Raw genomic sequence first — 57,671 nt, 5'->3', positions numbered from 1 at the left:
TGTTTTTGGAAATGCTTGTGTTGAATCTGAAGCATGTATTTTAAATAAAGCAAAAGTTTACGGAAAAGCAGAAGTCTTTGATAATGCTATGGTTTGCGATAATGCACAAGTTTTCGGTAATGCGGTAGTTTGTGGCAAGTCTCATATTTATGGTTATGCACAAGTTTACAACAAAGCACGCGTTCACGACCAAGCTAAGATTTATGGCAAAGCACGTGTTTACGGTCAAGCCAAGGTTTATGAGAAAGCACGTGTCTATAATAATGCAGAAGTTTATGAAAATGCAAAAGTTAAGGGTAGGGCAGAGGTTTACGCTCTTGGAAAGATTTATGGAGATGCATGTGTTTGTTGGAACGCATGTATTGGCGGCAATCAGTCCATTTCAACTGGAGAAAAAACCATATGAAAAAATACGAATTTACAGGTGAAACAATAGAGGTTTCTAGTAGAACTCTTCGCCGTATCCGTGCATTGCAAGACTTTGGTGATGTAAAAAAAGGAGATTTAGGCGGTTGGATAGAAAGGAAAAAAAACCTCAGTCACGAAGATAATTGTTGGGTTGGAGGCGATGCTAAGGTTTATGGTGATGCTCAGATTTATGGTGATGCCGATGTTAGCGGCGATACCTATGTTTATGGCAATGCTAAAGTTTATGGTAGTGCTTGCATTTATGACGCAGTCAAGATTTTTAGAAATGCTCAGGTTTGTAGATTGGCTCTCATTTGCGGAAACACGAGAATTCCTCAAGACATAAAAATTTAGCAACAAACAACAACCATTTTAACAAAAGCGTGATTCACGCAACGGGTGAATTACGCACTAATCAAGGATTTCAATATGAATAACTCCCCCTTAACAACAATGGCAAATAAATACGGTTTCTCTCATGATGAATTTAGAAAAACCATCATCAAAACTTGTATCAGTCATAATTTTACTGATGAGGAATTCGCTGCCTTTATTTCTGTTGCTAACACTTATGGACTTAATCCACTTACAAAAGAAATATACGCTCTCCCTAAAAGAGGTGGTGGCATTATTCCCGTGGTCTCTATCGATGGATGGATTAAGATCATTAAATCTAATCCAAAATTTGATGGTATGACCTTTCAAGATCAACTTGATAAAGATGGTAATCTCATTGCTATCAAATGTGCTATTCGTCTCAAAGACATTAAAGACCCTATCGAGGTCACTGAATATCTAGCAGAATGCAAACAAAAGACAGACACTTGGCAAAAATACCCAGCACGTATGTTGCGCCATAAAGCCACTATACAATGTGCTCGCTATGCTTTCGGTTTTTCAGGCATTTATGAAGAAGATGAAGCTGCTCGTATGAATAACACCATACAAGCTCCTTCCGTATCTCATGAGATGCTTATGCAAATCAGGCAATTAATGGAACAAACTCTAACAGAAGAAAAAAAAGTGCTCTCTTTTATAAAAGCAAACAGTCTTGCCGATATGTCTGAAGAACAAGCACAAACAGTTTTAAACGGTTTGAAGAAAAAACAGAACTTACAAATCATTGAAACGCAGAAATTACCATCTCAACAACAAAACGACGTTCCTATACAAGATGCAGAATATATTCACATCCAAGATATCGAATATGCACAAACCAACCAAGAACAAACAGCGGCGGTGTGATATGGAACAAAGATCAGCACAATGGTTTCAAGCAAGGTTAGGAAAAGTCACCGCTTCTAATGTGTACAACATCCTCAGTAAAACAGCTAAAGGATTGCCAACAAGCAAATATGAAGATTACAAAATCAAACTGATTACAGAGCGTCTAACTGGTGAGATAAGCCCTCATTATGAAACTGAAGATATGAGATGGGGCATTGAACATGAGGATGATGCCTTGCAAGAATATGGCTTCATTTATGATGCCAATATCATAAAATGCGGCTTTATACCTCATCCTACAATAAAAATGGCGGGGGCTAGTCCTGATGGGCTTATTGGAGAAGATGGGTTAATCGAAATCAAATGCCCACGTTCGGCAACCCATATGCGCTTTTGTATTGATGAAGAAATCAAACCTGAATATCTCGCACAAATGCAATTCCAAATGGCTTGTACAGGGCGCCAATGGTGTGATTTTGTAAGCTATGACCCACGCTTTCGCATGCATCAATCATCTCACTTGCGTATGAAAGTCAAACGTGTCCACCGTGATGATGAACAAATTGAACAGCTTACTAAAGCAGTCGAGGTCTTTTTAGCAGAAATAGAGCAAGATATGGAGCAGATCTTGACAAAAGCTGCTTAACCCTATGGGGGTGCTCTCTCCTCCCAGCACCCCCGCCCTCTCACAACAACTTTCAAGAAATGCGTGATTCACACCATAGGCAAATTGTACCTAAATTAAGGGGAATAAACATGGGACACCGTCCACCTACTATAACACAACCTGCTATTGCACGTGCTTTAAGAGAAGCCAAAAAACAAGGAGCAGAGGTCGTAGAAATCAAACCTACCGGTGAAGTACTTATTCATATCAATAAAATCACATCTCCAACAAACATGGATAATGCTTATAGCATTGATAATTTTCCTCCGCTTGAAAATGAAGAAGCTAGTACTAAGAAAATTTGTCGCCCTGTCGACGATATAAAGTTTTAGCCATGCCAAAACGTCGTCCACCACATCTTGTTCGTGAACGAACGCGCCATGGGAAAATCATATGGTATGTTCGTATTGGTCACGGACCACGGTTTCGCATTGAAGGAACCTACGGAACACAAGAGTTTGTTGACAATTATACAGTTGCTATTAAACAAGCACAAAGCGGCTCTTCAAAAACTATGAAGCGCACGAGACTCACAGAAGGCTCTTTTGATTGGTTGTTGCATCAATATTTACAAAGCATGCAATGGCATAATCAATCGGAATCGACCAAAAAAGTTAAATATCGAATCCTGAACAATATTTCTAAACATATTGGGGACCGTGCTTATAAAAGTATAGAAAAACAACATATCCTTGATGCCGTAGACAGAAGACGAGAGACCCCAGCCGCGGCTAGGCATTTCTTAACGGCTTTAAATGGTCTTTTCAATTGGGCGGTTGATAACGTTCTTTTAAATAGAAATCCTGCTTTTAATATAAAACCACCAAAATCTTTTAACTCCGAAGGTTTTGCACCATGGTTAGAAGAAGATATTGAGCAATACTATCATCACTGGAAATTAGGAACGCATGAACGTGTATGGATTGACGTCCTTTTATATACAGGTTTACGTCGTGGTGATGCCGTTCGTATCGGCTGGAAAGATATCACAACAGATAATATTATTCATTTAAAAACAGAAAAGAGCCAATTTAAAACAGATGTTTTTCTCCCGATTTTGCCAGAACTCGCAGAAACACTTAAAATTGGACCTATTGGAGATGAAACATTTATTTGCGGTAAAGAAGGTAAAAAACTGACAAAAGAAAGTTTTGGTAACCTGTTTCGTAAAGCTTGTAATGTAGCAGGAATAAAAAAATCAGCCCATGGATTGCGAAAATTAGCAGCAACACGTGCAGCAAATGCAGGTGCGACAGTTTCGCAAATGAAAGCGCTTTTTGGCTGGACAGAAGATAACATGGCATCCCTCTATACCAAAACAGCCGACAGAAAACGACTTGCAATAGAAGCAATCAAAAAACTTCAAAAAAGTTAGAACAATGAGTGGCTGCTAAAAAACAAACCAAAGCCCCGTCAAAATTATGACTGAAATTAATGCGACATTTGAGGTGCCTCAGAAACCAGAGGAGAAATAGGTGGTTGTGTCTGTTGCATTGTTTGCCATAAATTATAATTCGTTTGCATATCCAACCAAAATTTTGCTTTACTAAAACCAGCTAATTCTAATTTTACTGCAAGTTCGGTACTCATAGAGGCATGTCCGTTAATCACTCTTGATAGAGAAGCTCTTGTCATATGGAGATGATCAGCTAACTTTTGTATTGTTATCCCCATTTCTTCTAAGAAAGCTACTTTTAGAACTTCGCCCGGATGTGCGGGGTTATGCATCATTTGTTTTAGTTCCTTTCATCAATGGTAATCTTGATAATCAACAAGCTCCACATCTGTTCCTATAAATCGAAAAGTAACACGCCAATTTCCATTCACCCATATAGAATAGTATCCTGTAAGTTCACCTTTAAGAGGATGCATTTTAAAGGCAGGCGCTTTCAACATTTCAGGCGTCGTAGCACTCGTTAAAGCCGTCAAGATAACGCGTAATTTTTTCACGTGATCTGATTGAATAGCTTTTGTAGAACCTGTTGTATAAAATAATTTTAAGCCCTTATGTTTGAAGCTCACAATTGCCATTACCACCCCTTATCGTATACTATCACTATACGATTAACAACAATAATAGTCAAGTACCCTGCTAGCAAATCCAGTTATCCAGATAAAATGCCAGATAAAATGATTGAGTATAAGCTATAAAAAGTTAGGGATAGGTGGAAAATAAGTTAAAAGAATCAACGGAATTAAAACTCCCGAACTTTTATGCAACCTATTGATTTGATTAAATATTGGCTGGGGAACTTGGATTCGAACCAAGATTGACGGAGTCAGAGTCCGCTGTTCTACCATTAAACTATTCCCCAGCAGATGAATAGCGCTACTTTTAACAGATTTTATAGTGTAGGCAAGGGCAAAAAGGACCTTTATGATTATTGAGAAGAGAGGAGTTTACCGATAATAAAGGGCAATGGGTATATCGTCAATTGTTTCAATCTTAATATTCATATCATAAATATCTTTAAGAATTTCTGGCTGTATGATTTCTTTTGGTGTTCCACAATAAGCCGCTTTCCCATTTTTAAGCGCAACGATCATATCTGAATAAGATGATGCAAAATTAATATCATGCATAACGATAAGAATGGTTTTGTTGAGTTCATCGGCTGTGCGGCGCAACTGTTTCATCATGGAAACGGAATGTTTCATATCTAAATTGTTCAATGGTTCATCTAACAGAAGATAATCAGTATCTTGACAAATGACCATTGCTATAAAAGCGCGTTGACGTTGCCCACCAGAAAGTTCATCTATAAAGCAGTCTTTTAGATCTTGTAAACCAAGATATCGAAGGGCACTGTCAACAAATTGTTTATCTTCATTGTTATACCAACCTTTTGAATAAGGATAGCGTCCGAAACTTACTAAATCATAGACGGTTAAACGAAAGGATAAAGGATTATCTTGACGCAAGATTGAGAGTTTTTGCGCTAACATATCGTGTGGCATTTTATCAATATCGAGGCCATCAATATGAATCGACCCTTTATGGTGCGGCAAAAGACGTCTTATCAGCATCAAAAGAGTTGATTTACCAGAACCATTGGGACCAATGAGAGAAATAATTCCTCCTTTGGGAAGACGAAGGCATAAATCATCGATAATCAACCTCGCTCCATAAGCTTTGGAAAGATGATTGATTTCAATCATTTTAGTTTTCCCTTCATCAGTAATGTTAAGAAGACAGTTCCACCACAAAATTCAATAATAAAACTCAAACGCCCAGCCATATTGAAAACTTGTTCTAAAACAAACTGTCCCCCAACAAGACAAATTATAGCCAATAATATTGCAATTGGCACAACGATGCTATGTTTTGCTTGAGGAGAAAGTTCATAAGAAAGGTTGGCAACTAACAGTCCAAAAAAGGTAACAGGGCCTACGAGTGCTGTGGAAATGGAGACAAGAATAGAAACTAATATCAGAAGTGCTGTAGCGCTTTTATGATAATTAACGCCAAGATTAATTGCATTTTCGCGTCCCAAAGCAAGAATATCAAGTAGATGACGCGAACGCCATCCAATCAGACTTACAATGAAGACAATGATTGTGGTAAAGCCTATCAAGGATGTGTTGAATTTATTGAAATTTGCAAACATAATGTCAGTTAAATTCATCATTTGGTCCGGATTTAACTGTAATTGCATGAACATCCGTAAACTGAAAAAAAAGCCTCCTAAAATAACACCAATCAAGAGGGTTAAATGAAGACTTTTTATGTTGTCTGAAAAAAGCCAGCGAAAAAGGCTTATCGAAAAAACAATGAGAATAACAGCTTCAAACATTAGCTGCCCTTCTTCATTTAAAAAAGGCAAAGAAAGAGAGCCTAAAAAATACATTATGGTAGTTTTGATTAAAATATAAAGTTGATCAAACCCCATAATAGAAGGTGTCAGAAGGCGATTGTTAACAACTGTTTGAAATAAAACAGTAGAAACAGTGATTGCATATGCAATAATAACAAGAGAGACAAGTTTTGTAAGACGAAATGTCCATGTATAAATGTTGACATTCCATGTCATATAAAGAATGACTACGCTACACGCGATTACGATAAGCGTCGTGAGGATGAGTGTTGTTACCTTCTTTTTATCCAAGATGCTTTCTCCAGCGTAAAAGCAATATAATAAAAATAAAGCTACCGATAATTCCCATCATGGTGCTGATGGGAATTTCAAGAGAAGGATGAATAATCCGCCCTAGGAGATCGCAGATCAAAACCAATCCTGCACCACTGATTGCAACCCAAGGAGCCGTATAGCGCATATTGTCCCCCATGAAATTCGAAACAACATTTGGAATAATCAGTCCAACGAAGGGAATTCGACCGACTGTACAGACGATAACGGCGGTGATCGATGCGACAATAAAAAGACCAAAAAACATGACCGTACGATAATTCAGTCCCAGATTGTTGGTTAAATCTTCTCCCAGACCAGCGACTGTAAAGCGGTCTGCGGCGACATAAGCAAGAATGCAGAGAGGAAGAGAGAACCATAAAATTTCATATTTTCCCTCAAGAATCATTGCAAAGCTGCCAAATAAATAAGCTTGAAGAGAAGGAAGAAGCATTTCATGGTCAGCAATAGCGTTGGTTAAGGAACCAATAACATACCCCAGCATAATTCCTGTGAGGGGTACAATAAGAGCGGATTTCAAAGGAATTTGCCGCAATAAAAACATAAAAAGTAGCGTACCAATCATGGCAAAAATTGTAGCGACAATCATTTTCTCAAGCACAGGGATGTCAGGATGAAAAATCATGACAAAAAGAATGCCAAGAGACGCGGATTCAACAGTTCCAGCGGTCGATGGCTCGACAAAGCGATTGCGTGCAAGAAGCTGCATAATCATACCTGAAAGGGCAAGGGCTGCGCCTACTAAAAGTACCGCAATTGTACGGGGAAGACGTGTTTGCCAAAAAATAAGCCAAGCATGTGGATCATTTGATAACAAATCAGAAGGCGTTACATCTGAATAACCAACAAAAATACTAAGAACAGACAGTAGAACAAGAACTATAATGGCTATCCAGTAATTTTTCACGTCAAATTATTTTCCAACAAAGAGAGCAAAGGCTATTGATAAGGAGCCTTTGCTCTTAAATTTTATTTTTATGACAAGTAAGTTATTTTTGGCAAGTCATTTTCGTATTTATTTGCCTTTTGTAAAGGCTTCATAAATTTGTTGTGCTGTTTCATTGAGTCCAGTTAGTCCGCCACTTGCTCTGTACCAGCTCCAAGAATCCAAGTAAATAATTTGGCCTTTTTTGCCAGCTGTTGTGCGTTTAACAAGCTCATTATCGAGCAGTTGTTCTGCCGATTGTCCTTCTCGTCCGATTGCTGCATCTCGATCAATGACCAATAACCAATCAGGATTGGTTTCAAGGATAAACTCAGGCGAAATGAGTTGTCCATGTTTTTGCACAGTCAATTTATCGGTTGCAGGAGTAATTCCAAATGAAGAGTGGAAAATATCAAAACGAGATTTTGGACCCAAAGCACTGATTTTTCCACCAGAAGTCATGAGAATAAGCCCCGTACCTTTTCCTTTGGTACTCTCACGGACCTTTGCTAAAGCTTCATCGAGCTTTGCAATTTCCTGTTCTGCTTCCTTTTCTTTAGCAAAAATTTTTCCAAGAATAGACAAATTCTTTTTAATATCTTCAAGAGAAGTTTCATTCCTTACGGTTAGATCAATCGTTGGAGCAATTTTGGATAAATTGTTATATTTGGCTTGAGTCCGCGAGGAAATAATAATCAAGCCGGGTTGAAGAGTGGCAATTTTTTCGTAATCTGGTTCAAAAACGGTGCCGATTTTTTCATATTTTGCTGCATCAAATTGCTGCAGATACGCAGGTTTCTTTCCTTCAGGCACACCCGCAACGGCTTCAATGCCAAGGCGTTTCATATTATCAAGCGTTGCAAGATCAAATACAACAACTTTCTGGGGAGAAACAGGAACAGAGGTTGTCCCTGAAACATGATTGATGGTGATCTTGGCATCAACGCTTGTATTCGCCCATGAAGGTGTTGTAAAGCTCATTACAGCAATCAAGATGGCTGCTGCCCATTTTGGATATTTGGTTATCATTGTTTTTTCCTTTTCTCAAAATCACTAAACTAAAGAGTTTTCTTACTTAAAAAGCTTAACTGAGGCATTTTTATGTACAAAACGATAAATTAATTTATTGCATTATGTTGTAAAACGGTTTTACATATGTTACAAATTGGATATTTCACTATTTTCGCTCAATTCTAGTACTTTTGCAAACAATATTTGGAAAGTTTAACATATGATTAATGTCTTTAAAAACCGAACGCGTCTATGCGCTGTCACAACAAGCGTTTTCTTCTTTTTACAAGGTGTGGAGGCTTCTGCTGCTTGGGGTTTGGATTTTTCTTCAATAAAGAACATGTTTTCTTTTGGAACAGTTTCTTTTGGAACAGGAGGCCAATCTAGAGGTTCTCTATCTCAAAAAGCATCTGGAGAGCAAACACAAAAGTCTCAATCTCTTATAGATCAACCTCAAGCTTTACCTCAGACTTCACTTCAGTCTCAGGCACCATCCCAACCTCAAACATCATCTGGATCTGGAACGCCATCTGGATCGTCAACTGAACTTGGATCACAATCTGGACCTCAGCTTAGATTGTCATCTGAAAGTGGAGGTGGGGGAAGTCAGGGGAGTTTTCCAGTTGTTCCTTCTGTAAGATTTATCAATGCTTGTCGCTCTCTTGGGAATAACACTTTCGCTATTCCTGATACTAGACGGAGTGGTTTGATATCGTCGAATGGTAGACAAGTTGTTGGTGTAAATGGTGTGCCAAGTGTAGGTGATAGGTCAAATGTAAGTGATGTGTCAGGTGCAGGAGGAGTGTCAGGTACTGGAGGAGTGTCTGGAGCTATACCAGGAGCAGTGCCTGGAGCTGTGCCGGGTGTAGGGGGAGCTGGAGTGCCAGTAGCAGAAGGAGTGGACGGTAATTTAGCAGGGATGACAGAACTGTCAGATATAGATAGTTATAACTTTTATGATGCGCTGTATTATGGTGATGGGTTGATATATGAATCCATTCCTTGTCTCCAAGGTGGGATGTATGCACTAGCAGATGGTACTGCACTAGCAGGTAGTACTATTATGGCGGATGATGGCGGGGCGGCTGTATATGTGGGTGGAGTTAATGAGGATGGTGAAGATGAAGATAATAGTAGTGATAATGGAGATGGAAGCCAAGAAAATGGATCCCAAGATTTACAGGCATCGTTACCAGTAAATGGAGATCTGGTGACTGTTGAGTTGGTTGGTGTGTCGATTGAGGATGCAGTTGGGTTAACCAGCCTTCATGATAATGAAATGGACATGCAAAAAGTTTTTAATTTAGCTTTCCTAGATACCAATGGTAGTCAAAATGAGCGAAAATATCATAATGTGGGTGTGTTTGTAAATGGTGCTTATAAAGATCGGGCGACAGTTGATTTAATAGATTCACAGATTCAGGGTTTTTTTGCTGGGCTTCGAGCTGAAAATTTTGGAGAGATCAATATGATAGGGGGAGGAATTAGAGGCGGCTATATAGGAGCTATCTCTAAAGATGATGGGGAGATTTATCTGAGGAATGTAGATATTAATGTTAGTAAAATAGGTCTGTTAAGTTCTGGTCCATCTGTTATAGGGATGCATTCTGGAAAAATCACTGTGTCTGAAGGAGGGATAGGAGTGAAGTCTATAGAGGGGGGAATTGTTCACCTAAACAGGGTTTCTGTTAACATTGCTAAGAAAAAACAGTCTACGAGAGAAAGACAACCTAGGGATGCAAATTCTGTCTCTGAAGCTATATCTATAAATGTGGATTCTGATTATGTGGATTCTGATTTTAAGAATGGAAGTGTTGGTTTATTAACGCGTGGAGGGATTGTTTCCTTTAAAAATGGATCTCTTAACGGTTCAGATACTGTTGTATTATGGGTAAATGATAACTTTGAGAATGCTTATCTTGGGCTTTTGGGTCTTGATCAATTCAGAGTTGATGTTTCTGGTAGTTCAGACGGGTCATCCAGAGTTGTTGATGAATCAGAAAGCAACGGGGGTGATGACTCTGGTCGTAATAGGCGGCAGGTTAATATTAATGAGAGGCAGCAAATCGATGTCACTGGTAGTGTTTTAAGTCAGGATGACTTTTTTGATAGTGCTCATGATGGTGATCATATGAATGATATTCTTTCCGCACATATAGAGCCCGCACATATAGAGGTTGCATCCGCTATAGTGAATGTAGGGATTAAACCAGAAATTAGTCGTAACATTGCTAGTGGAAATGCTTCAGATCCTAATGGAGTGATTAAAAATTCCGCTTTAATGGTTTCTGATATTCAAAATTCAATTCTTAAAGCTGATGGTAGTTCTTATGGTATATATTTTGATCAATTTACATATTTTGAACAAGATAAAGAGTTGGATATGAACCAAGAAGAAGGAGATAAGAACCAAGAAGAAAGAATAGAAAAAGGTGTTGAAAGTAGATTGCATGCAGTTCTTTTGAAAAACTCTACTCTCAGAACCCCTGAAGGTGTAGCTATTTATGGTGACAATTTGGGCGGTTACGTCGTTGTGAAAGATGACTCCACAGTTTCGGGTGGATTATTGCTGAAAACTGAAAGAAAGGCAAATCTGTCGGTTGTTGTTGATGATTCTGTAGTTATAGGTGCTACGCGTGTTGAGGACGAATCTCAGGCGAAGCTCTTTTTGTCTGGAGGATCGGAGTGGTATGTGACAAAGAGTGCCTATAACGGTTTCGAAGTTTTAAAGCCGAAGTGTATGGATTCATGTATTTCTTCGGTCAGTCTTTCAAATAGTAATATTAGATTTTTTACTTCCTTAGAAAGTAAGAATACTGGAGGAAGCGAAGGCGTAAAGAGTGTTAATTACCGAACTCTTCGTATTGGGAATGGAGATGGCACGGTTTACAGCGCTCATGGTGATTCGAAGATTTTTTTCAATGTGAATTTGATGCCTAAAGATGCGAATAGTGCTCAAGTTTCTGATAGACTGCTGATTGATGGTGATATTTCTGGAAAAACTAAGGTGTATGTAAATCCTGTTTCAGATGCTGCATTATCAGAATCTAGTGAACAACAAAATACACCTTACAGTGTTTCACTTATTCAGGTTTTTGGAAATGCAGAGAAGGATTCTTTTACACTACATGGTGATTATATTACGCTAAACGGGTCACCTTATCAGTATATTCTTCGTGCGTATGGTCCAAGTGCGTCTTCGTCTATGCGGTATTTTGATAGTACATTATCTGCGAAAGGTACTAGTGTTTGGGATTTTCGCCTAGAGAATCAATATTTTGTGTCTAGTGATTCTGCATATACTACTGCCAGTAATTTTCAAGTTATTGCTCTTGAGAGTGTTTTAAGTCCCTCTAGTGCTGAGACTGGTGATAGTTTAGATGAGGAGAGTGGTGAAGTTGTAACGCCACCGGTTCCTACGCCTTCTGAGGGTTTTGCTTCTGGGGGTACTGCTCGAGGTGATTCACTTGCCAGATCTGAACCGGCTGAAGAGCAATTTGGAGAATATGGGCTATATGAAGGATATGGACCATCTGCAGAATATGAGACTGAAGGATATGAGACAACAGTGTTTGTTCCTTTAGTCGTTACACTTTCTACCATTCCTGCTGCTTCTGATGGATCTGGACCTAGAGAGCGTGTTTTATCTTCTACACTTACGAGATCTGATACAGGTGATGTTTCTATAATACCAGCTCCTTCAGGCGCTATACCTTCTGGTGGTGAATCCGTGACACTTTCTGGTCTTATCACTTCTGAGGATCTTACATATGTAGTTCCTACTTCAAGTGAATCCATAGATACTCTTACTCTATTTGAGGAACCTGCACCTATAATTTCATCTGCATCTATGTCCATACCAGAGACTGCAGATTCTACAGAGAGTATTATTCCTACAGATTCTGCAATGACTGCTGTTTCTACGGACTCTACAGAGGTACCTGTTCCTACAGAGATTTCTGTCTCCACAGGTTCTGCTTCTACGGATTCTACAAAGACTGTTGTTTCTACAGAGACTCCTGTCTCCACAGGTTCTGTTTCTACGGATTCTATAGCGACTCCTGTTTCTACAGAGACTTCTGTCTCCACAGGTTCTGCTTCTACGAATTCTATAGCGACTCCTGTTTCTACAGTGCTTTCTGTCTCTACAGGTTCTGTTTCTACGAACTCTACAGAGGCACCTGTTTCTACAGAGACTTCTGTCTCCACAGGTTCTGCAAGGACAGATTCTATAGATACTGCAAAGACTGTTGCTTCTACAGGAAATTCTGCTTCCATAAAATCTGGGGCTTCTGGAAAATCTAGTGAGTCTTCTACTGTATCTGTTGCACGAGTTAGCAATGCTAGTACTAGAGCTGTAGCTTCTCAGTGTAGTAATACGGAGAACAATAGTATAGGGAAAACATCTCCATATTTATGCAATGATGGTACGACACATACAATGAAAAATCTTACACTGCAGGCGAGTGATAAGACACAACATTCTATGCATGCGCAAAGACAGAATACAGTTATCGAGTTAGAGGGAGCTGCTATTAGTGGTGGGCATTCTTCTAAAAATGGCAGTAATATTGATCTTACTAAATTAAGAGCTGTGAGTGCTGTACTTGCAGAGGAAGGTGCAACGGTTGTTCTGAACAAAAAATCAACTGTGCAATCTTCTCTGATAGGGCTTGAGGCACAAAGAGGTGGAAAGGTCAAGATGGATGATGGAACTGTCAATGTTCAGTATGTTGGCGCTTTGGTAGGTTCTGGGTCTGCTGTTGAGTTAAGTAATACGAATATTAACGTGACGGGTGATTTAGCTGTCGCTGGTCTGGCCAGTAATGCTGGTGAGATAACCATGAGATCTGGAACGATTAACTTAGATAAGGGAGTAGCTGTTAGGTCAGAGTCTGGAGGCAGTGTTAAATTAGAGAAGGTTAATATTACTGCGAGAAAAGGGCGCGGTAAGCAGGGTTCTGCAGAGAAGTTTGGGAGTGCAGCTTTTCTGTTGAATGGTAATAGTTCTGTTGATTTTACGAATGGGACTGTCACTACTGACGCCAGTGCTTTGTGGGTTAGGAATACTTATGGCACCGATGAGGTGGGCACTTCTAGAAGAAAAAGATCTTCAGAGGTTCGTCCTTCTATAAATCGTGCTAAGATTGAATCTTCTACTGTTAAGGTAGAAGGTGATAAATCCTATGGTATATATTTTGATGGAACGGAAAGGAAAGGAGTAGAAAAACAAGATCAGAATAAGAACTTAGAGAAACCTGTTTCAGGAGCGGCAGTGGAGAGTTCTGGAGTGAGGGGTATTGTTAAGCGGAGTGCCGCCTCTTCACAAGAGAAAACACTTCGAGGTATAACGGGAGAGGTTTCATTGAAAAAAACTGATTTCGAAGTACTAAAGAGTGTAGCCATTTATGGTAATAATTCTGGAGGTCGTGTTTCCTTAGAAAACAAAACAACTCTTTCTGGTGATTTACTATTAAAAGCTGAAAATAATTCTAATATATTGCTTTCAGTCAATGACTCTGTGATTGCAGGTGGGGCACGCATTGATAAAGGTTCTCATGCTCGCTTAGATTTGACCAATGGATCAAAATGGTTGCTGAAAAGCAGTGCACATAAGAGTGGAGTTCCAGATTCAGAGTGCATGGATTCATGTGTTTCTTCTGTAAGCCTTGTCAATAGCCGTATAGAGTTTGTGCCTTCGGAAACTGAAACGTTGAAGTACCAGACACTTCGTATCGGAGAAGGTAAGGGTGTTGTTTATAAAGCGCAGGGTGATGTTTCAATTCATCTCAATGCGCATTTAAACCCCAACGATCCAATTGATCGTCAAGCAACCGATCGTCTTGTAATTCATGGTGATGTTGAGGGCAAAACGACAGTGCATGTGCAAGGCGTTTCCGGTAGTGTAGAAGAAGGGAAGAAGACTCCTCATAGTGTTTCACTTATTCAGGTCTATGGAAAGGCAGCAAAGGATTCTTTCCAACTCAATAGTGATTATGTTGCGTTGAGGAATTCACCTTACAAATATACTCTGCGCGCTTATGCTCCAGAAGCGACTTCAAAACAGGAACATGTTCAGCAGAAATTTGTGAAGGATGGTGGAGATTTTTGGAATTTCCGTCTAGAAAATCAGTATGTGAAGTCTTTAAGTCCTATGGTTGGATTTGGGCTTCCTGAGCAAGTTGTAAGGTCTGTCGTTCCGCAAGTTCCGACTTATCTGCTCTTACCAAATAGTGTATTCCATGCTGGTTTAATGGATGTCAGCAATCAGAATAAACAGTTGGAGTTGCTACGGGCTACTTCCAATGGAATGGTAGAAGTTCGTGAAAACCCTGCCCTATATTTGCGAGGCTATGGTGGAAGTTACCGTTATGCTTCAGACTTATCTGCACTTGAATATGGCTACAAAGGTGATCTTACCTACAATGGTCTAGAAGCAGGTGTTTTGTTGCAGACAATTGAAAATGCTGACAGTGCTATATCCTTTGGGGTTATGGGGTCTTATGGAAAGCTTTCTCTACAACCTGTCGATGTTGAGCAAAGTCAAAAAAGTGCATTTGATAAATGGACGGCTACAGCATATGGTACCATGCAGCATGATGTAGGTTTCTATGTGGATGGTCTTCTTTCCTATGGTTTGTTCAAAGGAGATGTTCTCACCCTTGCGCGAGGAAAGACAGCAACCTTAAAGGGTAGTCCTTTAAGTGCTTCCTTGACTGGTGGTAAAACGTTTGCAACAGGATACAGAGGTTTTGTTGTTGATCCGCAGGTTCAGGTTGTTTATCAATATCTCCAGTTTGATAAGACCCGTGATGTTGACAACTTTGACATTGAGATGGGGAAACTTGATCAATGGGTGGCACGGATTGGCGGACGTTTGATTAAGACGCCTACAGGATCTGAAGGAATGAATGCTGTTTCCTTCTATGGTAAGCTTCACCTTGCTCATGGTTTTGGAGGCAAAAAATCTGTCCATTTCAAAGATGCTTTCCAATTAGGTTCTTTTGGTTCTTCTCTAGAAGCTGGATTAGGCTTTAATGCTAAATTGTCTGCGCAGTTTGCATTACACGGCGATGTTATGTATCAACATAAGCTTAATAAGGCTGGTTTTTCTGGAGCGAGTTTGTCCGGAGGAGTTCGCTATCAATTTTAGGATAAGGTACAATACGCACTTAATAAAGGCAGCACAATGTGCTGCCTTTTTTCTTTCTCCTGCATTTTGGTTATGATATGAGCGAAAAAAATCATGATATGTTTTTTGCTTTGTGTGTGAAAGCACCTCATGATTAGTCTATACTAAAATGCGTTTCTACATTTTTGGGTGATAAAATACGATGTGATGACAAGCTTTTAGAAGCTTTTAAATGATGGAAAAACGCAGTGTTGGTGCACAATACCCCATCTGATCTCACCCTATTCATTATGCTATTTTATGTTTCTTTAATCTGATTTTTAAATTCATCTTTTTTGATTTTATAATCTTTTCATGTGCATCTTTTACCAGTCTTTCAAATTTCACAACGATAGAGAGTAAAGTTTGTTAATTACACTCTATAGTTTTATTTTTGCTTTACACGAAACACAGAATGCATTATACACCTATAAAGTGTAACATGTTATTATTCTCTTATAGGTAGCTTTTGTCTTATATGCAGATCTTCCACTAAGTTTATTTGGATAATTCATTGCACGGATCAAATGAGCAGTAGATGCATCCTTTCTTTACACCTTTTTGTGTTTTTAGGTGTCGGTGAGGATGTTTTATCGGTGCTTTTATTTTCAATGAGAGGGGCAGTAAAGTTTCGAGGGAACTATGATTAAATTGTTTAGAAATCGTCTAGTTTTATATACGGCTACAACGGCTATCCTTTCATTGTTACAAAATGGAGCAGTGGTTGGTGCAAGTGTAGAGGGATATAGTCAACCTGTTTATAAAATTACCGTTATTCCTACGGGTATTGGTGCTTCCTCTAATCTACTTAAAAGACCTACTGTTATTCCTTCTAATAGTGTTTTGGGAGGATTGAGCGGGAGTCGCGCTGGTAGTAATCCTCTTAGCGGAGAAGGTGGGGACAGTGCTGGTAATAAATATGTTTACAAAAAGGACTCTACGGGAAAGCTGACGCTATATGATGGTGCGTATTATATATGCGATAATTGTGGAAATGGTGAAATTGATAATAAATCTTATAATATAAAAAATTCTCATAATCGTACTGCTATAACAGTAAAGGGGATGGGGACTAAAGTTACGGGGGAGAATGTAACTGTTAGAAGTGAAGTTTCAGATAAATCTTTTACATATGGTGTCTCTGTATCAGAGGATGGAAAAATTGTTTTAAAATCGCCAAGTATCGAGAGTGCAAAGGTAGCGCTTTATGCTAGTGATGGAATAATTGAGGTACATCAGGGAGTTATTAAGGAAAGTCAGAAGGCTGTTGAGGCGATAAATAAGGCATTTGTTCTTTTAGAGGATACAAAAATTAACACGAGCGGTGGGAAGGCAAGCCTTTTGAGTTATAACCGTTCAGAAGTTTGGATGTCAGATGGATCAATTCACTTTATGGACAGTCATGGGGTTTCTTCGACGTTAGGTGGGGAGGTAAATCTCGATGATGTTAAGATTACTGGAAAAGGAAGTGAAGGTAAAAATTATGCGGCTTTGCATACGGATGTGGGGGGACCTATTGATTTTAAAAATGGGATTATTGATGCTACTAATATCCATGGCATATTGTTTGAAAATACTGTAGTTACTCCTAATTCGGTTCTGCCGGATAACGCCTTATTGGATGAGGTTTCTGCAACTGAAGTCAATTCGGATAATGTTGATGCAACTGAAGTTAATATCAAATCTTCTTCTATTACAGTGCAGGGTAAAGGGGCTTACGGTATATATTTTAAGGGAGAAAAATCATGGGATGAATTCGATAAAGAAGAAGATTCAAAGGAGAAGAAAACTCCAAGTAGATTGGAAGTTGTTAATTTACAGAGAACGATATTTTCAGTTTTAGATGATACGGCTATTTATAGTGCCGACAAGACTTCTGGTGTTGTTAGTTTAACGCAAAGTGATCTTAGTTCAGGAGGCTTTTTATTAAAAGCTGAGAATGGTGCTTCTGTAGCAGTTTTGGCTGTTTCTTCTACTCTTGAGGGGGGAGCTTATGTTGATGAGATTTCTACTGCTAAACTTTATTTGGGTGAAGGTTCGACATGGACTTTACAAAAAAAACAACAGAGGGAGCATAGTGAGCCTGATTCTACAAATATTTCATCTGTTTCACTCGTGAATCTTATAAGTAATAGCGCCATTAAATTTGCAAAATTAAATCCGGGTCAGAATTATGTTTATCAAACACTCGAGATTGGAAAAGGAACAGGTGAGGTTTATAAGGCGCAGGATGGTGCAGAAATTTATCTTAATACATATCTGAATTCAGGCGGTGCTCTTGATAATCAAAACACTGATCGTGTTTTGATTTATGGGGATGTTTCTGGAAACACAATGGTTCATGTGCGTGCTATTTCAGAAAGTCCAGGGGAACCTACGGGCAGTGGCGGAAATGAACAAGGGATTTCAATTATTCAGGTTTCGGGAGAAGCAAAAGAAAACTCTTTTCAGTTAGATGGCGGTTATGTAACAGCACACCATTCACCTTATCAGTATAAGCTTTATGCTTATGGTCCACAATCTTCTTTAGGGAAAGCAAGTACAAGGCAAAGATTGGTGAAAGGGGATGGAGAGTTTTGGGATTTCCGTCTCGAAAATGGATATGTTGATTCTGGTCCTCAACCTTCTCCTGGTCCTGAACCAGCTCCTGACCCTCGTCCAACACCTCCTCCAAGACCAGCTCCAGAACCTCAACCGGAGCCTCCTCTCGTACCAGATTTGCAACCTCGTCCTAAACCAGGTGTTAAGGCTGTTGTTCCGCAAGTGCCGACTTATCTGCTTTTGCCAAATGCTTTGTTTCAAACAGGTTTGATGAATATTAGCAATCAAAGTAAACGGTTAGAAGCTTTGAGAATTGATGCTGGTGGACTGTTGAAAAGTGATGAAAATCCTGCCTTTTTTGTGCGCGGTTATGGTGGGAGTCATCGTTATGTTTCAAATCTTTCTGCACTTGAATATGGTTATGGAGGTGCACTTGACTATAATGCTATAGAAGCAGGTGTTTTGCTTAAAGCAATTGAAAATGCATATGGTACCGCTTCTTTTGGGGTTATAGGCTCTTATGAGAGGTTTTCTCTACAACCCTTAGATATTGAACAAAGCAAAAAGAGTGCATTTGATAAATGGTCAGTGACAGCATATGGCGGTATGCAGCATGATGCTGGTTTTTATGTGGATGGACTTCTTTCCTATGGTCTGTTCAAAGGGGATGTTCTCACTCTTGCCCGTGGTAAGACAGCAACATTGAAGGGCAATCCTCTCAGTGCTTCTTTGACTGCTGGTAAAGCGTTTGAGATAGGGGATGAATGCCTTATTTTTGATCCGAAGGTTCAAGTTGTTTATCAGCATCTCCAGTTTGATAAGGCGCATGATGTCGATAACTTTGATATTGAGATGGGGAAACTTGATCAATGGGTCGCACGTGTGGGGGGGCGCTTGATAAAAACTCTTCCTGCAACGGATGAGGCGCGTGTTGTTTCTTTCTATGGTAAGATGTACCTCTCTCATGGTTTGGGAGGTAAAAAAATTGTGCATTTTAAAGATCCTTTTCAGTTAGGGGCTTTTGGTTCTTCTCTAGAAGCTGGACTAGGTTTTAATGCTAAATTGTCTTCACAATTTGCACTTCACGGTGATGTGGTTTATCAGCACAAACTGACCAAAGCAGGTTTTTCTGGAACCAGTTTTTCCGGAGGATTACGTTATCACTTCTAGTCTCGTCTATATTTAAATAAATCCTTTTAAAAGCCACAAGCATAGCTTGTGGCTCTTTGTTTTTAGAAATCTTTTAGCGTATTTGAACAGAGGTCTTTGGCGTATCTTAAATGTCTTTTCTGATTTTATTTTTTTATTGGATGAGACTTGTATTCAGAGGCTCCTCAAATTTCTGTTTCATAAGGCTTTTCTACGTGTGAAGCTCGATAAAGTCTGTATTTTCATAAATTCTTTGTGAGATTCTCAGAATAGTGATGGCGTTTTTTGAGCAATCTTTTATTTCATATTTACATAAAACACAAAACATATTACTTTTGTGTGCATTTTTTAAACAAAATGTATTAAATGTGCCTGTGGTAAGGGTAATTGGGTGCAATATTTGCTTTTATCAGAGTCTGGGAAAGAAATTTACGGTTAGAATTATGGTTAAACTCTTTAAAAATCATCTCTCTTTGTGTGCTATCACTACAGCTATTCTTTTTTTTGTGCCCAACGCAAATGCAAAGGAGCAGGCTGTTACTGAGGCGCAATCTAGCGTTGTTGTTAATAGTAAGAAACAAAATGATATAAATAAATTTGCATGTGATAGTACGCTTTCATCTTATCAGTGTAATGATGGTAAAAGACACTACATTGGTGAAAAAGTTTATCAGAAAACGGATGGAAAGGATGATGAGACTGTTGCCATACAAGCATCTAAAAACGGAACGCGTATTGAAGGGAAGGATATAACTATTAAAGATGCTTTAAATCCTGTTGTTTTAGATAAAAGCTTTTGGAAGTATGGTATCGTAGCTGATAATTCGGGAGCCGTTGAAATAGAAACAGGGGTAATTGAATTTACAAAGGGTATCGCGGTTCAAATAAAAGATAAGGGGCATGTCAATTTAAAGGGGATGTCCATTACCGAAAAGGGTGAGCGGGGGATGCGTATAGGGGACCATAGTAAAAATTCAACTTTTCAGACATCCGGAGAGGGTGGTTCTATCAGTTTTGGGGAAGGAGAAGTTAAGGTTTCCAATGCGCATGGTGTTTCATTTGAGGGGGCTGTTAGCTATGTTGATATTATCAACTCTACTGTTTTAGTAGAAGGAAATACGGCTTATGGATTGCGTTTTTTTGAGGGAGAAAAGTTTGGGAGTAATGATAAATGGATAAAGCTTGGTTTTAAGAAAGAAGAACTTTATCGTTTTTGGGGGGAGCCTGAGTTATTTGGGGGGGTGCCGGAAGGGGATTTGATAAAACGAGGAAGTGTTCATTTGTTCAAGACTGTTTTAAAAGTTCCAAAGAGTGCGGTTATTTATAGTAAAAATTCTGGTGCCCTTGTTAAAGCCCTAGATAATTCTGAACTGTCTGGAGATTTATTATTGAAGGCAGAAGAGGGTTCGTTTGTCAAGGTTGCAGCTGATGAATCTGTGCTTGTAGGGGGGGCGCGTATTGATGCACGTTCTCATGCTGAATTTCGGTTGAGGGAGGGGACAAAATGGATTTTAACGCGACCGAAAAATAAAAGTTTGCACGACTCTGCTTCTTCTCGCTCAATCGGTGCTTCATCAATTTCATTGCTCCATCTTATTGATAGTTCTCTTGTTTTTGAACAACCAAGTTCCAGCGAAGTGGGTCATTATCAGACACTTCAGATTGGAAAAGGATCAGGTGTTGTTTATAAGGCGCAAGGTGGTGCGCGTCTTTATTTCAATACATATTTGGATAAGGGAGGAGCTCTTGGAGATCAAAAAACCGATCGTCTTTTAATCTATGGGGATGTTGAAGGAAAAACAACAGTCCATGTACGTGCTGTTTCTGGAAGTCCAGGGGGAGGCACAGGTTTTGAAGGTGGTAACAAGGGTATCTCAATTATTCAGGTTTCTGGGAGAGCGGAGGAGGATTCTTTTCAATTAGCAGGTGATTATGTTGCGTTAGATAATTTGCCTTATCAGTATAGGCTTTATGCCTATGGTCCAAGCTCTCGACTAGGGAAGGCAAGTGCGGTTCAAAGATTAGTCGAGGGTGGAGGAGAACATTGGGATTTCCGCCTCGAAAATGGATATGTTGATTTTGGTCCTCAACCTTCTCCTGGTCCGGAACCAGAGCCAGCTCCTGACCATCGTCCAACATCTCCTTCAAGACCAGCTCCGGAACCTCAACCGGAACCTAGTCGGGTTCCTCCTCTCGTACCAGATTTGCAACCTCGTCCTAAACTAGGTGTTAAGGCTGTTGTTCCACAAGTTCCAACCTATCTTCTTTTGCCAAATAGCGTGTTTCATGCTGGTTTAATGGATATTAGCGATCAAAACAAGCAGTTGGAGGTACTTCGGAGCGCTTCCAGTGGAATGGCAGAAATTCATGAAAAACCTGTTTCATTTTTGCGTGGTTATGGTGGGAGTTACCGTTATGTCTCAGATCTCTCTGCGCTTGAATATGGGTACAGTGGTGATCTTACCTATAACGCTTTAGAGGCAGGTCTTTTGTTGCAAACAATCGAAAATGCTGACAGTGCTCTATCCTTTGGGATTATGGGTTCTTATGGAAAACTTTCTCTACAACCTGTCGATGTTGAACAAACTCAAAAGAATGCATTTGATAAATGGACGGCTACAGCATATGGAAGTATGCAGCATGATGTAGGATTCTATGTGGATGGTCTTCTCTCCTATGGTTTGTTGAAAGGTGATGTTGCCACCCTTGCACGAGGAAAGACAGCAACATTAAAGGGGAAGCCTTTAAGCGTGTCCTTGACCGGTGGTCAGACATTCGCAATGGGAGATGAAGGTTTTGTTGTTGATCCACAGGTTCAGGTTGTGTATCAACATCTCCAGTTTGATAAGGCCCATGATGTTGATGATTTTGACATTGAGATGGGAAAACTTGACAAATGGATGGTTCGTGTTGGTGGACGTTTGACGAAGATGCTCTCTTCCTCTGAGAAAGATCATGAGGCTGCTTTTTATGGAAAGCTTCATTTTACGCATGGTTTTGAAGGAAAACAAACTGTGCATTTTAAAGATGCTTTCCAGTTGGGTGCTTTTGGTTCTTCTCTAGAAGCTGGATTGGGTGTGAATGCTCGATTGTCTTCAAAATTTGCTCTTCATGCTGATTTGGTTTATCAACACAAACTTACCAAAGCAGGCTTTTCTGGCGTTAGTTTTTCTGGGGGATTGCGCTATCGTTTCTAGTTTGAACGTCTTTTAATCAATTCTTTAAAGAGCGACATGCATTGCTTGTGGCTCTTTCTTTTTTCCAATTTGTTTTGCGCAATTTTGAAAATAAGTCTCTTACATATTTCTAAAGTGCTTTCTTGTTTTTTGTTCTTTTTCGTAAAATGAGATGAGATTTTCTATTTTAGAGTGTTCAATTTTTGCTTTTTATGATGATTTTTCTGATCCGTGCGCATGAATAAACTGTTTTTAGAGAACCGGTTTTTGGGGGGAAATGTGCTATTATCTATATTTCGTACGTTTTTTGCATGTTGCAATTTTAGATGATAACATTTTTTATTTTACAGTTAACTTATTGATTTATAGTGATAATTTATCATTTTTCATGTTAAAGGGGAGTTCTCACTATGGTAGGATTTTCTTATTTCAATTCTCTTTTTGTTGTATCAATCAAAATCAACCTTTGCACGTCACAAGGGGGATGAATTCGTGGATAAAAACAGGAAAAGCAAGGAGTAAAAATGTTTCTTATGAAGAGTCAGAATGCAAGATCTATCGCAAGATTGGGGGGTGGTAAAATAAGGATGCTGCTAGCGAGTTCCTTCATAAGTGTAAAGATGGTGGCACACAATGGCATCCTATAGATAGGTAATGTTTTTATTTGTTGTATGCAATAAGAGCAATGAACAGAACACGTATTTTTTCAGAGGATGAAGAAGGCTTGTAGGAGCGTTGTGATGAAAACATTTAAAAATCATTTCTTTTTTAATATTGTGTTCTTTGTACCAATACTAATGCTGATATTCATGATTAGCTTGCTTAGAAGAGACTATTTTCGTGGTGTGAAAGCGTTGCACTTTATTGATGTGGTGGATGGTAAAAACACATGAAATTTATAGATGCATTGGTCAGAACTTCGATCCAACTAAAGAGGCATCGGGAGAGGATACCGTCATTGAAGCAGATAAATCATTTGTGACATTGCAAATGCCAATGATCACTCCGGAAACGCTTGGACGAGAGATGTAAAAGCATCAACGGAAGGAGATGTTGTTCTATCATTCTATCTTAAATATGCGCAACGATTTATAAAGATCCACTTCTCACAGTGACTGGATTTATGAGTGTGAATTCACAAAGGTTCGTTTTTTTGGCTGGTTTTTCTGGAATACATTTCTTTGGTGCGTTAAGGCATCACTTTTAAGTGCATTTCTCAATTTAATAGATCTTTCTATGAGATGTAAACTATCAGTATAAATTTACACAAGCAGGGTTTTCTTGAGCAAGTTTTTCCGCTGGTCTTCGTTACCTTTTTTAATAAAGGATAATAGGTACTTTTATACAAAAGGTAGCATTTTTGCTGCCTTTTTATTTATGAAAATTTTTCTTATCTCATTAAGGTTCTTTTAGTGATTGATGAAAAAGGCACAATATGTAGCTTTTTGAGCTGTGATTGAAAATGCTCTGTAAGTGTGTTTGTTTTTTAGGGAGGAAGAGGAGCTCCATATTCAATTGTTTCTGGAGAGGTCTACGGCTGTTTTATCTGTGATCATTGTTGTTTTCTTAAACAGAGATATTGATAATTCCGCATTCACCATTTTCACTGCCAAAGGCAAGGTTGTGTCCAGTTTGATCCCAGTTTAGCGTTGAAATGGCGCTTTTCCCACAGTCTTTTAGAAGGACTTCTTTTCCATCGTGAAAATGCACGCACAAAATCATTCCGTCATTAAAGCCTATTGCTACAATGTCTTCACTTGGATGACATGAGACGGTATGAACAAGCGCATTTGCACGTGTGCCTAGTTCCAGTGGCGTTTTACCCATGGGGCCATCTTTGCTATGAAAGGGCCAGACAATGGCTGCTGAAGCGCCTGATGTTGCTAGCCATTTTCCTTTTGCACTCCAAGACCAGCTTTTGACTTTGCTTGGATAGCCGCTCATGCGTAAATGTTGTTGATCAACGAGGCGCCAGCCATGGAGGGCATTTTCTTGCATGGTAGAAATGACATAGCGGTTGTCTGGTGAGAAGGTGACATTAAAATGTGCCCCTTGCCATATCAGAGTGGTTGGAGGTGTTTGCGTTGAGAGCCAATGGAGGGTAACACCATTGTAATGGGCAACGGCAAGTCGTAAACCCTTTGGAGCAAATGCAAGACCTTCTACACTGCGTTCATGTGTTAACTCTTGTAGTCCTTGACCGACATCTGCCAATGTTAAACGTGGGGAGGAAAAGGCAAAAATCTTCCGTGGTCCAAAAGCAACGTTGTTTATCCATTTACCTTTCTGTTGTCCCAGTATTTTTGTCTGACCATCTGCGCTTGTTTGACAGGCTTTTCCGTCTTCTCCACCCGTGATAATCGCTGTGTTATCGGGGGAAAAATGGCTTGAAATGATTCCTGAATGCACTTCAACGACTTTCGGGATTGGGGTTAAAAAAACAATGAAACCTTCCACTGAAACGAAAGCGGGTTTGTTGTCGATAAAACCACAGGAGAGACAATAATTTTGAAGATTATAATGGGTTGTGCTTGGCATCGTTACTCGCTTATGCGCAATTTTCAAAACCAGTTTTAAGCTTTTCAGCATCAAGGGTACGGCCGATAAAAACAAGTCGGCTTTGCCGTTTTTCATCTTCACGCCATGGACGTTGATGCTGTCCTTCAAGAATCATGTGTATGCCTTGAATAACATATCGATCATCGTCTCCTTGAAAGGCAATAATTCCTTTTAAACGCAAAATATCAGGACCTTGTTGTTGCGTAATTTGTTGAATCCATGGAAAAAACTTTTCTGGTTGAAGAGCACCGGTTGTTAAACTTACAGAAGTAACTGTCATATCATGAATGGTGAATGCATGATGGTGTTGGTGATCATGATTGCAATCGGGGCCACAGATATGGTCTGTATGTTGAGGATCAAGAAAATGGGGATCGTTCTCTAAAACACGTTGGAGATCAAAGGAACCGAGATTGAGAAGTTTATCAAGGGGGATATTAGCACGCTCTGTTGTATAAATGACAGCCTGGGGATTAATCGCAAGAATAAGCGATTCAGCGTGTGCACGCTCTTGCGGAGTGACAAGATCAATCTTATTCAAAAGAATGACATCAGAAAAAGCAATTTGATCTTCAGCTTCACGGCTCTTTTTAAGTTGAGAGGGGAGGTGTTTTGCATCAACGACTGCTATAACACTATCAAGAGCGGTCTTTTCCTGTACAGTATCATCCATGAAAAAAGTTTGTGCAACGGGAATAGGATCAGCAAGTCCTGTTGTTTCTATAATGATCGCATCAAATCGGTGAGAGCGTTGTATGAGGCTTTCCAGAATACGAATAAGATCACCACGCACGGTACAGCAAACACAGCCATTATTCATTTCATAAATTTCTTCATCCGATGCAACGATAAGATCATTATCAATGCCAATTTCACCAAATTCATTGACGATAACTGCATAACGTTTGCCATGATTTTCACTGAGGATGCGATTGAGAAGAGTGGTTTTTCCGGAGCCAAGATAGCCTGTGAGAACTGTAACGGGAATTTTATGGGGCATATTTTGTTTCTTTTCCATAGAAGACGCCTTTTATTGTAAGGTGCTTATTTGAAATTGATTGATATCATCGAGCAAATCTCGGAGCCCACGAAGCACGTGAGAGAAAATTGCTTCACCTGCTTGTGCTGTTGCTTTTCTTGCATTTCCTGCTGCTCCGTGTTTATTAAGATCACGCATTGTCCATCCAAAAGCATGAGGGCCATAAGCGCGTAAATATCGATAATTGGCAATCATATCAGCCTGCTTATTATGAAAATTTTTTGCCTTCTCCATATGCACTTTTTCTGGTGCTAAATAAAGCATTAAAGAGGTTTCTATGAAACCTCCATGGATATCAAGATGTTGTTGAGAGGGCGCTATTAAACCTTGCGGTATTCCAAAACGACTCCAACTTGTTGCGATGGCAAGCATTGAAAAACGTCTGCGTAATTCAGTGATAACAATGCTCATTAAAGGTGCATTGCCTCCGTGCGCATTGAGAAGAAGAAAACGCTTAATGCCTTTACGATAGCAGTTCTCACCAATCTTTATCCACCGCTCGATAGCGTCAGAAAAGCTGAGTGTTTGTGTGCCTGTCACATCCATATGTTCAATGGAATAGCCAATTTTTTCAACCGGTAAGAGCATGATATCAAATGGCTTTTTTGTTTGTAAGGTGAGTGCTTTTGCAAAAGCTTCAGCAATAATCCAGTCGGTTTCAAAGGGGAGATGTTGTCCGTGATATTCGTGTGCGCCCAAGGGTAAAAGAGCAAGAAAAGGCGTATCGGATACCATAAATTTATTGTCCAAAAGAGAAGCCAAAAGATAAAATGATCAAAAATGGTGTGATTACTCTCTTTAATTTTAATCTATCTGTAGAAAAAACGCAAACAAGAGTGTTGCCATGCATTAAAGAAAGAGAATAGAAAACAGCACTTTGTTACAAACAGTGAATACTGTTGAAAAAATATTTCTGTTTTTGATGGAGTATCGCTTTATGGCTATTGGAAAGTAATGAATATTTCGTGAAAATTTTCGACAAAGCACCTGTGTTCGAAAAGCTAAGATTTCAGGATGATGAGTCTGACTGTTACGTAACAAGCGAGCACCACCATCCTCTTTGCTAGCTGCTAATGTTGCAAAAGTCTTTGCTATTTAGGCGATTCATAAGAGGCATTTTTACTCTTTTCTTTAGGAATTTTTACCCACACGCCAACCTTACTTGTGATGTGCAAGCAAGTGATTTTAATTGATTGAATATAAGAGGGGTTGAGATGAGAAAATCTTATAATATTCAGGGGGGGGGATGTTTCAATATGAAAATGGTTAATTATCATTATAAATTAATATATTATTGTAATTTGGAATAGGTTTTACTTTTTGTTGTTTCAGAACGCAAATTTAAGTTATTTACCAAGAGCCTTTTACGATAGTAAGTACGATGATAGGTAGCGTTCTACTTTACCTCCGATTATATGGTCTAGAATGATTTCCACTCTCTTATAGGGATATCGGTTGTTTATGCCAGATGAGAGTAAGCATATTGCATATATCTGTTTACGTAATCTCTGAAATGAGACAACGGCCTCATTTAGGGAGAACATAAAAATTTAAAGGTAGAAAACAGCTTCCATCTTTACCATCATTTTTGCGTTCAGTTTTATGGCTTTCAAAAGCATTTAGAGCTATATCTTTGCGATGATGAAGATTACGCATTGCCTCATGCTGTTGTTTGTTTCGTTCTTTAATGGGATTACACCCTTCATGCAAAACAGAACGCCATTGTGTTGCACTTTCACGGACTTTTTTAAGAAACCTTTCTTAAGGTACCTAAGCCTATTTCACGATGGCACCCGTGGAGAGTATACCGATTGATATCTGTTGGATGATTGTAGCGTAAAATTCACCGAATACCACCATTTTTACGTTTAAAGGAGCAAGTTGCACCACCATTCTTTGTATTAGCCGCCAATATTGCGATAGCTTTTGCATTCAGACTCTTCATAAGAGGCATTTTATTCTTTTCTTTAGAGTTTTTATTTACATGTTTATTCCATTTTTAATGAAGGGGATGGCTTTGTTTGCTTCAATATCAACAGCATTGAAATGAGAGGCTCTTACGGTATTTGTAACTTTTCTTTAACGTTGAGCGATGGATTATCATTATAAATCAATATGCTGTCTCATATAGAAGGGCAGTTCTCCTCTTGGAGGAAGAGAGTCGTAATGTGCGGCCGTTGATGCAAAAAAAAGAAGTGATGATAAGACTCATATTTTAAACCACAATTTTGCGAATGTGCTTTATAACATTTTATGTGTCATGCATGAAAATGGTATGATATTTTTTGATCAATACGACTTGTAAAAATATCCTTATAATTGATGAGAGAAAAATTGAATGGATGGCGCGAATGGGAAGAGTTATTCAGGGAAGTTTTGTGAACGTTATGGGGTGGAGAAGTCCTTGCGTGTTTACGCAAAGCTACAGGGATTTTAAAGATTAAGACGAATATATATTGGAGTTTTTTAGGGTAGTTATTAAGAGAGAAAATCGATTGGCTCTTTTATAAAGAAGAAGATATTTTAATTGGAGATCGAAGGAGGTTTACCATTTTGTTCGTGTTACAGTGACCAGAATGGGAATAAAGAGCGCTGGTAGAAGAAAATGGAGATAAAGGGTCGTATTTTTTGCTCTTTGCATTTATTAACAGTCTTCATTGCTTTATTATAAGGATATTTTTTGATTTATATCCCAAACGACTTGATGCGTGTTTTCTTTTTCTCTTGTAGAAAAACAAATTTTTTGAAAGTTTTTGATGCTGTTATACAGCGGGGCAAGAGTATTTATTAAAGGGTGCTGAAGATTTTGCGTAAAATAACAAAAGAGTATTTGTTTTTATTTGGCTATAAATTTAAAAAAAGTAATAACTGTCTCTCTTTAATGGTTTAGTAGTATCTTTTTCATGATGTATTGATTTTTAAAAGAGCGTTCTTTATTTGATAAATTGTTTTTTATTTTAAAAATTTTAATAATGTATTTTGTATATTTACATGGAATACATAATGTATTATAATTTACTCTATATCGTAATCATTAAAAGGAATTTTTAGTTTTATAAGAATATTTTTTACTTTATTCAGTGAAGAAAAAAGAGGAGCAAAGAAAGCTGTATTTAAAGTAGTTAAAATTCGCATGTGTTTGTACATTCTAACGGTGTTTATGCTTTGTTTTGTACAAACTGTAGAAAGTTATGCGAACGGTATGAAAGCGTGGTTTCAAGAAGGAGCGCCTGTTGCTGCGAGAGCAGCAACAGGAAAAGATAGAGTTATTGGGGCTATAGATATGGCTGTTATTCGCGATACGGAAGGGCAAGATGGATTTGCTTTTGGAAAAACTGAAAATGTCTCTTTATTTAAAGCATTTTGGGGTGGTATGGGTTTTATATTATGTTTGTCTTCTTTGCTCGCTGGGGATCTCATTGGTGTTGTGGTGTCCATTATAGGATTGCTTTTTTTATCTTATAAGTGTTTTTGTTAATCTCATCGAAATTTCTTTCTTTCATGGATGTATTTTATTGATCATCATTGGAGAAAAATATCTTCGCAAAAGCATTTGTGCTGTTGTAAAATTGTCTCATGCTTTTGTTTGTCGCGTTCTTTAATGGGGTTGCGACCCTCATGTAAAACGAAATGCCATTGTTGTTGCACATTCACACGCTTTTTTAAAAGAGACATTTCTTAAAGCATCCAAGTCCATTTCACGACGCTGCTCGTGGATGGTATATCGATAAATCTATTGCGCACCACCATCTTTATGCTTGTGAAGGTACAAGCCAGCATCATCATACCCTTTACTGGCCCCAATGTTGTGACAGCCTTTGCTATTTAGACGATTCATAAGAGGCATTTTTCTCCTTTCTTTAGCGTTTTTATTTACACGCTAATCCCACTTGTGATGTGTAAGGAGATGGTTTTGATTGATTCAACATGAGCAGATTTGCAATGAGAGAATCTTAGGATATTTGAGCCTCGCATTCTCCATGTAAAAGATAAATTATCTTTATAAATCAATCTATTGCTGTGAATAGAGAGGTGAAAAATAGAGGGCGTTTTGTTTATGCACGCGTAAAGGGGATACAATGATTCAGGAGTTTTTTAAAAAAGTATAACCTGCTATTTTGCAAGATTATCGCTGTTTTATAAGTAAAAAGGGGATAAAAGTTTATTTATATACTTGTAGAAGAAAAGCAATTCAGTAATAGATCTTGTTTTGCGCGAAGACGTGCAATCCATTGGTCCTCACGAATAGCAGTGTTATGGACTGTAATGAGTTCGTCTTTTTTTATTTCAGCTGTTACCGTTGCTTTTTCCAAAAGACCACAAGGAATCGCGTGATGAGCGCGTGCTTGTGCACTGTTCATGATCCAAGCACGATAGGTGTAAAGACCAATAAAATCTAACTGATCACCAGGGTGTAAATCTTTTTTAGCGACAGCACAAACTTCTGCTACTGGAGTGCTAAGGGGTACCATGTCTTTTTTTCCATAAAGCATAACACGTGCGCATGTGAGGGGAACTTCCATTGCTGTTAAATGATAGGGACGATGAAAGGTAAAGTAAGGTCCTTGACCAATTTTTAAGTCCTCCATACGTTCGCGTAGACGGGGATGCGCTATTTCTGCAATGACAAAAACACCTGGAGATACGCCTTGACCTGTTGAATAATCGACAACACCATAATTGTTTAAAATACCTCCATCCTGTTTTGGAATAAGCACTTTGCTTAAATCCTGGAGTGCTGCTTGTGGACCATGCATTCCTGGGCAATCAGGGAGAAGCCCCGTTGCATTGGCAATGGCGGCCATTTCAACCATTGTTTTAGAACCTTCTATAAACTCAACCAACATGCGTACATTCATATTGCGTCGTGCTGCTTCTTCTTCATAAGCATCAGGTGTTGCATCAAAAATAAGCGGATTGTTTTTACCTTTACCGGCTGCAACAATTTTGTGCCCAAGAGCTGAAACAAATTCAATGAGCTCCATACAAGATGTTGGTTCATCACCGGCACCAAGTGTATAGACAAGACCTCGTTTTTCTGCTTCATGTTTGAGATAAGCGCCAATTGTAACATCTGTTTCAACATTCATTGTGACAAGATGTTTATTGTTTTCAAGTGCTTTGAGGCCAATTTCGGCACCAGCTTCAGGATAGCCTGTTGCATCAACGATAATATCGATTTGTTCATGACGTAAAATAAGATTAATATCATCTGTGGCGGCAATGAAACCCTTTTCAATGGCTTGCGTTAAGGCATTGGCATTTTCAATTTCGCGCGCATGGCCTTCTTCTCCATAGGCTAACAGAGCGGCATCAAAAATACGTGATGGTTTTCTGGTGGCAACAGCTGCAATTGTTATGCCATCCATATGGGCAACGCTTGAGAGCAAATCTGTTCCCATTTCGCCGCAGCCAATCAATCCAATGCGGATAGGGGGATGATTTTCTGCACGCTGTTTTAAATCACGTGCTAAACCTGTTAGGCTGACATTGCTCGCCATTATTTTTTCCTATTTAAAAATTATTTTGTCCAAAAATACTTTTTTCTCATAAAACATGATTGCTCTTTAGACCGTTAACCTTTTATTCTTGATGCTCTAATCAATGGATTCTATAAAAGCAAGAGGGTGTATTGGCTTTTGTTAAATAAAACAGGAATGGTGTTATGCAACGAAAAATAGCAGTACAAGATGTCGCAAATTTTATAGGGAAAGAGGTAGGTTTGTCGCAGTGGCGTCTTGTTACGCAGGATATGATTAACCAATTTGCATGTGCAACAGATGATCATCAATGGATTCATGTTGATGAGGAAAGAGCTAAAAAAACCCCTTTTGGTGGCACTATTGCGCATGGTTTTTTAACATTATCGCTTTTGTCTACACTCGCTTATGAAGCTCTTCCAGAGTTGGAAGGGGCTGCAATGGGGATTAATTATGGTTTTGATAAAGTGCGCTTTATGAGTCCTGTGAAAACAGGTGTGCGGGTGCGTGCACGTTTTGTTTTAAACGATGCGGAAATTCGTCCTTCTGGTCGCGTTGTTTTTCACTATGGCGTAACGGTAGAAATTGAACAGTTAAAAAAACCTGCTCTTACCGCTCAGTGGCTTATCATTGCTATGGTTGGTGAAAAATATGCAAATTTCTAAATTGTTTTAATGCTTTGTTTTATCAAGTTTTTGTACAATTTTATCAGAAGACCATTGGGTTATGACATTGAGAATAATCAAAAGAATGATAACACTTGTCATGATGGGGGTGTTATAACGTTGATAGCCATAGCGGATTGCCATATCACCTAAACCACCTCCACCAAGATATCCAGCCAGTGAAGTGGCGCCAATAAGAGAAATAATCATAACCGTACGACCCGTTATCAGGCTAGGGAGTGCTTCGGGAATAAGAACATGCCTATTTCTAAATTGTTTTAATGCTTTGTTTTATCAAGTTTTTGTACAATTTTATCAGAAGACCATTGAGTTATGACATTGAGAATAATCAAAAGAATGATAACACTTGTCATGATGGGGGTGTTATAACGTTGATAGCCATAGCGGATTGCCATATCACCTAAACCACCTCCGCCAAGATATCCAGCAAGTGAAGTGGCACCAATAAGAGAAATAATCATGACGGTAAAACCCGTGATCAGGCTAGGGAGTGCTTCAGGAATAAGAACATGCCTAATAATTTGAAGACGACTTGCCCCCATAGAGCGGACCGCTTCAATGAGACCATTCTCAACTGTTTTAAACGAGAGTTCTGCCATTCTTGCATAAAAAGGAATCGCTGAAATGGTCAATACAAAGATGACAGCAGGCATGCCCACACCTCTTCCTACAACGATACGCGTGAGGGGGAGAAGGTAAAATGCAAGAATAATAAACGGAATGGCACGAAGGCTATCAATGATAATACTCAAAGGGCGATTGATGAGACCGCAAGCAAAAATTCCTCCACGTGCTGTTGTATAAAGCACAAGACCAAGGGGAAGCCCGATAATGAGGGCCATAAAAGAAGTGCTTATTGTCATCACTATCGTATCAGAAATGGCTCTGAAAAGTTCATGAGAGAGAATATTAAACATAACCTAAAACCTCGCAATATCGCCCTTTTTCAGTTAACCATTTAACAGCTTTTTCTAATGCTTCTTTATCTTGGCTTGGAAGACCTAAGAATAAACGACCGATGGTTTCTCCTTGAACTGTATCAATGCCACCATGTAGAATACGCGCTCTTAAACCGATTGCATCTTCTAGGAGATGGAGAAAAGGTTGTTGGGCAATTTCACCGGCAATATTAATTTCAATGACAGCTTCTTGACCGACCGGTTTAAGATTTTTTGCAAATTTTTCAGGCAGTTGTGGAGTAACAAGTTTGAGCATGGCAATGGTTGTCTCTTCTTGTGGTGATGTGAAAATATCTTTCACACGTCCTTCTTCCACAATGCGTCCTTGATTGAGGACAATAACACGATGGGCAATCGTGCGCACAACTTCCATTTCGTGGGTAATAAGCACAATGGTGAGATTGAGGCGGTTATTGATATCAGCAAGAAGTTCTAGAATGGATTGTGTTGTTTCAGGATCAAGAGCAGAGGTTGCTTCATCTGATAATAATATTTTAGGATTAGCGGCGAGGGAGCGTGCAATACCAACACGCTGCTTCTGTCCCCCTGAAAGTTCCACGGGATAACAGTATTCTTTACCACATAATCCTACGAGTTCAATAAGTTCAAGAGCGCGTTTATGGCGCTGTTTTTTGTTTATACCTTTCAATTTAAGGGGTAATGCAATGTTATCAAGAATATTTTGTGATGACAAAAGATTGAAATGTTGAAAAATCATGCCAATACGTTGACGGTAAGGCGCCCATTGTGTCTCTGTCAAATTTGAAACGTTGGTTCCTTCAAAGAAGATATCTCCTGTATCAATTTTCTCTAAGCCATTTAAACAACGAATAAGTGTGGACTTTCCTGCTCCGCTGCGCCCGATAATACCAAGGATTTCGCCGGCATGGATGTCCAGAGATAAATTATCAATTGCTGGAAAACCAGCCGTTTTGTTATAGCAACGGCTGATGTTTTTTAAAGAGATCAGAGCGGATTTTTCCATTCAATACTTACCAAGCTATTGGGTAAAATTACCAGGATATTTGGCAGAATTACCAAGATGTTTGCGCGGCTGGTCCAAAAATTTCTTTGATTTTTGCACGAACAGGCTCACTATTGTAAGCAGCAACCAATTTTTTGACCCATGGCTCATCTTTTTCGGCTGTTCGCACGACAATGATATTATTGTAAGGGTTATTTTCTGCTTTTTCCCATGCAATCGCATCTTTTTCTAAATTTAATCCAGAGACCAACGCCCAGTTTGTGTTGATAACCGCAATATCAAAATCATTGAGCGCTCTCCCTAACATACCGGCATCTAATTCACGAATTTGCAAGTTTTTAGGGTTTTCAACAATATCAAGTGGTGTTGCAAGAATATCATGGGGATCTTTTAACTTAATAAGACCTAGAGAATTGAGAAGAAGTAAAGCTCTTCCACCATTTGATGGGTCGTTAGGAATGCCAACCTGTGCTCCATCATGGAGTTCTTTTAACTGTTTTATTTTGTGGGAATAGACACCAATTGGGGCAATGAATGTATATCCAACAACTGAAAGTTTATAACCACGCTGTTCAATCTGATTATTCAGATAAGGTGTGTGTTGAAAAGCATTGGCATCAATATCGCCTGCATTGACCGCATCATTTGGCAGGGCGTAATCGGAAAAATAAACAAGTTCAATCTCTAAACCTGCTTTTTTCGCTTGTTCGGCAGCAACTTTCCAAACAGTTGCTTCATGTCCTTCCATAACACCAAGTTTGATTTTTGATTTGTCTGCTGCCATGGAAAAGCTTGGAGACAAAAAGAATGTAAAGAGCGAAAGGAGTAATCCAAGTATGATTTTCCAAGAGAATTGCTTTAATGTCATGTGCTTTTTCCTTTCTTTCCAAGCTTTTTTGAGGAAAGTTTTAATATACTACACTTTTATAGAGATGTGAGACTATAAAAGCTTTATAGAATATTCAATTACTTTTATGCAAAAGAGAATATTATTTTTTCTCTACTGTAAGTATTTTTGCAAAAACACATCGTTTGTTGGATACTTTTCTCTCAAATTTAGGCAATAAATTTTTGCCTCTTCATCATTTTTCAAGGAACCAATGACGTTTTCAAAACTTCTTTATATGAATGATTGGCTGAAAAGCTAAGCAATAAGATAACGTTTTGGCGGTAAATCCACGAGAAGAATGGAGAAACTTGCACCATCAAAATAAGAGCTCCAAGACAAAAGCCCGTGTGTAGAAAGCGGTAGGGGATGAGGTAAGAGAGCTTTTCTCAAAATGGGTGGGTCTTTAAGAGACCAAGAATGAATATCCACTTGAATGAAATACGGCAAATTATTTGGGAAGGTCAATATTTTGCCTTTTATATTTTGGAGAGGAAAAAAGAATGTTAAAAAAGAAATTTTTATTAACCACAATGCGTTTAGTGTCTTGTGGACGTGTATTGCCTTTTGGACGTTTATTGCCCCTTGGTGGGGTTTTATTCGCTTTGACTGGGGTAGAGATGGCAATGGCCGCTCCTCATGCTGCTATGGGAACCGTTGCTCGTGTCGCAACAGGGCAGGTGGTTTTACGCGCAGGTCCAGCGACAACTTATAAAGCCATCGCAACTATTCCAATGGGAGCAAAAGTGCAGATTAATGGGTGTCTATCTAATAAAACTTGGTGTTCTCTTGGTTATAGTGGAAGAGTTGGTTGGGCATCTGCGCGCTATATCAACGTCAACGATGTTCCTGTGATTTCTTTTACAAAGATGCATACAAAACCAGATTCTATGGTAAAGGCACAAAAGAAAGAAGAAAAGCGGGCAGTTTCGGAGGTAAAAACTCTTACGCTGCCTCAGAAAATACGCAAAAATGTGCAACAATTGTACCACAGAACAGATGTGATACTTGATCCCACAGGTGTCAAAAAAAGGGATGAACGAACAATTTTGAATCCATCACCAACAGCACAGGGTGTATCAGTAAAGCATGTGAACGCGTATAACCCTTTTTTCCCAGATGACATCAATTTCAAAAATTTTGAACGCAATGAAACGCGTTATCGTATTGTAACTTATCCTGCACCACAAAGATAAAGCAAGTTCAACAATTTTTGAGATGAGAGAAAAACATAACAGCATGAAGTATTTTCACTTCATGCTGCTTTGTTTAGGCTGCTGATTTGGGTTTTATCAAATTACGAAAAATAAGTAATTCAGCAATTTGAATTGCATTGAGTGTTACTCCCTTTCTTAGATTGTCGGCAACAACCCAGAACGCTAAACCATTTTCAACAGTAATATCTTCTTCAAAAATTTTGAACACAATGAAACACGTTATCGTATTGTAACTTATTCTGCTAAACAGAGATAAAGCAAATCTAACGTTTCTTGAGATGAGAGAAAAATATAACAGCATGAAGTATTTTCGCTTCATGCTGCTTTGTTTAGGCTGCTGATTTGGGTTTTATCAAATTACGAAAAATAAGTAATTCAGCAATTTGAATTGCATTGAGTGCTGCTCCCTTCCTTAGATTGTCGGCGACAACCCAGAAAGCTAAACCATTTTCAACGGTAATATCTTCACGAATACGGCTAATAAAGGTATCATCTTCACCAGTGCCTTCATAGGGTGTCGTATAACCACCATCTTCATGTTTATCAATAACTTGGCAACCAGGCGCATCGCGGAGAAGCGCTTGTGCTTCATGGGCGCTAAGCGGTTTTTCAAATTCAACATGGACAGCTTCAGCATGACCAATAAAGACAGGAACACGAACAGCAGTTGCTGTTAATTTGATTTTAGGGTCAAGAATTTTTTTCGTCTCAACCGTCATTTTCCATTCTTCTTTTGTATAACCATCTTCCATGAAAACATCGATATGGGGAATGACATTAAAGGCAATACGTTTGGTGAATTTTTTTGATGTGATGGGATCTGCAACAAAAACTGCTCGTGATTGTTCGAAGAGTTCATCCATTCCTTCTTTACCAGCGCCAGAAACGGATTGATAAGTGGATACAACAACACGTTTGATGATTGCTGCGTCGTGGAGAGGTTTTAATGCCAAGACAAGTTGAATTGTTGAACAATTGGGATTGGCGATAATATTGCGTTTGGAAAATGCATCAATAGCTTGTGCATTTACTTCAGGCACAATTAATGGGACGTTGGTATCATAGCGCCAAGTGGATGAATTATCGATGACCACACATCCGGCCGCAGCAATTTTAGGAGCATATTCTTTAGAAATACTTCCGCCTGCAGACATAAGGCAAAGATCTGTATCAGAAAAATCATAACTATCAAGTGCTTTTACTTTTAAAGTTTTATCACCATAAGAAACATCTTGGCCTAATGAACGCCGTGATGCCAAAGGAACAATTTCATGAGCAGGAAAACCACGCTCTTCTAGAATTGTAAGCATTTCACGACCAACATTTCCAGTTGCGCCAACAATTGCAACTTTAAAACTCATTTTTCCATACTCCTGTCCTTCTCCATCTTTCCTTAGGCAACCCTTATGAGACAGCGAGTTGTCCAGGAATATTAAAGCATATTGTTGGTTTCAAAAGTCTCACTTTCGTATACACTCATTTTTGTCTATAAGTAATACGGAGTTGATTGATTTTTTCATTTGTTATTCTGTTGGTTGTTAAGGGTTCAAAAAGCTTGAATATTTTACGTTAAGCCATATGAATATTTCCTCAACAGCGCTTCAATCTAGAGAAGTGCTTATCTCCTGTCAATTGTTTCTCTTGCGATGGTTGCATTTTACAATGTATAATGATTGTATCATGCATTGTATTGCTAAAGTTTTTCTCGTTTATTCATTCCGTGCTCGTTCGTAGAGCACTATGAAAGGAACAGTGCTTTTTTAGTATCGTTTCCGCTTTTTACTTTGTAATTTTCATTTAATCGTTTCAGTAATGATTACGCATTGTCTCACGCTTTTGTTTCTCACGTTCTTTAATAGGGTCACGACCCTCATGCAAAACAGAACGCCCCCTCACAAAGAACAAAATGCCTTTGGGTTGCACATTCACGCGCTTGTTTTAAAAAGACATCTCTTAAAGTCCTCAAGCCCATTTCATGACGCCGCTCGTGAATGGTATAGTGTAAAAGCCACTGAGCACCACCATCTTTATGCTTATGAAGGTACAAGCCGGTACTATCATACGCTTTTCCAGCCCCCAATGTTGCGACAGCTCTTGGTATTGAGACGATTCATTAAAGGCATTTTGCTCTTTTCTTTAGAGTTTTCTATCCACGTGACAGCCCCGCTTATGACGTGCAGAAACATCGTTTTGATTGATTGAATATAAGAGGATTTGAGATGAGAGAATCTTATAATATTGGGGGACTCATTTAACAGGTAAAACAGTAAATTATCTTTATAAATCAACATTCTATAAATTATAAAAGCGTTTATTTAAGAAAGATTCACTAAAATTATAAAAAATATAGTTCTTTTACATTAGATCAGAAACCAATCGCAAGATTGCTTTTTGTTTTTCGGGTTTGAGGACTCTGAAAGTTTTTAAAAGCTGATATTCGTCTTTGCTGGTTATTTTTTCATCATGGTGGTATGTGCTATCTTCTTTTTTTGTTGCGATATCCGCATAAAAGAAGGAAATGGGAACCTCCAAGATATGAGCAATTTCTTGTAGACGTCCTGCGCCCACGCGATTCAAGCCTTTTTCATATTTTTGGATTTGTTGAAATGTTACACCTAAATGCTTGCCTAATTGTTTTTGAGAAAGCCCCATGATGCTTCTTCTAAAGCGAATTTTTTTGCCTATAGAAATATCATTAAAACGTGGATTTTTCGTTTGCACTTCATCCCCCACCGGCTGCGAGCGCCCTCGCATTTGTATTCCGGGGTCTGGAAGCACTGAACTCAAACAGCTTCTTGCTTTTAGTGCTTAGAGCACTTGGACATAACAAGAACCCCCGGAATCCCGGGATACCCGCTAAACGGGTTCATTTTTCGCGTTTGAGTTTTTCAGGCTTCCAGGCCCTATTGATCGCTGCGTATACGACCAAAACCACTGATTTAACTCATAGGGCAATTTCTTGAGATCGTCAATCACAATGAAGGCAAGCACAATGAAGGCAAGCACAATGAAGGCAAGTTTGCTTGTTGGTCTTTCTCACATTAAAGTGCAATCGTCGTAACGCAGGTTCGCTCTTTTGAAGGGATTTTGGTCAATTGTTCTTCATGCTTTTTTTGATGAGAAATGATTGGCAAAAACAAGTCGACTATTGCACCTTTAAAAATATTACGGGGTGACAATATGGGTAAAAAAAGCCATTGCTGCTTTGATTTTGTTTGCTAACGGTTTTTCTATCAATTTAATCTCTTTTTGAGTGATAAATTGATTTTCTGTGGGTATCAATGTTATTGATTATATTCTAAATTTTAATTCCCATGCGTTTCTTATGCTCTCTTTTGGTTAAGAGGATTTTTTTGTACTCACAGGAAAAAACTTTCCTATGAGGCGTTAATATGTTGCTTGTGAAACCATCTAGAGCAGATGAGACGTTGGGCGTTGGTAAAGAGAATGCTGCTATTAGGGTATCCCTAAATTGCTTCTCTAGCCAAATGACTTTTTTAGAATGCGCGAAGAGTGAGACAAGGACGTTAAAAAAAGAATTCAGCTTGATGAAGCAATCAATGATAACAGATCACTATAAAAAGCTTCTTTATTTTTTATAGGTTGCTTTTTCATTATCCTGTAAAGGGCGCGCTTCTGAGGCAAGCATAATGGGAATGCCATCACGAATAGGATAGGCAAGATTTGCTTTGAGTGAAATTAATTCTTGTGCTTCTCTGTCTAAAGAGAGTGTTCCGCCTGTGATTGGGCAAACCAGTAATTCGAGCATTTTAGGGTCGGTGATCATTTTTTTCATGTTTTCGCATTCATTAGTTTAAATGGTATTGAGTCCCTGTTTGTTTCATAAGGGAGCGTTCTGTTAAAGCAAGAAGAGTTTGAGCGCGAATGTCAATATCTGGAGCCTCCAATAGAGCTTGCTTTTCTGCCGGTGTAAAGGGGATGAGGGCTGAAAAAGCATTAACTAAGAGAGGTGTGGGGGCTTGCATGATACTGTTCCAATTATATTCTATTTCATGGATGGTAAGATATTTTTCAACGATGTCGAGGAGGCTTTCTCGGTTAATATTTTCTGTAATATTGGGCTCTTCTAAATCTTGTATGTTTGGTTGGATAAGAGCAGTTCGATAAGGGGTTGCACTCATCAATTCTTGTTCTAAGGTAAAGCGACAAACCCCTTGTAATATAATGAAAAGATGCCCGTTCCCCATTTCATTGTAGTTGGTAATACGCCCTATACAGCCTATTTTGTAAAGTGGTGTGGAGAAATGGTCTGTCTCAGATGGGAGCGGCTGAATGATTCCTAATAAACGATTGGAGACCATAATATTTTCAACCATCTCAAGCATCTCTGGTTCAAAAATATTGAGTGATAAAAAACCACCTGGTAGTAAAAGTGCTCCTTCTAAAGGAAAAAGAGCAATTTGCTTTGGTAGATCATTTTCGTCGTTGTAATGGACATTGCCCGCTTTCATAAGTATCTTATAACCCTTGTTGTTGAAGTTTGGTATGTCAATAGCTGCAATTTATGACACTATTGAGAGACAAAAAATTAAGAGAGAAAAAAAACAATCCCTTATGCGTTAAAATGATGATTAAACATTCAAAATCTTTACTCTTAAAAGATATGAAACTCCATTGTGAGGGTTACAGTTGCGTAAAAGAGGGTATTGTTTTGCAATCCTTTTGAATGCTTGATATTTTGCACTTTTTCAAGCTCTATCTTTATTGACAGCCCTTATGTAATTCATCTCCTTACTTTCTTAAAGAGCGGCCATCTACTTTTCATAATATTCAAAAGACTGTTTTCGTGATCAATGGTTGTTTTCAGGTTGTTATTACGGATATGAAAAAAAGTGATATCCTAATTTGTTGAATGAAGAACTGTTTCCAATTGACAACCTTTACAGTGTGCTTTTGCAACCATTATAAATCTTTTAAAACAATCTATGCAAGTTAAAAAATGAGGCTAAGCCCATCACTTTCCTGATGACAGTGTAACAAAGATAGGTTATAGGTAGAAATATGTCAGAAAGAACATTGTCGTTTCTTTCATTCTTTTGCGGGAGAGTGCAGACTGCAAACTTTCGCACCTGCCGCCGAAGGGGAAAACAGCCCATAATCTCTCAGGCTCTAGGACCGTAAAAGAACTAAGGCAAATCTGGAAAGTCGGGAAGACCCGCGCCGAAGGTGTAAGCGAAAGGTCTTTTCGCGAGTCTCTCAGGTTCGTAACAGAAGGGTGCGGAGGCGGCCATATTGTGTGGGCGTTAAGTGCGACTTTGGAGATATTATGGGTACATCACAAGAATTTGAAACATCTTCTTTAAAAATGCTTCCTTTACATCAATTGCACGAAGAGGCAGAAGCAAAATTTGGTGCTTTTGCTGGTTGGAAAATGCCTTTAACTTATCCTCTTGGGGTTATGAAAGAGCATCTCCACACACGTGCACATGCAGGGCTTTTTGATATTTCTCATATGAAATTAATTGCCGTTGAAGGACCACAAGCAGCGGAATTTTTATCCTATGCTTTTCCTATTAATGCTGCATTGTTAAAAATTGGTCAATCTCGTTATAATTATTTGCTCAATGAACAGGCTGGGATTCTTGATGATCTTATCATTACCCGTTTGGCAGAGGACCGTTTTATGCTGGTTGCTAATGCTGGAAATGCACAGGCTGATTTTGAAGAGCTTGAAAAGCGAGCGGTTGGTTTTGACTGTCAAGTTATTGCTCTTGAAAGAGTGCTGCTTGCTTTGCAAGGTCCAGAAGCAGCAGCGGTGATGGCGGATGCTGGGATGCCGGGTAATGAGTTGTTGTTTATGCAAGGATTCGAGCCACAACAAGATTGGTTTATAACGCGTTCCGGTTATACTGGAGAAGATGGTTTTGAAATTGCTCTTCCCATAGGGCACGCGCATGCATTGGCTGAAAAATTGCTGAGTGATTCTCGTGTAGAATGGGTTGGTCTTGCCGCACGCGACAGTCTTCGGTTGGAAGCTGGGTTATGCTTGCATGGTAATGATATTACACCTGATACAACGCCCATTGATGCAGCACTGACATGGGCTGTTCCTAAAAGTGTTCGAGAAAAAGCACAATTTTATGGGGCAAAGGCTTTTCTTGAAGCACTGGAGAGAGGGCCTACGCGGTGTCGTGTTGGATTAAAACCACAAACGCGTCAACCTGTTCGTGCTGGTGCGATGCTTTTCGATCATGAGGGCAAGCAGATTGGGGTGGTAACTTCAGGTGGTTTTGGTCCTTCTTTTGATGGGCCTGTAGCAATGGGTTACGTTCCTGTTGAGTGGAAAGTTGAGGGAACGGAAGTCTTTACAGAGCTACGTGGCAAAAAGATTGCATTGTCTGTTCATTCACTTCCTTTTGTTGAACAACGTTATTTTAAAGGATAATTTTTGATGTCTAAAATTTATTTTACAGAAGATCACGAATGGCTCAATGTTGAAGGACAAGTCGTTACTGTTGGCATTACGCATTATGCGCAAGAGCAGTTAGGAGATTTGGTTTTTGTTGATTTGCCAAAACAGGGAACACAACTTACCAAAGGAGATGCTGCTGCTGTTGTCGAATCGGTGAAAGCAGCTTCAGATGTTTATGCACCTCTTGATGGTGAAGTGGTTGAAATCAATGAGGCTTTGGCAGATAACCCTGAACTGGTAAACCAGAAAGCCGAAAAAGAAGGTTGGCTCTGGAAAATGACATTGCAGGATGAAACGCAACTTGAAGGGTTGCTGGATGAGACTGCTTATAAAGCACTGATTGGATGAGTGTTATGTTAGAGCGTCATTTTTTTTCTCGCCATATTGGACTTCGTCCCGATGAAATGCAAAAAATGCTTGATGTTTTAGGGGTTGATTGTATTGATACGCTCGTTTCTCAGGCGGTTCCCCATTCTATCCATTTAGGGCGTTCGCTTAATCTACCAAAGGCAGCAAGTGAAGGGCAGGCCTTGGAAGAACTCGCCAAAATGATGGGGCGTAACCATGTGCATAAAAGTTTTATTGGGCAGGGATATCACGGAACTTTTGTGCCTCCGGTTATTTTGCGAAATCTTTTTGAAAATCCCGCTTGGTATACCGCTTATACACCCTATCAGGCAGAAATTAGCCAAGGTCGTTTGGAACTTCTCTTTTATTTTCAGACATTGGTGAGTGAACTTACTGGTTTGCCTGTTGCAGCCGCTTCACTTCTCGATGAAGCAACGGCGTTAGCTGAAGCTGTTGCGGTAGCGGTACGCTTTGCTCGTGAGAAAAAAACAAAGATTTCTCTTCACAGTCTTTTGCATCCTCAAACTTTGAGTGTGGCACAAACACGTGCTGAAACACAAGGGATTCAAATGAACCAAGATGGTGAAATTTGTTCTAATACAGCGGCAATTGTTTTGTCTTGGCCAGATACAAAAGGCTTTTTTAACGATTATAGTGAAGTCATTAAAGAGGCAAAGGCAAAAGGTGTTCTGGTGATTGTTGTGGCGGATCCTTTGGCGCTCACCCTTATGGAACCACCTGCGCAATGGGGGGCGGATATTGTTGTTGGCTCTATGCAGCGTTATGGTGTTCCGATGGGATTTGGTGGTCCACATGCTGGTTATCTTGCGGTCAGTGATGCGCTAACACGCCTTATTCCAGGGCGGATTGTTGGTCAATCCGTTGATACAAAAGGGCGCGTTGGTTTTCGCTTAGCATTGCAAACGCGTGAACAGCATATTCGACGCGATAAAGCGACGTCGAATATTTGTACAGCACAAGCTCTGTTGGCAAATATGGCAACAGCTTATGCTGTTTGGCATGGTCCACAAGGCTTACAGGAAATTGCCCAACGGATTCATCTTTTAACATGCCGTTTTGTTGCTGGTTTAGAAGCAGCAGGCGTTCATGTTGAAGGGGAAAACTTTTTTGATTGTGTCAGCATTTTTATTAAAGGAAGAGCCCAAGAGATTGCACGTCAAGCAAAAGCTGGTGGGCGTCTTGTTCGTCTTCTGGATGATGACAGAATTGTCATCAATTTTGATGAGTTATCAACAGAAGAAGATGCTCAAGCTTTGGCAGAGCTTTTTGGTGCAAAATTGGTCGATCAAGTTTCTTCACGCCTTTTAGGGAAAGGGCGTGATGGTGCTTTTCTTTCACAGCCCTTTTTTCATGCCGTTCACTCAGAGACAGAGATGATGCGCTTTTTGCGTCGTTTGTCAGATAAGGATTTGGCCTTGGATCGGGCAATGATACCGCTTGGTTCTTGCACAATGAAGCTTAATGCGGCAGCGGAATTGATGCCTGTAAGTTGGTCTACGGTTGCTAATATCCATCCCTTTGTGCCCAGAGAGGATGCAATGGGTTATAGGGAAATGATAGATCAATTGAATGCGTGGTTGTGTGAAATTACAGGGTTTGCGCAAGTTTCTTTTCAGCCAAATTCTGGTGCTCAAGGTGAATATGCGGGGCTGTTGGCAATTCGCAGATATCACCAATCGCGAGGAGAACAGCAACGTACAGTTTGTCTTATTCCCGCATCTGCGCATGGTACCAATCCTGCTTCTGCGCATATGGCGGGGATGGAAGTGATTGTGGTGAAATGTTTGAGTGATGGCGATGTTGATGTTGATGATCTCAAAATGAAAGCACAATTGCATAAGGATCGCTTAGCAGCTTTGATGATCACTTATCCTTCAACCCATGGTGTTTATGAGGAAAGTATTAAGGATATTTGCTCTGTTATCCATGAAAATGGAGGGCAAGTTTATTTTGATGGTGCTAATCTCAATGCACTTGTTGGGCTTGCGCGTCCGGCAGATATTGGGGCGGATGTTTGTCATATGAACCTTCATAAAACCTTTGCTATTCCCCATGGTGGTGGTGGTCCTGGTGTGGGGCCGATTGGTGTCGCAGAACACCTCAAACCATTTTTACCAGGTCATGAACAAGAGGGGACAACGCATGCTGTTTCGGCTGCTCCTTATGGAAGTGCCTCTATTCTTGTGATCACCTGGATGTATATTCGTATGATGGGGGCTGATGGATTGAAATATGCAACACAAACAGCAATTTTGAATGCCAATTATATTGCTGCGCGCCTTTCAAAGGCTTATGCTATTCTTTATCGAGGAAAGCATGGACGTGTTGCGCATGAATGTATTGTTGATACCCGCATATTGAAAGACCAGTATGGGGTGAGTGTTGATGATATTGCAAAACGCTTGATTGATTACGGGTTTCACGCACCAACAATGTCTTTTCCTGTTCCTGGTACTTTGATGATTGAGCCAACGGAATCAGAACCAAAAGTAGAGATTGATCGTTTTTGTGATGCTTTGCTTTTGATTGCTGAAGAAGCTAAAAAAGTTGGTGAAGGTGTTTGGCCCAAAGAGGATAATCCATTGGTTAATGCGCCACATACATTGATAGATACGGTAGATGACGCTTGGGAACGACCTTATTCGCGACAAGAAGCTGCCTTCCCTCATTCCTCTCTTGATCCAGCAAATAAATATTGGCCTCCTGTTTCTCGTATTGATAATGTTGCGGGAGATAGAATGCTTATTTGTTCTTGCCCGCCATTGGGAAATACATATTAAATTTATTTATCATGGTAACGTCAAAAGCCTACACAAAATGTGTGGGCTTTATTATTGATTGATATTCGTTTTTCTTGGTTTGTTTATGTTTATGCGCTATATAAGCCGGCATCATCATACTCTTTGCCAACCCCCAATGTTGCGACAGCTCTTGCTATTTAGACGATTCATAAGAGGCATTTTTGCTCCTTTCTTTAGAGTTTTTATCCACATGACAGCCCCGCTTATGGCGTGCAGAAACATAGTTTTGATTGATTCAACATAAGAGAATTTGAGATGAGAGAATCTGACAATATTTGGGGGTCTCATTCAATAGGTAAAACAATAAATTATCTTTATAAATCAATATCTTGTATCTTTTAAAAATGAATAATATTTGCGCTCTTTATTTTTCTTATGTTTTTGTTTTTAAGCATAATGTCTTATGAAGAGAAGACAGGGTTCGAGGTACGGGGAATGCCTCTTTGTTCACCATGAAGAAATTTTCTAAAAAGGTGTACAATACCATCTTCTAAAATGGTGGTTGTCATCACTTTTAAATACTACCCTCCTGTTTTCCATATTGATAATGTTGCGGGAGATAGAATGCTTATTTGTTCTTGCCCGCCACAGGAAATATATATTAAATTTATTTATCATGGTAATGTTAAAAGCCTACACCTTCTGTGTGGGATTTGTTATGAGTTTGTTTATGTTTATGCGCTATACGCTTTAAAAAATGGATGATATTTGTGTCCTTTGTTTTTTTACGCCATGGTGCATAATATTTAATGAAGAGAATGACAGGGTTTGGGGGATGGGAATGCCTCTTTGTTCACCATGAAGAAATTCCTTAAAAGGGTGTACAATATCATCTTCTCAAATGATGGTTATCATTACTTTCTTTAAAGCATGCTAAATGTAAATGCGTTTATAGCGTGAACCTAAAGAAGTTAGAATTTCGTTGGGGATAGTGTCGGCATCTGTCGAGAGTGTTTCAAGGGTTTGATGCGCGCCAATCAGTTCTATCCAATCACCTCTTTGAGGTTTTGTATGGAGATCTGTCGTATCAACAATGATGGAATCCATAGAAATGCGTCCGACAATAGGAAGCTTGTTTCCGTTAAAATAAACACTCCCTTTATTAGAAAGAATGCGTGGCAAGCCATCGGCATAGCCGATAGAAACAGTGATAAGCGTGCTTGGTCTATGGGTAATGAAAGTTTCTCCATACCCAACGGCGCATCCTGCTTCAACAGTGCGGCTTTGAAGAACTTGGGCCTCAAGCTTTAAAACAGGTTTAAGAGGCGTTGAACGTTTTCCACGGGGATCAACTCCGTAAAGTGCTATGCCTGGACGAACAAGGTCAAAATAAAAATCATTGCCAAGAAAAATACCTCCAGAATTAGCAAAGGAAACTTTGCAAGCAGGCAATTGTGCAAGAATAGTTTTGAAAGTAGCCAATTGTGTATAATTGGATAAATGCGTGTTATCCTCTCCATTAGAGAGGTGACTGAGAATATATTTTATTTCTGCTTTTTCAAAAATTGTCGGGTGTTTGATGAGTTTTTGTACCTCTTTTTTATCAAGTCCTAAACGGTTCATATTGGTATCAATCTGCACAATGGCGGGAAATCTTTTATCCTTTTTTTGACAGACTGTTTGCCACTCTTCGAGTGCATTCCAAGAATTCAGAACAGGAATAATTCCTGCTTCAGCTACCATTTCTTCTGTCTTGTGTGGAATTCCGTTTAGAACAATAATCGTGACATTTGATGGTAATATGGTTTTTAAATGCAGCGCTTCTTCGGTTTTGGCAACAAAAAAAGTGCGGCATCCAGCCTGATAAAGCGCAGGAGCAATTTTGTTAACACCCAACCCATAGGCATTTGCTTTCACAACCGCAGAGCATTCAGTGGGAGAAACACGTTGGGATAACGTTGTATAATTTGCAACAATAGCACTCACATTAATGGTTGCCACAGCTGTAGAAGGAAATAATGCATTTGTTTCATCATTTATGAATTGATTCATTTTAAAATCCTCTCTCGAGTCAATGAGGCATGAAGTTTCTTAATGATTGTTGCGTATAGGTTCTTATGATATGCGGAGAAAATGCAAAAGAGTGTTTATTACGCGTAAAATCATGAACAGTTTAGACGGAGTTTATCATAAAAGCTACCTTTTGAAATAAAATGCTTTTTTTTTGATACACTATGGAGAGTTTTTGCTGTGTGCGGCTGTGATATATAATGGTAAGCAAGTTTTTTGTTTTCTGGTGCCTTATGGTGAGGTGTATATTGATAAAAGCTTCTCATTCTTAAAGGAGTTGTTGAGAAGGTTCAATTTTGTGTTCATCATGAGGGGTCTCCATTCTATCAAAGATATCATTTTTAGGTGCTGTGAAGTTAAGAATTTTATATGTTGAGAATAATGCGCATTATTGGTTACGCGTAGCAAGTAATGATGGTGTTGTATGTGTTTTATTCTTAATTTCTTTCATGTTTATTTTGTTAATTTTGCAACAAAAATGTTGATTGTGTGATTTATGTTTTAAGAGAAATATTGGCAGATCGTTCTGTGGGCGTTATATCATGCTCAAAATCTTAAGTTTATGTTCAATAAAAGGCGAGGAAGAGTTTATGAATAGTTTTGCTTCTCATGTTCAGTCAAACATTGACAGCGGTTCATCAAACTTTCCGATTCCTGAAAATGTGTTCGCGCTTGTTGTTCAAGAAGTGTATCATTACACAGACCGTTTGTTTAAGTTTCGTCTGAACCGTCCGGAATGTTTTCGTTTTCGTTCAGGTGAGTTCGTTATGATTGGTTTGCCAAATGCAGAAAAGCCAATTTATCGCGCCTATTCAATTGCAAGTCCATTTTGGGATGAACAGCTTGAATTTTTTTCAATTAAAGTTCCAGGAGGTCCGCTGACAGAACATCTCCAAAAAATTAAAATTGGTGATACAGTTCTCATGCGTAAAAAATCTACGGGAACATTGGTTCTTGATGCTCTGGCTCCTGGAAAGCGTCTTTATCTTCTTTCAACGGGGACAGGGGTTGCACCCTTTGCAAGTCTTATCCGTGATCCTGAAACCTATGAAAAATTTTCTCAAGTGGTTCTTATTCAAACAACCAGAGAGTGTAATGAGCTTGCCTATGCAAAAGAGCTTGTTGTGTCTTTACAAGAAGATCCGCTTATTGGTGAATATGCGCAACAGTTGAAATTTTATCCCATGACTACGCGTGAACCTTCTGAACATATGGGGCGTATTACGACTGTTATGGAGAGCGGTGCTTTTTTTGAAACGACAGGTTTGCCGAAAATCAATCCTGATGAAGATCGCGTAATGATTTGCGGTTCTATGGCAATGCTAAAAGATTGTGCACGGATGTGTGAAGCCTTTGGTCTTGTTGAAGGGGCAAATAATGCGCCCGCCACTTATGTTGTGGAACGCGCTTTTGTCGGATGAGAGAAGCGTTGTGATGTCGCTTCTTGGGAAACGGTGTTTTTTTGAAACGACAGGTTTGCCGAAAATCAATCCTGATGAAGATCGCGTAATGATTTGCGGTTCTATGGCAATGCTAAAAGATTGTGCACGGATGTGTGAAGCCTTTGGTCTTGTTGAAGGGGCAAATAATGCGCCCGCCACTTATGTTGTGGAACGCGCTTTTGTCGGATGAGAGAAGCGTTGTGATGTCGCTTCTTGGGAAACGGTGTTTTTTTGAAACGACAGGTTTGCCGAAAATCAACCCTGATGAAGATCGCGTAATAATTTGCGGTTCCATGGCAATGCTAAAAGATTGTGCATGGATGTGTGAAGCCTTTGGTCTTGTTGAAGGGGCAAATAATGCGCCTGCCACTTATGTTGTGGAACGCGCTTTCGTAGGATGAGAGAAGCGTTGTGATGTCGCTTCTTGGAAACGGTGCTTTTTTTGAAACGACAGGTTTGCCGAAAATCAACCCTGATGAAGATCGCGTAATAATTTGTGGTTCTATGGCAATGCTAAAAGATTGTGTAAGGATGTGTGAAGCCTTTGGTGTTGTTGAAGAGGCAAATAATGCATCTGCCACTTATGTTGTGGAACGCGCTTTTGTCGGATGAGAGAAGCGTTGAGATGCTGCTTCTTGGAAAGCATTGTAATCTCTGAAATCGGTATACAATCTCATTTAGGCAAAATATGAAGTTTTAAAGGTGCAAACCACTCACCATCTTTACCATCATTTTTTAATTCAGCTTTACGGCTTTCAAAAGCATCTACAGCAATATCTTTTAAATAATACAGATTACGCATTGTTTCATGTTCTTTAATGGGGTCACGGGCCTCATGTAAAATAGACCACCATTTTGTTGCACATTCACGAGTTTGCTTTAAAGAAACCTTTCTTAAAGCACTCAAGCCTATTTCACGTTGGCGTCCGTAAATGGTATAGCGATAAAGCCATTGAGAACCACCATCTTTGCGCTTATGAAGGTGCAAGCCGGCGCCATTATACTCTTTACCAGCCACGAATGTTGCGATAGCCCTTGGTATTGAGACGATTTATAGGAGGCATTTTTGCTCCTTTCTTTAGAGCCACATGCGATAATCCCGCTTATGACGTGCAAATAAATGATTATGATTGATTGAACATAAGAGGATTTGAGATGAGAGAATCTTAGGATATTCGGGTCTCTTATTCAATATGCAAAACAATGAATTATTGTCATAAATGAATATGTTATCGCACGGTTTCTTAGGAAACGGTGCTTTTTTTGAAATGACAGGTTTGCTGAAAAACAGCCCCGATGAAGATCGGGTAATGATTTGCGATTCTATGGCAATGCTAAAAGATTGTGCACGGATGTGCGAAGCCTTTGGTGTTGTTGAAGGGGCAAATGATGCACTCGCACCTTATGTTGTGGAACGCGCTTTGGTAGGATGAGGGAGCTGTTGTGCTGCTGTTTGTGCTAATGCGCTGATAGCATCCCAATCCCCTGCTTTGATAAGCTGTTGAGGAGCTATCCAAGATCCCCCAATGCAGAAGACGTTAGAAAGTTGGAGCCATTGTGCAGCATTTTTTTGTGTAATGCCGCCTGTGGGACAGAACTGAATTTCAGAAAAAGGGGATGCTAAAGCTTGCACAAAGGCAATGCTTCCTGCTGCTTGAGCAGGAAAAAATTTAAGATATGAATAGCCTTTTTCTAGTGCTTTTATACATTCACTTGGTGTCACTATGCCTGGGAGAAAGGGGATTTTACTGTTTTTTGCACAATCGATCAATGCGTTTGAGAAGCCGGGGCTTACGATAAATTTTGCTCCTGCACGTTCAGCTTGTTCGTAGTGTGCATTGTTGAGGATTGTTCCTGCTCCAACAATAGCTTCAGGCACTTCTTGTGCAATTGCTTTTATTGCATCGTATGCATTTTTCGTTCGCAATGTGATCTCTATTGTTTTCAATCCACCTTTGACAAGAGCACGTGCGAGGGGTATTGCGTTTTGTAGATCGTCAATGCGCAAAACAGGGATGACAGTTTGTTCTTGTAGCAGTGATAAAAGGTGATCTATTTTTTGGCACATGGTCTTCTTTCTTTGAGAGATAATATTGTTGCTATATAGTTTGATTAAGCACAATATGTTAAAGAGTCGATGAATAGATCTTGAAATTGAATGAAACGCGCGTTATGGCAAAACTTATGGAAAAGAATTTTAAAGTTGCTGCACTTTATTGCTTCGCTGATTTGAAGCATTATCGTCAATTACAGAAGCCTTTGCTGGATTTATGCCAAGCAAATGGCATCAAAGGGACTCTGCTTTTAGCACAAGAGGGTATTAATGGAACCGTTGCGGGGGCTGATGCTGCAATTAAGACATTAATCAATTTTATTACCGCGGAACCAGCATTTCAAACGCCGGAAATTAAATATTCATGGGCGTCAAAAATGCCTTTTCATCGAATAAAAGTGCGATTGAAAAAAGAAATTGTAACCATGGGAGTTGAAGGTATTGATCCGTTAAAGGTTGTTGGTACTTATGTTGAGCCTGAAGATTGGAATGCTCTTATCCAAGATGAAGAAACAATCTTGATTGATACACGCAATGATTATGAATATGCACTTGGCAGTTTTCAAGGAGCCGTTGATCCACGGATTAAAACATTTCGGGAATTTCCTGAATGGGTGCGCAAACATGAAGCTGATTTGAAAAAGAAAAAGAAAGTAGCCATGTTTTGCACAGGTGGTATTCGCTGTGAAAAATCAACTGCTTATGTTCGTGAGCTTGGCTATGATCAGGTTTATCATCTCAAAGGTGGTATTCTCAAATATTTGGAAACTGTTCCAAAAGAAGAAAGTTTGTGGTGGGGTGAGTGCTTTGTTTTTGATGAGCGTGTTTCTGTTGGGCATGGTCTTGAAGAATGTGGGCGCGAATTATGTCGGGCATGCCGTTCCCCTATCAATGCTGAAAGCAAATTATCACCTCATTATGAGGAAGGTGTCTCGTGTGATTCTTGTTATAACACGCGAAATGAAGATGATAGGCAGCGCTTTCGGGAGCGTCATAGGCAATTCCAACTTGCAAAATTGCGTGCAGTTCAGTCTCATCAAGGTTCATAAAAATATCGTCCTTTAAAGCCTAAAACTTTCACTTTTTGTCGTGAAAAGAGAAGGTTTTCAATATAAGCATAAAAACTTTTTATAAGGCTAAGTCGTTTTTTAACTTTTTGTCTGGTGTATAAAACGAAGAGGTTGATGGAGAGATATAAATCCGCGCTATGCTTTTTTATCCGGTATCCTTGATCTTATAATATTTGATTTGTTGCAAATGTCTTACATTCTGAAACAGAAAAATTTATGCAATGAAAAGTGGACAGTTTAATCGAGGGGGTGCGTTTTAAAGAACTGTTTAGAATGCTATAATATATGGTGAATGCGCTGTTAAATATAGAATGAGTGTAAAGGGGGAAATGGGATGATAGTGTTAGCTTTATGATTTCATAAACATAACAAGGATGTTGTCCAACGGATTTTGTGTTTCTTTTCCAGAGATGAGGGGGGAAGAGAGAATGAGAAATCCAAAACAAAGAGGTTCTCTTAACGGCAAGATCGTAAATTGGCAGTTAAATAATGTGTTTTTCGATGAGGATTGTAATGTCCTTAAAGGAGATAAGGTTATTTGTCTGCTTATGAGGGGTGTTACTTTTTTGCATCATTTTGTCTTTAAAAATTAAAAAATGTTTAAAATTAAAAAAATGATTGAAATGCATAAAAATTGGTCTTATATGCAATCTTGCCCAAAGTCGCACGTGCCTGTGGGTGTCCGCTGGTTCTCAAATGGTGAGATTAACCGGTACGGTACCTGGAACTAACCGCTCCAGTCATTTTTTTGGCCAACCAGAAGAATGAGGACATCTTGAAGCAACGACGGTGCGGGCCTTTCTGGTGTCTTTCAGCTGTCCAAACGCTGAGGTAACTATAGAGGCACACCTCATTGCCTTCAGTGCGGAAGTGGTTTTCTCAACTCCAATCAAAAAGGCAGATAAAGTAGAATAACGCGGTTTTCGCGCTGTTCCTTCGCTGTATACAATTCTGTTTTCTTCCTGTTCTTTATCATCAGGGTTGAGAAGGCGGTTGTATGCTTTTCGTCTTTTGGTTATTGGCGGCTCTATGCTGTCCAAATAGAGAGGAAGGGATGCCTTCCCCTGAGGAGAATTGCAAATGGCAACGCAACGTATTCGTGATTTTCTTGCAAAACATCATTCTGAAGGACCATGCTTAGTTGTTGACCTTGATGTTGTTCGTGAAAATTATTTAAATTTTGAAAAAGCTCTTCCTCAGTCTCGCATTTTTTATGCGATAAAGGCAAATCCTGCTCCTGAAATTTTGCGCTTACTTGCTTCTTTAGGATCGTCTTTTGATGCCGCTTCTGTTGCAGAAATTGAAATGGCGTTAACAGCAGGAGCGACACCTGATCGTATTTCTTTTGGAAATACCATAAAAAAAGAGCGTGATATTGCGCGTGCATATGCATTGGGTCTTTCGCTTTATGCGGTTGATTGTGTTGAAGAAGTAGAAAAAATTGCGCGTGCTGCTCCAGGGGCTCGCGTGTTTTGCCGTGTTCTGACTGATGGAAAAGGGGCAGAATGGCCATTGTCACGTAAGTTTGGTTGTGTTCCTGCCATGGCGGTTGATGTTTTGCGTCGGGCACATCAATTAGGTTTACAAGCCTATGGTGTTTCTTTTCATGTAGGGTCTCAGCAGACAGATTTGAACGCATGGGATCGTGCTTTATCCGATGCTGCTACGGTCTTTAAGCATTTGGAACAAGAAGGGATTTTATTAAAGCTGGTTAATATGGGAGGGGGATTTCCAACGCGTTATTTGAAAGATGTCCCTACTGAACAAGCTTATGGTACGGCTGTTTTTGATTCCTTGAAAAAGTATTTTGGCAATCGTATTCCTGAAACGATCATTGAGCCAGGGCGTGGAATGGTTGGGAATGCTGGTGTTATTCGGACAGAAGTTGTGCTTATATCCAAAAAAGCGGATAATGATAATGTCCGCTGGGTTTATCTTGATGTTGGAAAATTTAATGGTCTTGCTGAGACAATGGATGAAGCTATTCGCTATCCTATTGAAACACCCCATGATAATACGGAAATGGAGCCTTGCATTTTAGCCGGTCCAACGTGCGATTCGGCAGATGTTCTCTATGAGAAAACACCTTATCTCTTACCTTTATCTCTGACGGTAGGGGATGCGTTGTTGATTCATGGAACGGGTGCTTACACGGCAACTTATGCTTCTGTTGCCTTCAATGGTTTTGAGCCTTTGCGGTCTTATGTGATTTAAGTTTCTTATCTAGGATAATAAAGGTATAGTGAGGGAACAAAGGTATAGTGAGGTATGTGTAAAAGATGAGTATGATACATTTTCAAACAAAAAATGGTGCGCTTTTTACACTTGCTTGTGAGCAAGAAGCGGATAAGCCATACCGGGAAAATTTGCTCGATTTAGCTCTAGGAAAGGGACGTAAGCGTAAGTCATCAGAAGCTTTACGGCGTGGGCGTTTGGCGGCGTGTGGGTTGTCCTTTGTTGTCAAAAATGCACTTGGAGAGCTGGTGGGGAGTGTCCGGCTTTGGCATGTTCGGTTTAAAAAAGAGCAAAATGGTGCACAACATGCTTTACTTTTAGGACCTTTGGCTGTTTTAGAGGAATATTCCGGTATGGGGATAGGATCTGTTCTTATGCAGCATGCAATTAAAAAGGCAAAAGAATTAGGTTATGGGGCTATTTTGCTTGTGGGCGATTGTGACTTTTATCAACGTTTTGGTTTCTCAAGCAGTTTAACAAAAAATTTGGCAATGCCGGGTCCTTATGAAAAGCATCGTTTTCAGGCGTTGGAATTGATACCAGAATATCTTTCTGGATGTTACGGTACTTTGGTCTCTAGTGGAGAACGAGAAAAATTAAACCGCTTTCAGCATCATAAAGTCGCTTAAAGGTTTTATTTGCCAACAGAAATGGCTGTAGAGATGCTTTTTCTTTGTGGTAAAGTTTTTTATAAGATGCAAAGTTTAAAGATGGATTTATAGTCTATCAGACTTTTTTCATTTTTGAAGTCTTTAATCATTTCAGTTGTTTATTGAGGGACTTTGCGTTTTTAGATGGCTGTAGCAAAAACTTTGCGTTATTCTTTATCAATATTTTTACAGAGTTTTCCAGTTAATGGGGGCTAAAAATCTCCCATTGGAGTTAGGATTTTAAGTCAAGCCCTCTGAAAATACTATAAAACTTGGTTTTTGGAGTCATTGGTCTGTTTTATAAATGACAGTGGGCAAGAAGATGCGCTTTTTTGTGATGATTATCGATGCCTCTATAAATATCTAGATAAGTTTATCCTTCCAGAGTTTGTAAATAAAATGGTTATTCCTCAAGCGGAGAAGGCTAGAGTTAAGTATGTTTTTGCTGAAGCATTTTCTGGTCTATAAAACGCGGGGAGATATCCATTTTTTGTATTTTGCATTAATATATGAATGTGTGTCTACCTAATCATATGAGGGGTAGGGGGCGCAAATATTAGGTATTTTCAAGATCTTGACAACGTTCATAAGGTTAAGCTCAGTGACCTGAAGGGGTGTCGGTGAGAGGTGGTATTTTTTTGAGAAAAACGGTTATGAATGTTAAGATGATAAAAATGATGGTTATTATAAAAAAAACATCGCTAAAAGCCATAATTGTTGCTTGTGTGCGTACCATACCAAACAATTGAGAAAGAGTAAGAGTATACGAATCAAAGGTTTCTGTTTTGAAAAATAAAGTAAGCTTTGAAAGCATTTCAGTTGCTTGTCTGTTTGCGTAATTAAGCGTTTCGGCTATTCTTTCATAATGGAAGTCTGTCCGTTTTGTCATGAGAGTGCTGATAATGGCAAGCCCTACAGCACCACCTAGATTCCGTGTGAGATTAAACAGTCCAGAAGCGTTTTGCATTCGTTCTGGCGGAAGTGTCCCCAAGGCAATATTATTAACAGGAACCATACATAACATTACAGAAGCACCACGGAAGACTTGCGGCCAAAAGAGCTGCCAAAAGTCCCAGTTATCTGTGATAGAGCTTGCCATCCAAGTGCCTATTGCAAAGCCGAAAAGTCCTATTGCCATCATTAAACGCGCATCCATTCGTGCTGAAAGAAATCCAGCAAGCGGAGCAGCTAATAACATGACAAATCCTGAAAGAAATAATGTTTCTCCAATCATGAGGGCATCATAATGGCGGATTTGGCTTAAATAGACAGGATAAAGATATGTGAGTCCATAAAGACCTATTCCTAGCGCAAAGGAAAAAATGGATGCAGCTGAAAAATTAAAATTCGAAAAAGTAGAAAGATCTACAATGGGTTCTTTTGCTGTAAAAGCGCGCCAGAAGAATAAGGCTGCAGCAAGAATCATGATAATGAACAAATCCCGAATCATCCTATCATTTAGCCAATCATGACGTGCTCCTTCTTCTAGAATATATTCCAAAGTTCCCAAGAAAGTAGCCATAGAAATGAGGCCTAACCAATCAAATTTCTTTATCAAAGAAGGATCTGCTTTATCAAAATCAATTAATTTCCAAGCGAGAATTGAGATAATAACCCCGCAGGGGACATTAATGAGAAAGAGCCAATGCCATGATGAGATGTGACAGAGATAGCCGCCCACTGTTGGACCAATGGTGGGTGCTAATGTTGCTATCAGTCCGACGATAGGGGTGACAATAGGGCGTTTTGAAGGTGGAAAAAGCACATAAGAAGCGACAAAGACGCTCGGAATAATACCTCCACCAATAAAGCCTTGGAGTGCTCGGTACACAATCATTTCTTCAATCGATGTTGCTGTTGCGCAAAGAATAGAGGTAATCGTAAATCCGATAGCTGATATGCTAAAGAAAACACGTGTTGAAAGCAATCTTCCTAAGAATCCAGAAAGTGGCAACATGATAACTTCAGCGATCAAATAAGAGGTTTGAACCCATGAAATCTCTTCAGAGCTTGCTGAAAGACCAGCCTGAATTTCAGCTAAAGAGGAGGAAACAATTTGAATATCCAAAATCGCCATGAACATGCCAAAAGACATAGCTATGAAAACCAAGATTTTTTCGATTCCTACGTGTTCTTGAGAGTGTGTTGACTCGGGCATAGAGATGTCTCGTGAGGATCATTGATTGTTTGTTATAAGAGGTCTTTCTCTTGCGACTTTGTACGTGTGTCAATTTCTACCGAAACACTCATTCCTGCTCGAATACGCCCTGTTTTTAAGACGTCTTCTGGAATAGAGATGCGGACAGGAATACGTTGAACAATTTTCGTAAAGTTTCCGGTAGCATTTTGTGGTGGCAAGAGAGAGAAAACAGCT

At 39.4% G+C, this 57,671-nt stretch carries 43 protein-coding genes, 1 tRNA gene, 9 pseudogenes and 1 riboswitch (2 of these 54 cut by a window edge); of the genes and pseudogenes, 25 read left to right on the top strand and 28 right to left on the bottom strand.

Going from position 1 to position 57,671, the window contains the following annotated elements; genetic code table 11:
- The 6 genes from LNM86_RS08145 to LNM86_RS08120 all read left to right on the top strand — a co-directional run.
- Positions 1-406: the 3' portion of a hypothetical protein gene (locus tag LNM86_RS08145; protein ID WP_241437271.1), read on the top strand. 266 nt of this gene lie to the left of the window's left edge; only the last 406 of its 672 coding nucleotides appear in the window; the start codon falls outside the window, past its left edge; the stop codon is at positions 404-406.
- Entirely contained in the window at positions 403-762 is a 360-nt protein-coding gene (locus tag LNM86_RS08140) for a hypothetical protein (RefSeq protein ID WP_241437270.1), read from the top strand. Before LNM86_RS08145 ends, LNM86_RS08140 begins: the two co-directional genes overlap by 4 nt.
- Positions 763-837: 75 nt before the next feature.
- Entirely contained in the window at positions 838-1,653 is an 816-nt protein-coding gene (locus tag LNM86_RS08135; protein ID WP_241437269.1) for a recombinase RecT, read from the top strand.
- A gap of 1 nt (position 1,654) precedes the next feature.
- Entirely contained in the window at positions 1,655-2,281 is a 627-nt protein-coding gene (locus LNM86_RS08130; RefSeq protein WP_241437268.1) for a lambda exonuclease family protein, read from the top strand.
- A 110-nt stretch (positions 2,282-2,391) separates the two neighbouring features.
- Positions 2,392-2,634 (top strand): hypothetical protein, encoded by a 243-nt coding sequence (locus tag LNM86_RS08125; protein ID WP_241437267.1) that lies wholly within the window; start codon positions 2,392-2,394, stop codon positions 2,632-2,634.
- Positions 2,635-2,636: 2 nt separating this feature from the next.
- The gene (locus tag LNM86_RS08120) at positions 2,637-3,677 is read left to right on the top strand and encodes a tyrosine-type recombinase/integrase (protein ID WP_241437266.1); all 1,041 of its coding nucleotides are present in this window, start codon (positions 2,637-2,639) and stop codon (positions 3,675-3,677) included.
- 56 nt (positions 3,678-3,733) lie between these two features.
- Here the strand turns inward: LNM86_RS08120 and LNM86_RS08115 are convergent, their stop codons facing one another.
- From LNM86_RS08115 to LNM86_RS08085, 7 genes are all read right to left on the bottom strand, one after another.
- Positions 3,734-4,033 (bottom strand): HigA family addiction module antitoxin, encoded by a 300-nt coding sequence (locus LNM86_RS08115; RefSeq protein WP_241437265.1) that lies wholly within the window; start codon positions 4,031-4,033, stop codon positions 3,734-3,736.
- A gap of 18 nt (positions 4,034-4,051) precedes the next feature.
- The gene (locus LNM86_RS08110; protein ID WP_004865366.1) at positions 4,052-4,333 is read right to left on the bottom strand and encodes a type II toxin-antitoxin system RelE/ParE family toxin; all 282 of its coding nucleotides are present in this window, start codon (positions 4,331-4,333) and stop codon (positions 4,052-4,054) included.
- Between the two features lie 210 nt (positions 4,334-4,543).
- Positions 4,544-4,617: transfer RNA gene (locus LNM86_RS08105), tRNA-Gln, on the bottom strand.
- 85 nt (positions 4,618-4,702) lie between these two features.
- Entirely contained in the window at positions 4,703-5,461 is a 759-nt protein-coding gene (locus LNM86_RS08100; protein WP_241437264.1) for an iron ABC transporter ATP-binding protein, read from the bottom strand.
- Positions 5,458-6,408 (bottom strand): iron chelate uptake ABC transporter family permease subunit, encoded by a 951-nt coding sequence (locus LNM86_RS08095; protein WP_241437263.1) that lies wholly within the window; start codon positions 6,406-6,408, stop codon positions 5,458-5,460. The genes LNM86_RS08100 and LNM86_RS08095 overlap by 4 nt, the downstream gene beginning before the upstream one ends.
- A complete protein-coding gene (locus tag LNM86_RS08090) occupies positions 6,401-7,357 on the bottom strand; it encodes an ABC transporter permease (protein WP_241437262.1) in 957 nt (318 codons plus the stop codon). Before LNM86_RS08090 ends, LNM86_RS08095 begins: the two co-directional genes overlap by 8 nt.
- Positions 7,358-7,465: 108 nt before the next feature.
- The gene (locus LNM86_RS08085; protein ID WP_241437261.1) at positions 7,466-8,404 is read right to left on the bottom strand and encodes a siderophore ABC transporter substrate-binding protein; all 939 of its coding nucleotides are present in this window, start codon (positions 8,402-8,404) and stop codon (positions 7,466-7,468) included.
- A 202-nt stretch (positions 8,405-8,606) separates the two neighbouring features.
- Between LNM86_RS08085 and LNM86_RS08080 the strand changes: the two genes are divergently transcribed.
- From LNM86_RS08080 to LNM86_RS08065, 4 genes are all read left to right on the top strand, one after another.
- Entirely contained in the window at positions 8,607-15,539 is a 6,933-nt protein-coding gene (locus tag LNM86_RS08080; protein WP_241437260.1) for an autotransporter outer membrane beta-barrel domain-containing protein, read from the top strand.
- A 660-nt stretch (positions 15,540-16,199) separates the two neighbouring features.
- Entirely contained in the window at positions 16,200-19,268 is a 3,069-nt protein-coding gene (locus tag LNM86_RS08075; RefSeq protein WP_241437259.1) for an autotransporter family protein, read from the top strand.
- Between the two features lie 422 nt (positions 19,269-19,690).
- Positions 19,691-22,444: an autotransporter outer membrane beta-barrel domain-containing protein gene (locus tag LNM86_RS08070; protein ID WP_241437258.1), complete on the top strand. Its 2,754-nt coding sequence runs from the start codon at positions 19,691-19,693 to the stop codon at positions 22,442-22,444.
- An 855-nt stretch (positions 22,445-23,299) separates the two neighbouring features.
- Positions 23,300-23,455, top strand: a complete 156-nt coding sequence (locus LNM86_RS08065) for a hypothetical protein (RefSeq protein ID WP_241437257.1) — start codon at positions 23,300-23,302, stop codon at positions 23,453-23,455.
- A 534-nt stretch (positions 23,456-23,989) separates the two neighbouring features.
- On the opposite strand, the gene LNM86_RS08060 is transcribed toward LNM86_RS08065, so the two are convergent.
- The 4 genes from LNM86_RS08060 to LNM86_RS08045 form a co-directional block, all read right to left on the bottom strand.
- The gene (locus LNM86_RS08060; protein ID WP_241437256.1) at positions 23,990-24,961 is read right to left on the bottom strand and encodes a WD40 repeat domain-containing protein; all 972 of its coding nucleotides are present in this window, start codon (positions 24,959-24,961) and stop codon (positions 23,990-23,992) included.
- 10 nt (positions 24,962-24,971) lie between these two features.
- On the bottom strand, positions 24,972-26,000 hold the full coding sequence (locus LNM86_RS08055) for a CobW family GTP-binding protein (RefSeq protein WP_241437255.1): 1,029 nt from the start codon (positions 25,998-26,000) through the stop codon (positions 24,972-24,974).
- Between the two features lie 12 nt (positions 26,001-26,012).
- Positions 26,013-26,756 carry a creatininase family protein gene (locus LNM86_RS08050; protein WP_241438964.1) on the bottom strand — a complete coding sequence of 248 codons (744 nt, stop codon included), beginning with the start codon at positions 26,754-26,756 and terminating at the stop codon, positions 26,013-26,015.
- Between the two features lie 792 nt (positions 26,757-27,548).
- Positions 27,549-27,731: a hypothetical protein gene (locus LNM86_RS08045; RefSeq protein ID WP_241437254.1), complete on the bottom strand. Its 183-nt coding sequence runs from the start codon at positions 27,729-27,731 to the stop codon at positions 27,549-27,551.
- A gap of 1,492 nt (positions 27,732-29,223) precedes the next feature.
- Here LNM86_RS08045 and LNM86_RS08040 point away from each other — a divergent pair.
- On the top strand, positions 29,224-29,499 hold the full coding sequence (locus LNM86_RS08040) for a hypothetical protein (RefSeq protein WP_241437253.1): 276 nt from the start codon (positions 29,224-29,226) through the stop codon (positions 29,497-29,499).
- A 50-nt stretch (positions 29,500-29,549) separates the two neighbouring features.
- Here LNM86_RS08040 and LNM86_RS08035 read toward each other — a convergent pair.
- Together LNM86_RS08035 and LNM86_RS08030 are read right to left on the bottom strand one after the other, a co-directional pair.
- A pseudogene (locus LNM86_RS08035) lies at positions 29,550-29,868 on the bottom strand (integrase arm-type DNA-binding domain-containing protein); the annotation flags it as partial.
- 319 nt (positions 29,869-30,187) lie between these two features.
- Entirely contained in the window at positions 30,188-31,522 is a 1,335-nt protein-coding gene (locus LNM86_RS08030; RefSeq protein WP_241437252.1) for an NAD(P)H-dependent oxidoreductase, read from the bottom strand.
- A 164-nt stretch (positions 31,523-31,686) separates the two neighbouring features.
- Between LNM86_RS08030 and LNM86_RS08025 the strand changes: the two genes are divergently transcribed.
- The gene (locus LNM86_RS08025) at positions 31,687-32,166 is read left to right on the top strand and encodes a MaoC family dehydratase (protein WP_241437251.1); all 480 of its coding nucleotides are present in this window, start codon (positions 31,687-31,689) and stop codon (positions 32,164-32,166) included.
- A gap of 6 nt (positions 32,167-32,172) precedes the next feature.
- Here the strand turns inward: LNM86_RS08025 and LNM86_RS08020 are convergent.
- The 4 genes and pseudogenes from LNM86_RS08020 to LNM86_RS08005 form a co-directional block, all read right to left on the bottom strand.
- Positions 32,173-32,430, bottom strand: a pseudogene (locus LNM86_RS08020) (ABC transporter permease subunit); the annotation flags it as partial.
- 14 nt (positions 32,431-32,444) lie between these two features.
- Complete coding sequence (locus LNM86_RS08015; protein WP_241437250.1) at positions 32,445-33,104, bottom strand: methionine ABC transporter permease; 660 nt, start codon at positions 33,102-33,104, stop codon at positions 32,445-32,447.
- Positions 33,097-34,131: a methionine ABC transporter ATP-binding protein gene (locus tag LNM86_RS08010; protein WP_241437249.1), complete on the bottom strand. Its 1,035-nt coding sequence runs from the start codon at positions 34,129-34,131 to the stop codon at positions 33,097-33,099. Before LNM86_RS08010 ends, LNM86_RS08015 begins: the two co-directional genes overlap by 8 nt.
- A 49-nt stretch (positions 34,132-34,180) precedes the next feature.
- Complete coding sequence (locus LNM86_RS08005) at positions 34,181-34,999, bottom strand: MetQ/NlpA family ABC transporter substrate-binding protein (protein WP_241437248.1); 819 nt, start codon at positions 34,997-34,999, stop codon at positions 34,181-34,183.
- Positions 35,000-35,520: 521 nt separating this feature from the next.
- Between LNM86_RS08005 and LNM86_RS08000 the strand changes: the two genes are divergently transcribed.
- Positions 35,521-36,213, top strand: a complete 693-nt coding sequence (locus tag LNM86_RS08000; protein ID WP_241437247.1) for an SH3 domain-containing protein — start codon at positions 35,521-35,523, stop codon at positions 36,211-36,213.
- Positions 36,214-36,286: 73 nt separating this feature from the next.
- Here LNM86_RS08000 and LNM86_RS07995 read toward each other — a convergent pair.
- From LNM86_RS07995 to LNM86_RS07970, 6 genes and pseudogenes are all read right to left on the bottom strand, one after another.
- Positions 36,287-36,424 (bottom strand): annotated as a pseudogene (locus LNM86_RS07995) (aspartate-semialdehyde dehydrogenase); the annotation flags it as partial.
- 139 nt (positions 36,425-36,563) lie between these two features.
- Entirely contained in the window at positions 36,564-37,595 is a 1,032-nt protein-coding gene (locus tag LNM86_RS07990; RefSeq protein WP_241437246.1) for an aspartate-semialdehyde dehydrogenase, read from the bottom strand.
- A gap of 448 nt (positions 37,596-38,043) precedes the next feature.
- Positions 38,044-38,357, bottom strand: a pseudogene (locus LNM86_RS07985) (integrase arm-type DNA-binding domain-containing protein); the annotation flags it as partial.
- A gap of 232 nt (positions 38,358-38,589) precedes the next feature.
- A complete protein-coding gene (locus LNM86_RS07980; protein WP_241438963.1) occupies positions 38,590-38,988 on the bottom strand; it encodes a helix-turn-helix domain-containing protein in 399 nt (132 codons plus the stop codon).
- Positions 38,989-39,823: 835 nt separating this feature from the next.
- Complete coding sequence (locus LNM86_RS07975) at positions 39,824-40,030, bottom strand: Trm112 family protein (RefSeq protein WP_241437245.1); 207 nt, start codon at positions 40,028-40,030, stop codon at positions 39,824-39,826.
- Between the two features lie 13 nt (positions 40,031-40,043).
- The gene (locus LNM86_RS07970) at positions 40,044-40,706 is read right to left on the bottom strand and encodes an LON peptidase substrate-binding domain-containing protein (RefSeq protein ID WP_241437244.1); all 663 of its coding nucleotides are present in this window, start codon (positions 40,704-40,706) and stop codon (positions 40,044-40,046) included.
- A gap of 578 nt (positions 40,707-41,284) precedes the next feature.
- Positions 41,285-41,383: riboswitch (glycine riboswitch) on the top strand.
- A gap of 138 nt (positions 41,384-41,521) precedes the next feature.
- Between LNM86_RS07970 and gcvT the strand changes: the two genes are divergently transcribed.
- The 3 genes from gcvT to gcvP are packed head-to-tail and all read left to right on the top strand — an operon-like array spanning position 41,522 to position 45,816.
- Positions 41,522-42,640 carry a glycine cleavage system aminomethyltransferase GcvT gene (gene gcvT / locus LNM86_RS07965; RefSeq protein ID WP_241437243.1) on the top strand — a complete coding sequence of 373 codons (1,119 nt, stop codon included), beginning with the start codon at positions 41,522-41,524 and terminating at the stop codon, positions 42,638-42,640.
- 6 nt (positions 42,641-42,646) lie between these two features.
- On the top strand, positions 42,647-43,015 hold the full coding sequence (gene gcvH, locus LNM86_RS07960; protein WP_241437242.1) for a glycine cleavage system protein GcvH: 369 nt from the start codon (positions 42,647-42,649) through the stop codon (positions 43,013-43,015).
- Positions 43,016-43,020: 5 nt separating this feature from the next.
- Entirely contained in the window at positions 43,021-45,816 is a 2,796-nt protein-coding gene (gene gcvP / locus LNM86_RS07955) for an aminomethyl-transferring glycine dehydrogenase (RefSeq protein ID WP_241438962.1), read from the top strand.
- Positions 45,817-46,710: 894 nt separating this feature from the next.
- Here the strand turns inward: gcvP and alr are convergent.
- Positions 46,711-47,829, bottom strand: a complete 1,119-nt coding sequence (alr, locus tag LNM86_RS07950; protein WP_241437241.1) for an alanine racemase — start codon at positions 47,827-47,829, stop codon at positions 46,711-46,713.
- A gap of 608 nt (positions 47,830-48,437) precedes the next feature.
- Between alr and LNM86_RS07945 the strand changes: the two genes are divergently transcribed.
- From LNM86_RS07945 to LNM86_RS07930, 4 genes and pseudogenes are all read left to right on the top strand, one after another.
- Positions 48,438-49,268, top strand: a complete 831-nt coding sequence (locus LNM86_RS07945) for a ferredoxin--NADP reductase (RefSeq protein WP_241437240.1) — start codon at positions 48,438-48,440, stop codon at positions 49,266-49,268.
- A 34-nt stretch (positions 49,269-49,302) separates the two neighbouring features.
- Positions 49,303-49,479, top strand: a pseudogene (locus tag LNM86_RS07940) (ferredoxin--NADP reductase); the annotation flags it as partial.
- Positions 49,480-49,513: 34 nt separating this feature from the next.
- Positions 49,514-49,690 (top strand): annotated as a pseudogene (locus LNM86_RS07935) (ferredoxin--NADP reductase); the annotation flags it as partial.
- A gap of 28 nt (positions 49,691-49,718) precedes the next feature.
- A pseudogene (locus LNM86_RS07930) lies at positions 49,719-49,901 on the top strand (ferredoxin--NADP reductase); the annotation flags it as partial.
- A 64-nt stretch (positions 49,902-49,965) separates the two neighbouring features.
- Here the strand turns inward: LNM86_RS07930 and LNM86_RS07925 are convergent.
- Positions 49,966-50,353, bottom strand: a pseudogene (locus LNM86_RS07925) (Arm DNA-binding domain-containing protein); the annotation flags it as partial.
- Positions 50,354-50,539: 186 nt separating this feature from the next.
- Between LNM86_RS07925 and LNM86_RS07920 the strand changes: the two are divergent.
- A pseudogene (locus LNM86_RS07920) lies at positions 50,540-50,722 on the top strand (ferredoxin--NADP reductase); the annotation flags it as partial.
- Here the strand turns inward: LNM86_RS07920 and eda are convergent.
- A complete protein-coding gene (gene eda / locus LNM86_RS07915) occupies positions 50,692-51,357 on the bottom strand; it encodes a bifunctional 4-hydroxy-2-oxoglutarate aldolase/2-dehydro-3-deoxy-phosphogluconate aldolase (protein WP_241437238.1) in 666 nt (221 codons plus the stop codon). The pseudogene LNM86_RS07920 and the gene eda sit on opposite strands and share 31 nt — an antisense overlap.
- Before the next feature lie 116 nt (positions 51,358-51,473).
- Here eda and trhO point away from each other — a divergent pair, with 116 nt between their 5' ends.
- The 4 genes from trhO to LNM86_RS07895 all read left to right on the top strand — a co-directional run bounded on the left by trhO (position 51,474) and on the right by LNM86_RS07895 (position 55,765).
- Positions 51,474-52,391, top strand: coding sequence for an oxygen-dependent tRNA uridine(34) hydroxylase TrhO (gene trhO, locus LNM86_RS07910; RefSeq protein WP_241438961.1), 918 nt, complete (start codon positions 51,474-51,476; stop codon positions 52,389-52,391).
- 1,101 nt (positions 52,392-53,492) lie between these two features.
- On the top strand, positions 53,493-54,626 hold the full coding sequence (locus LNM86_RS07905; protein ID WP_241437237.1) for a type III PLP-dependent enzyme: 1,134 nt from the start codon (positions 53,493-53,495) through the stop codon (positions 54,624-54,626).
- Positions 54,627-54,691: 65 nt separating this feature from the next.
- Positions 54,692-55,276, top strand: a complete 585-nt coding sequence (locus LNM86_RS07900) for a GNAT family N-acetyltransferase (RefSeq protein WP_241437236.1) — start codon at positions 54,692-54,694, stop codon at positions 55,274-55,276.
- Between the two features lie 309 nt (positions 55,277-55,585).
- Positions 55,586-55,765, top strand: a complete 180-nt coding sequence (locus tag LNM86_RS07895; RefSeq protein ID WP_241437235.1) for a hypothetical protein — start codon at positions 55,586-55,588, stop codon at positions 55,763-55,765.
- A 130-nt stretch (positions 55,766-55,895) separates the two neighbouring features.
- Here the strand turns inward: LNM86_RS07895 and LNM86_RS07890 are convergent, their stop codons facing one another.
- Positions 55,896-57,455: a DHA2 family efflux MFS transporter permease subunit gene (locus tag LNM86_RS07890; RefSeq protein WP_241437234.1), complete on the bottom strand. Its 1,560-nt coding sequence runs from the start codon at positions 57,453-57,455 to the stop codon at positions 55,896-55,898.
- 32 nt (positions 57,456-57,487) lie between these two features.
- Positions 57,488-57,671 carry the final stretch of an HlyD family secretion protein gene (locus tag LNM86_RS07885; RefSeq protein WP_241437233.1) on the bottom strand. 893 nt of this gene lie beyond the right edge of the window, so the window shows 184 of its 1,077 coding nt (coding positions 894-1,077); the start codon falls outside the window, past its right edge — the gene reads right to left on this strand; it ends in the stop codon at positions 57,488-57,490.

Origin of the sequence: Bartonella machadoae (genome assembly GCF_022559585.1) — a bacterium.
Lineage (GTDB): Bacteria > Pseudomonadota > Alphaproteobacteria > Rhizobiales > Rhizobiaceae > Bartonella > Bartonella machadoae.
This window is presented reverse-complemented; position numbering and strand designations above follow the sequence as displayed.

What these genes read in the sequence shown, in the direction of transcription:
- trhO (WP_241438961.1), top strand. Translation starts at nt 51,474, where the DNA reads ATGGAAAAGAATTTTAAAGTTGCTGCACTTTATTGCTTCGCTGATTTG.
- LNM86_RS08015 (WP_241437250.1), bottom strand. Translation starts at nt 33,104, where the DNA reads ATGTTTAATATTCTCTCTCATGAACTTTTCAGAGCCATTTCTGATACG.
- LNM86_RS07900 (WP_241437236.1), top strand. Translation starts at nt 54,692, where the DNA reads ATGAGTATGATACATTTTCAAACAAAAAATGGTGCGCTTTTTACACTT.
- LNM86_RS07990 (WP_241437246.1), bottom strand. Translation starts at nt 37,595, where the DNA reads ATGAGTTTTAAAGTTGCAATTGTTGGCGCAACTGGAAATGTTGGTCGT.
- LNM86_RS08115 (WP_241437265.1), bottom strand. Translation starts at nt 4,033, where the DNA reads ATGATGCATAACCCCGCACATCCGGGCGAAGTTCTAAAAGTAGCTTTC.
- LNM86_RS07890 (WP_241437234.1), bottom strand. Translation starts at nt 57,455, where the DNA reads ATGCCCGAGTCAACACACTCTCAAGAACACGTAGGAATCGAAAAAATC.
- eda (WP_241437238.1), bottom strand. Translation starts at nt 51,357, where the DNA reads ATGTGCCAAAAAATAGATCACCTTTTATCACTGCTACAAGAACAAACT.
- LNM86_RS08060 (WP_241437256.1), bottom strand. Translation starts at nt 24,961, where the DNA reads ATGCCAAGCACAACCCATTATAATCTTCAAAATTATTGTCTCTCCTGT.
- LNM86_RS08010 (WP_241437249.1), bottom strand. Translation starts at nt 34,131, where the DNA reads ATGGAAAAATCCGCTCTGATCTCTTTAAAAAACATCAGCCGTTGCTAT.
- LNM86_RS08005 (WP_241437248.1), bottom strand. Translation starts at nt 34,999, where the DNA reads ATGACATTAAAGCAATTCTCTTGGAAAATCATACTTGGATTACTCCTT.
- LNM86_RS08130 (WP_241437268.1), top strand. Translation starts at nt 1,655, where the DNA reads ATGGAACAAAGATCAGCACAATGGTTTCAAGCAAGGTTAGGAAAAGTC.
- LNM86_RS08100 (WP_241437264.1), bottom strand. Translation starts at nt 5,461, where the DNA reads ATGATTGAAATCAATCATCTTTCCAAAGCTTATGGAGCGAGGTTGATT.
- gcvP (WP_241438962.1), top strand. Translation starts at nt 43,021, where the DNA reads ATGTTAGAGCGTCATTTTTTTTCTCGCCATATTGGACTTCGTCCCGAT.
- LNM86_RS08135 (WP_241437269.1), top strand. Translation starts at nt 838, where the DNA reads ATGAATAACTCCCCCTTAACAACAATGGCAAATAAATACGGTTTCTCT.
- LNM86_RS08085 (WP_241437261.1), bottom strand. Translation starts at nt 8,404, where the DNA reads ATGATAACCAAATATCCAAAATGGGCAGCAGCCATCTTGATTGCTGTA.
- LNM86_RS07975 (WP_241437245.1), bottom strand. Translation starts at nt 40,030, where the DNA reads ATGAAAAAAATGATCACCGACCCTAAAATGCTCGAATTACTGGTTTGC.
- LNM86_RS08025 (WP_241437251.1), top strand. Translation starts at nt 31,687, where the DNA reads ATGCAACGAAAAATAGCAGTACAAGATGTCGCAAATTTTATAGGGAAA.
- LNM86_RS08070 (WP_241437258.1), top strand. Translation starts at nt 19,691, where the DNA reads ATGGTTAAACTCTTTAAAAATCATCTCTCTTTGTGTGCTATCACTACA.
- LNM86_RS08120 (WP_241437266.1), top strand. Translation starts at nt 2,637, where the DNA reads ATGCCAAAACGTCGTCCACCACATCTTGTTCGTGAACGAACGCGCCAT.
- alr (WP_241437241.1), bottom strand. Translation starts at nt 47,829, where the DNA reads ATGAATCAATTCATAAATGATGAAACAAATGCATTATTTCCTTCTACA.
- LNM86_RS07970 (WP_241437244.1), bottom strand. Translation starts at nt 40,706, where the DNA reads ATGAAAGCGGGCAATGTCCATTACAACGACGAAAATGATCTACCAAAG.
- LNM86_RS08055 (WP_241437255.1), bottom strand. Translation starts at nt 26,000, where the DNA reads ATGGAAAAGAAACAAAATATGCCCCATAAAATTCCCGTTACAGTTCTC.
- LNM86_RS07980 (WP_241438963.1), bottom strand. Translation starts at nt 38,988, where the DNA reads ATGCGAGGGCGCTCGCAGCCGGTGGGGGATGAAGTGCAAACGAAAAAT.
- LNM86_RS07905 (WP_241437237.1), top strand. Translation starts at nt 53,493, where the DNA reads ATGGCAACGCAACGTATTCGTGATTTTCTTGCAAAACATCATTCTGAA.
- LNM86_RS08080 (WP_241437260.1), top strand. Translation starts at nt 8,607, where the DNA reads ATGATTAATGTCTTTAAAAACCGAACGCGTCTATGCGCTGTCACAACA.
- LNM86_RS07945 (WP_241437240.1), top strand. Translation starts at nt 48,438, where the DNA reads ATGAATAGTTTTGCTTCTCATGTTCAGTCAAACATTGACAGCGGTTCA.
- LNM86_RS08040 (WP_241437253.1), top strand. Translation starts at nt 29,224, where the DNA reads ATGAAAGCGTGGTTTCAAGAAGGAGCGCCTGTTGCTGCGAGAGCAGCA.
- LNM86_RS08075 (WP_241437259.1), top strand. Translation starts at nt 16,200, where the DNA reads ATGATTAAATTGTTTAGAAATCGTCTAGTTTTATATACGGCTACAACG.
- LNM86_RS08030 (WP_241437252.1), bottom strand. Translation starts at nt 31,522, where the DNA reads ATGGCGAGCAATGTCAGCCTAACAGGTTTAGCACGTGATTTAAAACAG.
- gcvT (WP_241437243.1), top strand. Translation starts at nt 41,522, where the DNA reads ATGGGTACATCACAAGAATTTGAAACATCTTCTTTAAAAATGCTTCCT.
- gcvH (WP_241437242.1), top strand. Translation starts at nt 42,647, where the DNA reads ATGTCTAAAATTTATTTTACAGAAGATCACGAATGGCTCAATGTTGAA.
- LNM86_RS08140 (WP_241437270.1), top strand. Translation starts at nt 403, where the DNA reads ATGAAAAAATACGAATTTACAGGTGAAACAATAGAGGTTTCTAGTAGA.
- LNM86_RS08065 (WP_241437257.1), top strand. Translation starts at nt 23,300, where the DNA reads ATGGTAAAAACACATGAAATTTATAGATGCATTGGTCAGAACTTCGAT.
- LNM86_RS08110 (WP_004865366.1), bottom strand. Translation starts at nt 4,333, where the DNA reads ATGGCAATTGTGAGCTTCAAACATAAGGGCTTAAAATTATTTTATACA.
- LNM86_RS08125 (WP_241437267.1), top strand. Translation starts at nt 2,392, where the DNA reads ATGGGACACCGTCCACCTACTATAACACAACCTGCTATTGCACGTGCT.
- LNM86_RS08050 (WP_241438964.1), bottom strand. Translation starts at nt 26,756, where the DNA reads ATGGTATCCGATACGCCTTTTCTTGCTCTTTTACCCTTGGGCGCACAC.
- LNM86_RS08000 (WP_241437247.1), top strand. Translation starts at nt 35,521, where the DNA reads ATGTTAAAAAAGAAATTTTTATTAACCACAATGCGTTTAGTGTCTTGT.